The following is a 57533-nucleotide window of genomic DNA, read 5'->3' on the forward strand; positions in this document are numbered from 1 at the left end:
TTTATTAGGCCTTTGATCTCTTTGGCGGCGGCTGCGCTTCTCTGCGCAAGGTTTCGAACCTCTCCCGCAACGACAGCAAATCCTCGGCCTTGCTCCCCTGCCCTCGCGGCTTCTACCGCGGCATTCAGAGCCAACAGGTTAGTTTGGAAAGCGATCTCATCTATCACGCCGATAATGTCCGCAATCTTTTTGCTCGCACTGTTAATTTCGGACATTGCCGAGACTGCATGCCCAACCACTTCGCCGCCTTTGCTCGCTTTTTTAGCCGCATCATTGGCCAAGTCGTTCGCACCTTTGGCATTATCTGCATTTTGACGCACGGTTGCGGTCATCTGCTCCATGCTGGCTGCGGTTTGTTCCAAGTTGGAAGCTTGCGCTTCGACGCGCTGACTCAAGTCGTTGTTCCCTTCGGCAATTTCAGTCGATGCCGTCGCGACACGTGCCGATGAGTTGGTGATCTTATCAACCATATTTCGAATATTGAGAATTGAGGTATTCACCGCATCCGATAGTCGGCCAAACTCTCCTTGATTGTCTGACATATTGGTATTGAGATCGCCTTCCGCCACTTGGCTCATCACGTCAATACACTGTCCAAGTGGTTCGACTATGGTATCTAACAGACTGTTTATTCCGTCACCCAGCTCCTTCATAAAACCACTGTACACACTGGTATCAATGCGCTCGTTAAGGTCGCCATCAATCGCTCTTTGAATTAAGGCTTCCACTTGGCGCTGACCGTCTTGCTGTTCGGTGATATCTACCCACTGCAATGCCGGGCCAATGTACTCACCTTGACCATCACGCATGGCAATGCACGTTAGGTTAAACTCCAGCGCCCCCACTTTGATATTTGAAGAAAAAGGCAACCTATCTGGGTTAGCTATAATATTTCGCTGGTGGCTAGGATTTTTGTGGAAAACATCAATGTTTTTACCCACCAAGGCGTTGGAATCAAATCCCGGTAACTCTTTTTGCAAATCGCTTTCTCTGCTTCGCAACAGCGTGGTTAATGCGGGGTTGAGGTAAGTGATGATGCCGTCTTTATTCGCCATCATTAAGTTGGTCGTCATACCAGCAACTGCTGATGCTAACCGCCCTATCTCTTGCTCTTTAGCGCGCTCTTCCGTCACGTCTCGCCATTCGAGTGTGTTGCCAATATAGTTGCCTTTCGCATCTCTTATTGCCGCCACATTTAGTTCAATCAAAAGGTCTTTAATTGCTATGTCCGTTTTGTACGGCAAGTTTCCCGGATCAGCCAAAAGCTGACGTTGATGAGCTGGATTGCGATGGAACTCATCGATACAACGCCCCATCAACCACTCCTCACTGGCAGTAAAGCCGGACCATACAGAGCGCATCGTGGCTTCGTGTTTTTTGAAAAGTTGTAATGTTTCGTGGTTGGCATAAGTGATATTGAGGTCTCTATCAATCATCACCATTGCGGTTTGAGCCTGATCGACAGCCGCTTGCAGACGCGATATTTCGTCATTCTGTTTTTCCGCCTCGGTGACATCGGCCCATTCGAGAGTATTGCCGACATAGTTACCCCGACTGTCAATGATCGCCCCTACATTGAGTTCAATGCGCACTTCTCGAACGTTAATGGTTGTCTTGTAGGGAAGATTACCCGGATTAGCCAACATCTGGCGTTGATGCTGAGGGTTGGCGTGAAACATATCAATACAATTGCCAAGCAGAAACTCTTCAGTAGCTCTAAAGTTTGGCCATACGGAGCGAAACAAAACCTCGTGAGTTTGCAGTAGATCTAAGGATTTCTGATTAAGATAAGTAATATTAAAATCCCTATCTATCATCATTAAAGCCGTTTGAGCCGCGTTTAAAGCCGACATTAACTGCTCTTTACTCAGCCCCTTTTCTTCTGCAGGTTCAAATTCATCCATTAAAGAATCTTGTTCCTGAGTCGTTGGTGCAACAAATGGTCGTGTTGCAGGTTCCTTTTTCGAATTCCAAAATGCCATGAATCACCTCTCACATAATTGCTTCTTCTGACGCCTCGTTTAGCTCCGCTACGTCAAATAGAGCTTCAAGGTTAATTAGTATTAAGTGGCCGTTTTCTACGGAGGCTAGCCCCCGTATGTAGCTATAATCTATGCCTCCCGCCACATTAGGGAGGGTTTAATATCTTCATCGGTTAGGTCGTAAACCTCTGAAACCGCATCGACAATAATGCCCAGAGGCTGCATGTTCGGATCGTTTAGTACAATCACTACCGTGGTAGAGTTGATCTCTGCCGGAGGCAGGCTAAAACGCATCCGCAAATCGACGATCGGAACGTACTCTCCGCGTATTTCTAATACGCCTTTCATATAGTCGGGAGAGTTGGGTACCTCTCTTACGCAGCTCCAACCGCGAACCTCCCGTACGTCGAGAATAGGCACGCCATATTCGTCATTTTCTAGAATAAAACTCAGAAACTCTTGCGTATCCATGACCTAGCCCATCCTTAGTATTCGGTCCATATTGAGCAACTCATCGGTGTTAAACAGCGACATCACGTGTTCCCCGACATTGATTAGCCCCTGTAAGTAAGGGGTAACAAGAGACTCGCCAACAGCGGGATAGAGTTCATTGTTACCTTGCTGATCACGTCGCTCACCGCGTCCACGACTAGCCCCATCAATCGCTCTTCTTCATCGTTGCTCATTCGCAGCACGATAACTACTGTAGTTGGTATGTACTCACACTCACCAATATCAAAGCGAGCTCTAAGGTCAACGACTGGAACTATCATTCCTCTGAGGTTAATTACGCCTTTAACAAACGTCGGCGAACGCGGGATCGGCGTGGGCCTTTCCCATACTCGTATTTCCTCTACGTCTTTTATATCTACACCATACAACTCATTGGCCAGCAAAAAGCTGAGAAAATCGGCACTCTCACTCACCTCACCTTCAACTTTAGCGAGCAGTGCTTGGGTTTTGGCTTCTACTAATGCTTTCTCCACATCGCCCCCTACGCTGCAATGCCTTTATGACCGGCTTCAGAAGTACGGTTTAGAAAGTTGGTGATCAGTCCCTGAATATCCAAAATCAAAGAGACCGAGCCATCGCCCAATATGGTCGCTCCCGATATTCCTGGCACTTTACTGTAATTAGACTCTAGGCTTTTAATGACCACTTGCTGTTGATCGAGTAACTCATCGAGTAAAAGACCCACTCGGTTACCCGCCGCTTCGACAAAACAGAGAATTCTTTCATCTAGCTCACCGCTGCTGCCCATCTCCAACTCTTCTTGAAGGCGTAAAATTGGGATGTTTTCATCTCTTAACCGATAGAGCTCCACACCGCCGGAAGCATACTTAATACAAGACTTATCTATTTGAATTGATTCAACTATTGTCAATAGAGGGATCACGTAGACTTCGTTGGCGACTTTAACCAATTGCCCGTCTAAGATGGCGAGGGTTAGGGGTAGGTTGATAACAAAACGGCACCCTTTTCCCAGTTCAGATTCGACTTCAATATGGCCGCCCAGCTCTTCGATGTTGCGACGAACTACGTCCATTCCGACACCTCTTCCTGAGATATCTGATACCTCTTCCGCGGTCGAAAATCCCGGGGCAAAGATAAGATTCATCACCTGTTTGTCACTCATCTCTTCTCGTCGAGAATCAGACGCTAACACACCTTTTTCCAAAGCTTTATTCCACAGCTTGTCACAGTTTAGTCCGGCTCCATCATCGACAATCTCAATCACAATTGAGCCTCCCTGATGATAGGCATTAAGCGTAACCACCCCCATTGGGTCTTTACCGTTTTCACGCCGTGTTTCAGGCTGCTCTATGCCGTGGTCGATACTGTTTCGAACCAAATGAACCAGAGGGTCAACGATGCGTTCTAATACCGTTTTGTCCAGTTCTGTCTGCTCACCGCTGATTTGAAGGTCAACTTGTTTTTCTAGGCGCGATGAGAGATCTCTGACTAAACGAGGGAATCGGCTAAACGCAAAGCTCATTGGCAACATGCGAATGTTTAAAACATTTTCCTGAAGGTCTTTGCTGTTTTGCAGTAACTGAGCAAGTCCAGCTTTCAATTTTTCTAGTTTATCAATGGTAAAGTCGTTGCCGATTTCCGTTAGCATGGATTGGGTGATAACCAGTTCACCAACCAAGTTGATAAGGCTGTCTACCTTGTCAATATCAACGCGAATAGAGCTAACACTGGAGTCAGATTTCGCTACTTTTGTCGATTTGCTTTCTGTTTTTTGGGCTGGGGTAGCAGGGGGCGTTTGAGCAGTGACTTCCGATGGTTCTTGAGAGGAAACATCAGGATGAGCGGGGAGGGCAGTTTCTTTTCCCTCACCGGTCACCTGCTGTTCTGCAGAAGCGGCAAGCAAGGGTTCACTTTCTTGTAGCTGAATGTCTAAATCACATTCGTCAATCACCCACTCAAAGATCTCCTCTATCTCTTGTTGAGTAACCTGACTTGAAAGTTTCGCCGTCCAAGTGAGATAACAGAGTTCTGACTCCATTTCGGCCAACTCCGGCAACTTGGCAAAGTCGGCTTTAACTACACAGTTTTCATCCAGCTCATGTAACTCGCGAAGTATTCTTAGCGGGTCGTTACCACTGAAAAACATTTCTGGGTGGGGAGTAAAGGTGAGCTGCCAAGTGCCGCCTTTTGATAAGGAGGCTTGCGGCGAAGACTCTGGCGTTGCTTCGAGCTCTGCGGAGGGAGCATCCAATAACTGGTGCAGTTTTTCACTGACCTCTTGCTTCATTGCTTCATCGACTTCACCACCAGACTCATGGCCTGCAAGCATAGAGGCTATGCAGTCACCACTTTTTAAAAGCAAGTCGATAGTTTCCGCTGTCAGCTTCTTTTCATTATTGCGTACAAGGTCTAGGTAAGCCTCAACGGAATGGGTGAACTCACTGATATCAAATAGGTTAAAGGTGGCAGCACCGCCTTTTATAGAGTGCGCGGCTCGAAAAATAGTATTGATGGACTCATCATCCACATGAGTCACATCTAAATTCAGCAAGACATCTTCTAAAACTTCCAAGTTCTCTCGGCACTCTTCGTAAAACATCTTACGAAGTTGCTCCATGTCTAAAGCCATGGGTCCCCCTTTTGCCACTCAAACGTATCGCGTCGTTATTATTTTTGTTTTAGATAACGCGTTTTAATGTTTTTAATAATGTATCTGGGTTAAACGGCTTAACTAGCCACCCTGTTGCTCCAACAGATTTGCCTTGTTGTTTTTTATCTGTACTCGTTTCTGTCGTCAGCATTAAAATTGGCACAAACTTGTATTGCGGCTTGTCTCTGAGCGCCTTTACCAGCTCAAAGCCACCCATATTTGGCATGTTTACATCAGATATAACCACGTCAAACTTGGTGGAAGCGACTTTGCTCAGTGCGTCTCTACCGTCGTTAGCGGTTTCCACCTCATAGCCAGCATCTTTTAAAGTGTGGCTAACCATTTGACGAATTGAGATAGAATCGTCTACAGCTAAAATCTTAGTCATCACCTATTTCTCCGGAATCCGTTTTCAAATTGAACACTGGACACAAGCCCAAAACCTCAATACCGTCGACCAGTGTAGGACTGGGATTGTGGAGTTCGGCGTTAATTTGGTTTCGTTTAGCAGTAAGAAAAAGAGAGGTTAGAACTTGAATACCGGCCGCATCAACTCGCGATACTTGGGATGCATCTACGGTTAATGCTTCATTGTGACTAAGCCATTGTTGATAAAGCGTCGAAGCGTCGAGAACCGTCGAGATATCCAGCGTCTCTGAAAGCGTACATTCCATTTAAGTACCCACACTATTTCTTTTTTTTCTAGCCAAGTAAGTGTTTCACCACTTAATGAAGAGTTTAGGAAGAAATGACCAATACGCAAATTGGTAAACGCGTATTTTTGCAACGCTTTTTGCAACAACTGTAGACAACCATATGATATATCCCTATATATCATATAGTTAAAAATTTGAACTCGGAGTAAAAAACCTTACTATTTATAAGATTTCAGTGGTAGTTTCTTGTCATATGACGGTGAAGTTTACAGTGTAAATTGTCACAATGCTCAAACCAACGCATGAGCGAACGTAGGTTAAAATTTACACTGTAAATAAGCAACTTACAGGAGCAACTTACCAAGAGACTGTTTAAAACGGACCTCCATCTGCTTTCTTCCGGCAACGCCAAATTCATTAGCACATTCTTGCCATGACCACTGCTGAAACACTTTGCGAATGATGCAATCAGGAAGTGCTTCGCTCTCTACCTTCTCTGCTAAGAGTATGCTCAAAAGAAACGGAGCAATGGACTCATAGTTTGCGCTGCCAAGTAAATAGTTATCTAGCAGTTTTCGTGAGCGAAACGGAGTAGGGGTGATAGACTTGGGCAAGGGCAGTTGTTTGACCATCTCAACAGGCAGAGTTCGCAAAGATGTACTGTATAGATATGACAAGCTATCTGCACACATGGAAGTGGCTTGACTCAACCAACTTGCAACACTATTTATCATGATCACCGAATGACAACCGCTCGTATGATCGCGACTCGTTCCTATTCTTACACATCTAAAACCATTTTTTTGCCAAAACGCCAGTAACTCACTGGTAGCACCAAAACTGGTGGTCAGTGTCTCGTTCCCATAGTGCAAGCGAATTTGCCTGATAGCATTTGAGCCAAAGCCCTGTTGTTGTAAGTCGGGATGCACCGCTATGCGCATGATCCTATAACTGGTCTCTGCCGCCATCTGAGGAAGGGCCAGTTGCGTAATCATTGTCGATGCGACAAGTTGTCCTTTGGGCCTGCGTTTTCCCGATTCGATTTCGGTTATCAAAGAGTGTGGGATTTCGCCTTCTTTAACTACTAACACACACTGAATACAGACGTCACCATTAAAACTTGCGAACAAGCTGAGTTTTTCATCACCAAGAATCATCATGAGATCATTCGGACTGGTCTGATAATGTGCATTTACAAGAAGTGCAAAGCAGGAAGCCAACTTAATTGGACAGTTAAACAGAGATTCCGCATCTAGTTCGACCAACGCATTCGATGCCACCTCATCTTTCCCTACCGCTGCTAATTCGGAATCAAGTAAATACGTTTTATAGTGCCATTTTTCAAGGGGATCACATTCAGACCAGCGAATGGGTTGAGTGAGATGACAACTCTTCCAACCCGGTCTATGACTGTCTAGCCAAGATTGAAACTTTAGGGTAAACCCTCGTCCGCATCCTTCATAGCCGTGCACCGTGGTAGAAAATACCGCTCGGTGGTAATGGGATACCATTTGAATCAACAAGGGAAGCGGGATTGCTGCTGCCTCATCAACAAAAAGCAGATCGCACTCTGGTCTTTTACTAACAAGCTCGTCCGGTGCGACAAATTGGACACTTGCGTCTTCAAAAGTGAGCTTGCCCTTTGTGTATTGAGCATGCTCCGGTAGGCGTTCTAATGCGTGTTTAAATAGTGGTTCTACCGAGGCCATGGCAGGTGCGGTGACTAAAATCCTAACGCTTCTTTTTGCCATAATATTAGCTGCTGCAAAACCTAATGCACTGGTTTTTCCGCGGCCTCGATTAGCGGTCAACACAAGGGGACGCTTTCGGTGACCGATTAGCACTTTTTCTATCTTGGCTATCGCTTCAAACTGTTGAGAGAAACTGTTTTCGATTGGCTTTTGCTCAGTCGGTAAAACTACTGGTAACGACTCTGTTTCACTTAATACAGTGAGTTCATTTAACGCGCGTTCCATCCACTTATCAGCGAAGGATAGGGGATTAATCTTACCAACAACTATGAGTAAACCTCCACCTTTCAAGGCGCCAAGTGCACTACTAAAGCTATTGCTATCATAATTTTCTGAAACGTCGAGTATCAGCAGTTCTACCTCTTGCCCTAATAACTGCTGACCCTTGTTAAACGCGTAATGTTGCACCGAGTGATCTAAAGGTTGGCCACCTAACTGTACCGCCCGCTGAACTAGGGGAAGATTGCACACCGCTCTCAATAAAGATTCTTGCCAACTGCTTGTACCAACGAGTCGTATTGCGCTGCGTATGTTCAGTATTGCAGCATTTTCCAACTCTTGTTTAATGTAGGAGAGGTAACAAGTCATAAGCATCTCTATTAAGTGGCGTCTCAGCATTATACTGAAACTTTGGCATTACGGAACTTTACTCATTTAAGCCAATAAAAAAGCCGCTATTCAATAGCGGCTTCTACGAGTCATGGACTTATTTTAATTTGCTTTGCAAGAAATCGAGAATTTCTTGCATGGTTCCGTCATCCACTTTCTTCAGAGTCAGATTCAGATTTGCTCCTTTGCGGCTGTAAGTAGCGCGGCCTTTAACGAGATCAACTTTTGTACTCTGCTTCGTTTTTGCAGGTAAAAGCTCTTCTATCCACTGCTCCAAAGTCTCTGACACTTCTTTTGTCATTCGGGCAACGCCTTGACTATCACAACGTTCCCAGACGTAACCTTGTTCAGAATGGCACTTACCGAGTAACTCAGCCTGCTTTTTGTCATTTAACTCGTTAAACTTTTTGTGTAGCTTAACGATAGTTGGGCGCCCTAATTCCGCGACATTAGGGTAAGCGCGCAATAGTTCCAAAGGCAGATCAGCCGCTTTCAATGCGCCGCTGACTAAGGCTTCACTACATTGGAACATTTTAGCCAGTGCTTTTTGGTCTTCTGCTTCTCCGCTGCTGAGTTTAGCTTGCATCTCTTTACCTTTTTCATACAAAGAGAGAGGCTTGTGAGCGTTTGCAACATCCGATAAGAACTTAGCATGTTCACCGCTGATGTTGTCACCGACATACACCATAAACTCGCGTTCAGCCAAGATACATGACATACGACGACGACTGCCGTCTAACACTTCAATCTTGCCATCTTCGGTTCGGCGACCCACGGCTGGGTACTGTTGTCCTCGCTCTTTTAATGTCGCTAACACATCCGACAATGCGTGCTCGTTGAGGAAGGATTGTTCCCTAGCATTGTCAGAAAAAACGGTTGTACGCTCTGCAACTTCACTTGCTGGAATACGCACGAGTTCAAACGCAACCACTTCTTCACCTGCAACTGCAAGTTCGATTATCTGAGCTTGCTCTTTCGCAGCTTGTTGCGCTTCTTGTGGTGTACTCGCACGGCGCTTGTTTGCTTTACCAAAAAGTCTCGCGTTTAAGTCAGACGTTTTAATTGCCATGTTTTTTACCCTTGATTAAGTGAAGTCCAATTACTGTGCAGCACGCGTTCTAATTCTAGCGCACTCTTTTGTACGGCATCTTGAGCCGTTGCGAGCGTTTTCTTACCACCTTCAAAATCACCAGTAGTTAAGTCAAACACCGTGCTATAGGTATCGGCACAGGTTTCAAACGCACGGCTTCTTGGAATCGTCGCCATCATCACTTGATCACCAAGTAAATAGTTCATTTCTGTAAGAACCGACACTTGTTTTTTATTGTCGTCTTCAAACATTGTTGGCATCAGTCGCACAAACTCTAGACCTTGCCAGTCTTCTGGGAACATCTCGTACACCGTTGGCAGGTGTTGGAAGAAGTTTACCGTTGAAGCCCAATCCAAACGCTTAGCGGCACAAGGAATTAACAACGCGTTCGAAGCGTACATCGCGTTCCAAACTAGAGGGTCAACGTGTGGGCCAGTATCAATCATAATAATGTCAAAATCATCGGCAATTTTGTCGATAAGCTTTTCTTTTAGGAGCTTAACGATATCCAGCGATTGGCTTTGTGAAAGATATTGCCAAGCCTCAGCATTGAACATCGCATCTTCCGGAAAAGCGGACACGGTTTTTAGATTTGGGTATTGGGTTGGCATCAATACATTCTTTTGTAAAAACGCATTATCAACTTCCACTTCATCCGGTACGTTATCAAGCATAACGTCGACGGCGGAATAGATATTTTCATGATCTGAAGTACTAATTTGCGGATTTAAGAACAGTCGTAACGAACCCTGTGGATCTAAATCGATAAGGCAAATACGGTATCGCTTATCGAGATTGAGCGCCAAACAAGCAGCAAGGTGCACCGCAGACATTGATTTGCCAGTACCCCCTTTTTGGTTTTGAACGTTAATGATCCAAGGCTTGTTTTCATTGTTCTTTTTGCGCTGATGAAACTTAGGAACGCCAGCGGCATCCATCAGCATATGGGCTTCTTGAAGAGAGATAGAGTAGTGATTGGCATTGTTTTTAGTAAATTGATGGCCAGCTTGCTCCATTTTACTAATAGCGTCGTCAAGCTTGCGTCTCGTCAACCCAGAACGCGTTTCCATTAATGCTTTAGACATAGGAGGAAAATGTTCCTCTCTGCGCTCTTCTAAAACGATCTCAATTCGGTCAGCCTGAACTTGTGCGGTTTGCTCTGCTAACTGATTGAGATTTTCTATCGTCTGTTCTCTTTTCATAGCCAAATTCCGTTATTTGTGTCTAACAAGCAATTGTACAGCAATATATCCTCATTACAATAAAAAGGTGAACATTCACTTATTGACACTTATCACATAAAATAGAGACTAAGACTAACGAATTATCTATATCTATACTTTTTCTAGATCAATAGTGGCAAAACATGCTCAAAATAGAACATAGATAGGGGTGTAAAAATTTGTAGATTTAAAGTGTTACAGCGTCACTCATTTACAATGTAAATACGAAAGATGAAAAGAAGAAGTAAGTATAGGCACTAAGCTAATGACATGCGTTTCTCGGAACGATTACAAAACTCGACTAACTTACGGTAGGTGCATTTTCAATTTAGACCAGATGTACATTTAACTAGAATCGAGAATCCAGTCCATCTTCTATTTAGTTTGTTTTACGCTTCGAAAGCATGATCAAGAGAGCCTCCATGATCATACTTCCATACTTTAATAGCGGTTTAGGAACTATGATCAAGGATATTCTCTGTCTATTTACCGACTTGAACTAGGTTAAAACAAATGATCAATATACGGATCAATGATCAAGTAGGTGCCTACGCCGGAAGCATGTAATTTCTAACTTAAATTACGGAAGAATGCAGATGAACTCTGGTTTAGCTGGAAATTGCCTAGAATAACTTGGTGAACAAAGAGAACCTCAGTTTACATATCAAAGATACGAATACATCTTGATCATGCTTTCAGGAAATTGGTGACATTCCACTATACTGAGCAACGAAAAGAAAAATCGGTGACCAACAAAGTAATCGATGTTTTTTTATACAAGTCGATTTAAATCCTAGTTATCATGATCATGCTTCCGTTGATATTGAGGCCATTTTTCCATCTCAATTGACTTGTTATTCGTCAACTGGAACTAGAGTTATTCAATCGCTTGTGGATAACGTGTGTAATGGCGTTGATCATGCTTTCAAAAGCGCGATGATCATCGATTCGGAACGACTATGATCATGTTTTCAGTCGGTTTTGATCATGTTTTCAAGCTTTAGTTGATCATGCTTTCGTCAAATGTATGATCATGCTTTCGGAGCGTGTTTTTTTTTATCTTTTTAAAACAGTCACTTATAATCAATCAGCCGCTCTGATCAATAGATCATATAATCAATTAAGATCAGATTAATCAAAAAGATCAGTTATTTAAAACAACAATTTTTTTCTTTATTTATGATCTTTTTTTCTTTATTCTTTCGGAACTATAGCCATATTACGGCTTTCGTGACACGGATCGAATAATGAGTTCAGAAGATAAGATACTGATCAAAGCCCCAAGAAGCCATAAAGACGGACACCTATTTGAGGTTTCAGAAACGGCAGTTAACTGGATAGAACAATACCAGCACTTTAAAGGGGTCACGAAAAGCATCGTCGAACTACTCAACTTGATCTCTTTGCGTGGCTTTAGTAGCAAGGATGGCCTAGTTTCAACAACCGAGCTTATCGATGCCACTGACGGGCAAGTAACGCGAGCGGCGATACAGCAGCGCTTGAGAGCGGCTGTAAATATCGGTCTGTTTGCACAAGTCCCAGTGAGATTTGAAGAGGGACTGGCCGGTAAAACGATGTTACATCGGTTTGTTAATCCCAATGAACTCATTTCAGTACTAGGCGCTACTAGTCTCGTTACCGAGTCCGTAAAACAATCGGAAAAGCAAAAACGCTCCAAAGCCCTTGCTCAAACGCAAGTGAATAAACGTCTTTTAAACGAACACGGCTTGAACACACCACCAGCGATGAAAGATGAAGCGGATCAGTTTGTCGTTTCACCTACCAACTGGGCAGGCATTATTGATCAAGCTCTTGCTCCACCGAGAACTAGAAAAAGTTACCAAAAATCAATGGTTTCAATATCTGGTACTCGTGCGGTTATCGAAACGCGATCTTCGAAGAACATCATGACTGTCGACGATCTGATGACCTTGTTTGCGCTTTTTACTTTGACAGTTCAGTATCACGAACATCATCAACACTCTTATCAGCTCGATGCCAAACAAGCGCCAAACAAAACGCCCTTGTACATCACCGATATCCTTTCACTCAGAGGAAAGAAAGACAGTGGTCCGGCCCGCGATGCGATCCGAGATAGTATTGATCGCATAGAATTCACCGATTTTCAGCTACACGAGCTGACGGGACGCTGGCTAAGTGAGAACATGCCTGAAGGCTTTAAAAGTGATCGTTTTCGCTTTATTGCTCGCACGATCACCGCGTCTGAGGAAGCCCCGACGGAAGCGGCTAGTGGCGAGATACGCATTAAACCCAACCTCTATATTTTGGTATGGGAACCTTCGTTTTACGAAGAGCTTCTCACGCGAGACTATTTCTTCTTGTTCCCACCAGAGATCTTGAAGCAACACACTTTAGTCTTCCAGCTCTATTCATACTTCAGAAGCCGTATGTCGCGCCGTCATACGGACGTAATGCTGCTTAGCGAGTTGAACCAAAAGTTAGCCAGAAACATCGAATGGCGCCGTTTTTCGATGGATCTTGTCCGCGAACTTAAACGCTTATCCGATGGCAAGGGTACTGAAGACTTTTTTGTGGTGAACTTGTACGGTTACCACTTAACGATCACGGCATTGATCGAGAATGGAAAGATCAAAGACTATCAGTTTGATATCAAGTGCGATGCGGAAGAAGTATTGCGTTACTCAAGAGCGAGAACGACCAATGCGGGTAAGCGCAATATGGCGCCAACGTTACCGAACCCATTGCGCAATGAAATGGTTTCGAAACAGCAACTTGACGAGCTTTCGCAAATCATCGACGGAGAGTTTGAACCGATCCAGCGCAAAGAAAAGTCCCCGAAAGGGAATTTAGGTCGCCGAGTGAAGCAAAGAAAACACTTGGTCGAGATCAATGCGGATGAGATTACCATCACTCTATCTAAATATACCTCCTCAGAGGCCCTAGAACGCAGTATAACGGCTTTGGCTGCGATGACAGGGCATTCCCATGGATCAATCGAAGAAGAGTGTCAGGAGCTGATTGACAAGCTTGATTGGTTGCGAGTGGATGGTGAAGTAGTGCCTTATGAAACTCTGAGCAAGATGATTGAACTGTACAACGGTCAGAGTGAAAACAAGCATTTGTCGATCGAGCGACTAATTGCTGGCCTCGCGGTAAGACGCAAAGTGTGCAAGCAGGTATTTGAAGGTCATCTCGACGAAATGGTATTTAGAGCCCTAGATGAAGTGGCGGTGTAAGAAGGCCAGATAACACAATTTGTTACACCTTATGAGTGATAAGACAAAGAGACAACAGTGCGCTGACAAAGCGCTGACAAAGGTGAAGCGATCGGTGGATAATATGTATCCCGAATAGACAACCTTTTGTCCTTTCTGATGAATGAGGGACTTCTAGTCCCTGATTGATTGGCTCATATTGTTACATTCATTCTGAATATGTTTTGCGAGTTCTCACGAACTCGCTTTTTTTTATTCAAAATTCAGTGCAGAGTCTTGATCATGCTTTCGAGAACGATCAATGGAGTGGTCGATTTCCTTGATCATGCTTTCGAGGTTCATTCCAACCTAACGACGCCATCATATGGACATGAGACTCGATCAACTGATTGGACTCTTTGTCCCAATCGCCTTTTGGCTGCCGATTGCAAAACTCCAGACTGAGAACCGTTAAGTGCTGCATGCGCTTTAAACACCAATCTTTTAGCTCGATATCGCTGTTGGGGTTTAAAGCGGCCTGCTGGAGCTTGCTATACGCCAATTGAACAAAAGGGTAGGCGAGACTTGGTTGGTCGAACTCTAAGCCCTTAAAACGGCGCAGACAGCCATCTAGCAACAGGCGATGGCCTTGCTCTGAGTTTCCGTTACTTGTGGGCCAAATACCTCTTTAGGAGCGGCAAACACAAGGTGCTCAAGTTCAGTATCATGATCATGCTTCCGATTTTTATACCAATCGGAAATCTGTTCAACCCAAGTCTCTAACTCAATCATGCAGCTTCAACCCATTTTTTTACAAAGTGGTTTGGACCAACTTGTTCTGAGTGCTCCTGAACAACCGCGCTGGCTGCACGGATCTTATCGGCATCTACAGAGTAGTTTGGCTCAGTGTTGACCAAATTACCAAATGGCAGATCTGGATCAGGTACTGCAGAAATTAGCAACTTGGTGTATGGGTGCTGCGGGTTAGTCAGGATAGACTGAGTATCACCCCATTCAACGATTTGACCCTTGTACATCACCGCGGTTTCTTCGGCGATATAGTGAGCCGTCGCCAAGTCGTGAGTGATGTATAGGAAACCGATACCCAGCTCATTTTTCATTCGCTGCATAAGGTTTAGCACGCCTAGACGAATAGAAACGTCAAGCATTGAAGTCGGTTCGTCCGCCAGAATCACTTCTGCCCCTACAGCAAGTGCACGAGCTAGGTTTACGCGCTGACGTTGACCACCACTGAGCTCGTGAGGGAACTTACCAAGTGTATCGTGAGCCAGTTCTACCATGTCTAACAGTTCGATCAAACGGCCTGGGATCTCGCTGTTGTCCTTCACCTGATTGTGGATTTTCAGCGGTCGTGTCAAGTGGTGAGCGATGGTATGTGTTGGGTTTAGAGAGCCAAACGGGTCTTGGAATACCATTTGCACTTTGCTTCGGTAGTCCAGTACTTCTTTGCGCTTTTCAATATCGTTGATGTTCTTACCGTTATACAAGATCTCACCAGATGTCGCTGGGTAAACCTTGGTGATAAGACGGGCACATGTACTTTTACCACAACCCGACTCACCAACTAGGGCAAGGGTACGGCCTTTGTGCAGATTAAAAGTTACGCCCTGCAATGCGCGGAAAGTTTCAGTCGAAGAGAAACCACCACCAATAGTGAACTCTTTCACTACATTGTTTACTTGGATGATTGGCTGGCTCATGCTGGAACTCCTTCTTCTTGCTGATGCTTACCTTCGTGAATGTTCGGGAACGATGCCCAAAGCTTCTGGGTATATGGGTGCTGCGGGTTGTTGCGGATCTGTTTAGATTGATTTACCTCGATGATTTCACCGTGGCGCATGATAGCGATGCGGTCGCATAACTGGCTCATCAATGCCAAATCGTGAGTGATAAACAGAACAGAGAAGCCAAATTCTTCGCGAAGCTGATAAATTTGCTGGAGGATCTCGCGTTGAACAACAACGTCTAATGCTGTCGTAGGCTCATCCATGATGATCAACTTAGGATTAAGAGATAACGCAATTGCAATGACTAAGCGTTGACGCATACCACCACTGAACTGGTGTGGGTACTCGGTTAAACGGTCGCGCGGTATGTTGACAAGGTCAAGTAGCTTTTCAGCGCGATCTTTAGCTTGCTCGTTGGTTAGCCCAGCGTGATGACGCAATACATCGGCAAACTGCTCTTGAACGGGTAATACCGGGTTTAGGGAGTTCATTGCACTTTGGAAAACCATGGCAATTTCGCTCCAACGGATCGCTTGCAACTCTTTATCGGAAACTCTTAGGATATCGCGGCCTTCGAAATGGATTTCGCCACCTGAGATAAACGCTGGCGGCTTGTGCAGGCGGTTGATTGCGAAAGCAATAGTACTTTTACCACAGCCAGATTCACCAGCAAGGCCAAAAATTTCGCCTTTACCAATATCAAAGCTAACGGATTTTACAGCGTTAAAATCACCATTGTCGGTGATGTAGTCAACACAAAGGTCTCTTACCTGAATAATAGGATCAGCATGAAAGGCATGCTGAAGAAGATTGTCGCTCATAATGACACTCACTTACTTAAAGGATAATGATTATCATTAACTCTTAATTTGTTTGAGAAAAGAAGCGCGATGAAAAACAGTGAACCAGCTCGAAAAAGCTAATAATTGAGGTGAAAAATCTTGTCGATTTTGGCTGGAGATGGTGAATAAAACCGGGATAAAAAATGAGAGCCAGATCAGGTTCATTTTCGCGGGGGCAATTTCCTAAATGTACTTCTACAATTAACTGGGTGCAAAGGTAAATTGAGCAAATTATTAATGGGATTTCTGAAGTATTATCACAGTCACATTCTGGTGCGAAATCGCTTAACAAGAATCTGACCGTTTGCTACAGATTAGGGTGTCCCTGACATGGTTTTCGGAGGTGTTTATGTCCATTAATTCAATTGACCATGATGAAATGACCAATATTGCTGACAAGTGGGACTTCAAGGAAGAAGTAGAGTCACAAAAACCAGTAAAATCTGTTAAATCAGCGGAAGCTCGTCGAAGAATTGAAGCGTTGAGAGAGATCCGAGAAAGTGGTTTGACTATCGAAGAAGCAAAGGAGCTTGGCATACTTCACTAGCAATAAATCAATATCAAAGGGGGTGGCAAATGCCGCCCTTTTTCTATTCTTGCTTCATTGGTATACCCCTGTAAATTTCCCGATCCTCAGCGAGTGAGCACATCCGCTGAGAACTGTGATATATTGCGTCTCCAGATGACGGACAGATGAGATGAATCTATGTCGATAAACTTGTCTTTGTTACCTGCTGATGAAAAGAATCGCATCGAGCTGGATAAGCAGGCTTCATTTCTGGTTTGGAAAATGCGCGAAGCGAAAGCAGGACCAGAAGAATTAGAACAAGAAGCCGCTAAAATTCGCGATGAGCAAGCCTTAAATGATTTTTGGCAGTCAGTAGAGAAATATAAGCGGATGATGGGAGTAGCTTAGCAGGCTTTGCTTCCGATCAAATTGAAAACACCGCGGTTTTTGCTAAAATCCCCGCGTTAAATTGAATTAAGAGAGAACATCCCGATGGGAAGAAGTTTTGAAGTGCGCAAAGCCTCTATGGCTAAAACCCAAGGCGCAAAAATTAAAGTTTATTCCAAGTACGGTAAAGAGATTTACATGTGTGCGAAAAATGGTGGCGGAGATCCGGATACCAACTTGGCACTCAAGCACCTAATCTCAAAAGCGAAAAAAGATCAGGTGCCAGCTCACGTTATCGACAAAGCGATCGACAAGGCTACAGGCGGCGGTGGTGAAGATTACCAACCTGCGCGTTACGAGGGTTTTGGCCCAGGTGGCGCTAGCGTGATTGTAGACTGTTTAACTGATAACGGTAACCGTACTTATCAGACGTTCGTCAGTGTTTCGTGAAAACAGGTGCTAAAATTGGTAGCCCTGGCACCGTAGCTCATATGTTTGATCACCAAGCGGTATTCCAATTTAAAGGTGATGATGAAGAAGCAGTATTAGAAGCGCTAATGATGGCTGATGTCGATGTAACGGACATTGAGTTAGAAGATGGCGTGGTGACGGTCTTTGCACCGCACACTGAGTTCTTCAAAACTAAAACAGCGCTAGGTGAAGAGTATCCTGATCTTACTCTCGACGTAGAAGAAATTACTTTCGTTCCACAAACTCATACTCCAGTTACTGGCGAGGATGCGGAAAAATTCCAGAAGTTCTTAGATCTTCTTGATGATTGTGATGATGTTCAGCAGGTTTATCACAACGCTGAGCTATAAGCGAAAATAGACATGAAACACTAAAAATCCAAGTGCTAAGCGCTTGGATTTTTTGTTTGTGGGTCGTGTAAGTGGACGAAACTGATGACGGTTAATTAGCACTTTACACTGTAAAGTTGGTTATCATTGCCGTTAACGGTTACTAAAAAAACAGTTAAACGCGTTCAAAGCTCCATTTCTAACCACCCCAATAGAAAAATTTCTTTTCCAACTTTCTAGCGACTTATGTTGATGAATTTACATTGTAAACATCGGGTAGATTACGCTAGACCTCGGCCTTTTTACGGTTACTTTTATTAGCTTTCCCTCATCAATATCACACTAGTGACTATACTATCAATTGTCCTTTCGGCGACAGAAAGGAAAGCAAAATGATCGCTTAGTGTTCGTGCTTACTTTGGGGGAAGCCAAGTGACAAAGCTACTTTTTTATTCTCACGACAGCTATGGCCTTGGAAATATTCGCCGTATGGTGGCCATCGCTGAATATCTAGCCGAGCGCCATAACGATCTCTCCATTTTATTGATCACTGGTTCTCCAATGCTACAAGCATTTAGAACGAGTTGCTCACTAGACTACGTAAAACTACCGTGTTTTGGACGAGATCAAGAGGGAAGCTATCGACCAAGGCTGAACGGTTTCGGTGGCAAGAAGCAAATCACCCTTCGATCCAAACTGATTATGCAAGTGATTAAGCAGTTTCAACCGGATCTGTTTTTGGTTGATAAAAAGCCGATGGGGCTAGAAAACGAGTTAAGTGAAACGTTCAATTTTTTAGCGAGTAGAGAGCTGCGACCGCGCACTATGCTATTGCTCAGAGACATTTTGGACTGCCCAGAGGAAACCTCTCGAATTTGGATAAAGAACGGCTACTTTCCTTACATTGACAAACATTACGATAAGGTCGTGATTGCCGGTCAGCCAGAGGTGTTCGACGCAGTTAAGTTGTATCAGTTTCCCCCAACTGTGTGTGAAAAAACCTCTTATCTAGGTTATTTAGAGAGGCCGGTTTTGACAGCTGGTGTCAATGACGTTCTGTTTGGTGACGTGACAAGCAAAAAGCGTTTGTTAGTCACTGTTGGTGGGGGAAATGATGGCGTTTCCGTCATAAGTCAGTTTTTAAATTGTCTGCCACATGCGGATTGGTGCAACAGAGTGGAAAGTGTTGTGGTGTGTGGGCCGGAAATGAGGGATGAAGACTATGAAAGTCTCGCATTTCAGGCTGCGAAATACTCTGGTGTTCAACTACTTCGGTTTAGTAACCGGCTGGCCGAGTACTTGTCTCAAGCGGATTTGGTCGTTGCTATGGGTGGGTACAATACGATTTGTGAGATCCTTTCAGCAGATAAGCCAGCCATTATCATACCGAGAACTTTTCCTACAAAAGAGCAATTAGTCCGAGCGCAACGTTTTAGTCAGCTCGAAATTCTTGACTATATTCCCCCGGTAGAACTCAGCAGCAAGATGTTAGCAAGCAAGATAGATGCTCTACTGTTTGGAGAACGAGTACAAGGGAGAAACCGAGTCGTCGACTTAGACGGAATGAAAAACATCAGTGAGCAGATCATGGCTTTGATTAAGCAATAAGTGCGCGTCGCTTCATTGACAGGACATTAACGGAGTTAAGTAAAGAAATGCCAATAGCATACATAGTAAAACGATACCCAAGATACTCAGAGACGTTTATTGTCAATGAAATCCTAGCTCATGAGTCAGCCGGTCAACAGATTGTCATTTATGCCCTATTGCCACCGCAGGACAGTCATTTTCAAGATACGATATCCAGAGTAAGAGCACCCGTTACTTACCTTTCAGCCAAAGCGGACAGAGCAAGCCAGTTTTGGGAACTTCAGAAGAAAGTGGCTCAACGCTTCTCAAATGTGTGGCAAGTGCTTGGTGAGTTCCCAAAAGCGAGCGCGCGCGAGATACTGCAGTCTTTGGAGTTGAGTGAACACGTGGGGAAGGAAGAGATAACTCACCTTCACGCCCACTTTGCGACTACTTCTACCACGGTGGCGCAAATCACTTCGGCGATTACTGGTGTTCCCTTTACCTTCACGGCTCATGCAAAAGATATCTTCCACCAAGATGTAGATAGAGAACAGCTAGCAAGAAAGTTTCAAGATGCCCATTGTGCCGTTACGGTCAGTGATTTCAATGTGAATTTTTTAACCGAACAGATAGGTGTTCCGAAGAGAAACTTAACCAGAATATACAATGGATTAGACCTCAGTCAGTTCCTCTATGTTTCACCGGAAGTAAGAGAGCCAATCATTTGTGCGGTGGGAAGGTTAGTGGAGAAGAAAGGGTTTGAAGTTTTAATTGAAGCTTGCCAAATCTTGAAACATCAGGCGGTTCGGTTTCAGTGTCATATTATCGGCAGTGGCGATCTTTACCAAAGGTTGGAAGAAAAGATTGAGGCGCTGGGTTTGATTGATTGCGTTTCGATGCTGGGAGCACTCCCACAAAGGGAGGTGAAACAGAAGCTCCACCAGTCGAGTGTATTTGCCGCGCCTTGTATCGTTGGGAGAGATGGTAACCGCGATGGAATGCCAACGGTATTGTTAGAAGCTATGGCGATGGGGACCCCGTGTATTTCCACTGATGTAACAGGGATCCCAGAGGTACTTGAACACCAAAAAACAGGTTTGATGGTTGAGCAAAATAGCCCAAATGACTTAGCCAAAGCCTTAAAGCGCTTGCTGTTGGATGGGAGATTGAGAAGGGAAATTGCGCAACGGGCAAGGCACAAAATAGAACAAGAGTTTGACGTAGATAAAAGTGCGCAGCGACTTAGAGACTGCTTTGCACTTGTTGATTCCTCTCTACCAAGTTCAGCGGTGGGTAAGTGATGAAAATGGCGTATGTGTGCTCAGATAGAGGTATTCCTGTATTTGGTTCGAAAGGTTGTTCTTTACACGTTCAGGAAGCGTCCCTCGCTTTTAGCCAGCTTGCCGTAGAAGTAAACATGTTCGCTGCCTCTCTGGGTAACGAGTGTCCCGAGTCACTTCCCATAACACATGTTCATAAGATTAAGCATGCTCGAATAAAAGAGCGGGCAGCACGAGAGCAATCGGATATTGCAGACAACCAAACTACCATCAAACGGCTTTTAGAACACGGCCCATTTAATTTTGTCTATGAGCGATATTCACTGTGGAGCCATGCGGGTATGACTTATGCTCGAGAGATAGGCGTACCCGGTGTTCTGGAGGTCAATGCACCACTAATCGAAGAGCAAAAGCGATATCGAGGGCTTATTGATGAAAATGCAGCACAAGCGATAACCCGACAGTGTTTTAGTGCCGCGACACATATTTTGGCTGTCTCGAAAGAAGTCGCACAATATTTAGAGCAGTACCCACAGGCCAAAGGGAAAATCCATGTATTGCCAAATGGTGTCAATGTCGACAGGTTTATACCCCGTGCTATTGGGGTTCGAAATGAGAACTTAACCATAGGGTTTATCGGTTCGTTAAAACCATGGCATGGCGTTGAAGGGTTGATAGAGAGTTTTGCCCAATTACAAGCGCAGTATGCAAACATTCGACTGTTGATCTTAGGAGACGGGCCGCAAAGGAGAGCTCTAGAGCAGCAAGTTAAGACGCTTCATATCGAACATAAAGTGAAGATGACTGGAGCTATTTCGCCACAATTAGTTCCTGAATATATGGCAACAATAGATATTGGGGTCGCGCCATATCCAAGTGGCTTAGATTTTTATTTCTCCCCATTAAAGGTTTATGAATATATGGCAGCTGGCTTGCCCATTGTTGCGAGTCAAACGGGGCAAATCGAAGAGCTTATCGAACATGGAGTCAATGGTGTTCTTTATCCCGCTGGTGATATTCACGCGTTAACGAAAGCGATAGAACAACTTATCCTCGAACCCGTTATGGCGCAAAGTCTGGGGAAACGCGCCCGACAAGAGGCTGAACAATATCACAGCTGGGTGCGCCGAATGAGTGACGTTCTCGGGCTTGTTATGTCCCATGAAGGTGGTGGTTATGGCTCGTCCTAAAGGGCTCAAACAAGCTTTACCATCATTGATGCGTTTTTATCACTATATCCAGCCTTACGTTGGAGAGAAGTTGTGGTTGATAGTGGCAGCATTTACCGGACTGTTCATTCAGACCTTATTACGACTATTGGAGCCATGGCCGCTGAAATACATTATTGATGGATTGATGACCCCCGACCCAAACAGTCGTGATCACTTACAGTTGCTCAGACAATTGGAACTTTCAGAGTATTTTGCAATTTTGGCGGTCACCTTGGTCGTGATTACCTTATTGCGCTCAATATCAACTTATGCAACGACGATCTGTATGGCGCTGGTGGGCAATCACATTATCATCCGATTAAGAGCGCGGCTATTTGATCATTTGCAGCGTCTGTCTCCAGTGTTTTATCAGAAACAGCGCGGCGGGGATCTGGTCGTTCGCCTGATTAGCGATATGGGAATGATGAAAGAAGTGGCCGTGACAGCCGCGGTCCCTCTGATTGGTAACGCGCTTATTTTTGTCTGTATCGTCGCGGTGATGATGTGGGTAAATTGGCAATTGGCTTTGCTCTCTTTAGCGACTCTTCCCTTGCTTTGGCTAATGACTCTGCACAAGAGTCGACGCATTCACAGTGTGGCAAGAAAAAATAGAAAAAGAGAAGGGGTTATGGCCGCTGCGGCTTCCGAGTCTATCCACTCTATTAAGTCGGTACAGGCACTGACGCTAGAGGAGCGATTCTCAAAAATATTTGGAAGCGCCAATAACAAAAGTATGAAAGAGGGCGTCCAGACTAAACGTTTGATCGCTGGGCTTCAGCGTAATGTTGATATTCTTATCGCGATTTCTAGTGCAATAGTGCTCTGGTTTGGCGCTATGCAAGTACTCAATGGACAACTTAGCACGGGGGAGTTGCTAGTGTTTGTCTATTACTTAAGGAGGCTGTTTAGACCCATCCGAGACTTTAGTAAGTACTGTGCTCGATTGGCAAAAGCCTCTGCTGCTGGAGAACGCGTATTAGATGTTTTAAATCAGGAGCAAGAGGTCCGTGACAGGGCTAATGCGATTGATGCTCCCAATTTTGTAGGGAGAGTTACTTTTGATTCCGTGAGCTTTTCGTATTTGGACGATGAAACGCACCATTTAAGAAATTTGAGTTTAGAGATAGAGAGTGGAAGAAAAACGGCCATTGTCGGACCGTCCGGTAGTGGAAAGTCGACTTTGTTAAACTTACTGCTTCGACTACACGATCCTCAGCGCGGAGGAGTGCTTGTCGATGGCGTTGATATTCGAGAATACAAAACAGCGAGTTTGCGCAATCAAATTGCGGTGGTGTTGCAAGACACTGCGCTATTTGCCACTTCAATCGGAGAAAACATCACACTGGGTCAGCAGGAGTACTCTCAGCAAGAAATAGAACAAGCGGCAAAATTGGCGGAAATTCACGATTTCATTACTTCCTTGCCAGATGGATACAACACCGAGGTAGGGGAGCGAGGAGTAACGTTGTCTGCTGGTCAAAGGCAGCGAGTAGCAATAGCAAGAGCATCGCTCAAGCAAGCCCCCATCTTGTTACTTGATGAACCCACAACTGGGCTTGATCCCCTAACTGAAGCCTCAGTAAGTCGAGCATTGCTAAGGTTAGCTCAAGGTCGAACATCGATTATTGTGACGCATAGAAAAGAGATGGCGGCGGCTTGTGACCATATTGCTTATATGAGTAAGGGACAATTGATTGAACAAGGTTGTCATCATGAGTTACTCGCTAAGGGGCAAGAGTACGCAAGTCAGTTTGCTATAGAGTTTGGCCAGCGAGGATCGAAAGCATATTATGACTAAAGATGAACGCTTGTTAGTTGAAAGAGATCCCAAGTTAGTTGGGCTTGCCCTACTCTTTGATCAGGTTCAGATGTTAGAGGTAGTACGAAAACTACGGCTCCATCTTTGTATCGAGAGTATCTCCAGAGATTACGTGCGATACAAAAAGGGTACAAACTGCTTAGCCAAGTTCACTTTGGATAGTAGCGATGGGAAGATTGCACTATATGCCAAAGCGATTTTACCAAGTGATATCGATAAGTTAGAGAAACATAGGTCGAAAGCTCAGAGCGGTTTCGGTTGGTGCTTTACCTTAGCTAAGTATTCGGTATTTATTGCTCTTTTTCCTTATGATGCAAAGTTAAAAGCATTGAGTCGATTGGTCGATCAACAATGTCGCAATAGAATATTAGAACGAGTATTAAACCACCCTCAAACTTTTATAGATGCCAGTCTAGAAGTCCTTCAATATAAGCCAGAGCGCCGTTTTGTCGGCTTACTACGCAGCCCTCGTGGCGAAAAAGCGGTGATTAAGATGTATAGTGAAAGCCGATTTCATCAGGCCGTGATCACTTGTAAGGAAAGCTGCAATGGCCAAAAAATGTTGGCACTTGTAGGGAAAAGCAAAAAACATCACATTCTGGTTTACGATTGGATTGATGGTGAAGCGCTAAGCAAGCTTTGGCACAATGACGAAACCGCACTTCCACTCGTAGAGTTGACGGGAAAAAAGTTGGCACTGTTACACAGTGAAAAAGGCTCAAGCCAACTCATTGAACTGAACAATATGAAATTTTGTCGTCAGTTAGACGAGGTCGGCGAGGGAATTGGTCAGCTACTACCAAAATGCCAAACGCAGGTTAAAAGACTGGTTCGTGATTTAACTGATGCAATTAAAAACTTAGGATCAGAAACTTGCCGAGTTCACGGTGATTTTTATGCAAAACAGGTGATAGTGTCAGGGGGAGTGGTCAGCATTGTCGACTTGGATGATGTTTGTCTTTGGTATCCGGCTGCGGATATAGGGTTGTTTGTCGCGCATCTAGTGCGAGATCAGATAATGGGAGAGTTCAGTCACCAACAAGTGCGAGAGCGAGTGAGTGCTTTACTGAAAGGTTACAGGGACATAAAACAGTGTGACTTAGCCGAAATCTCCCTTTTTACTGCCGTCGGATTACTTCAACTCTCTCATCACCCATTTAGAAACAATGAATACGACTGGATTTCGCGCACACTGCTCCTTTTAGAGCAAAGTAGAAATTACTACTTAGACTACCTTAAGCAACGGGAGTCATCACTAACACACTTCGACTCCTCAATAGTTGATGTTTCTATGCCATATCTTAGTGAGTTAATGGAAGTTGAGCGTATGGCGCCATTAATGATCAAAGCGGTAAAACATGCTCTTCCCGAAATTGAACGGTTTCAGCTAAAGCGTGTTCTTCCTATTCGCCACAAATTGGCAAAACGGGCACTGTTTGAGTTTGTGTATGAGAAAACGCCTTTGAATCGGTTTTCTGTGATTGGGAAAGTTAGGGCAAAAGGCTTAGACAAAAAAACATGGCAGCTTAACCAAGATTTATATACCAACGGTTTTGGGGGAGAGCACTCTGTACAAGTTCCCAAGCCGTTAGGCTGTATACCCCAGTATTCAATTTGGTTTCAACAAAAGGTGAATGGCAAGGCGTTGTTTCCACTACTTTGCTCTAATAAGGGTAGACAGGTTGCTGAAAAAGTGGCGATGGCAATATACCAGCTACACACTTGCCACACTCAAGTCAGTCGGCAACACACAATAGACGATGAGTTGAATGTGCTTTGTCGATCATTGAGCAATATGTCGGCAATACGACCAGATTGGGAGGAGCGAGCTCGTGACTTGGTTAGACGTTGCATGGCGCTTAGCGAAGATCTTAAACCGACGACGCCGTGCTTAATACATAGAGATTTTTATCACGACCAGCTCTTAATGAAAGGGGATAGTCTCTATCTACTGGATTTGGACCTTGCCACAATGGGGGATCCTGCAGTTGATCTCGGTAATTTTGTTGCTCATATACAGGAGCAATGCCTAAGGGAGTTCTCCGATCTTCACTATGCCGATGATGTCATCAATCACTTACTTGACTCTTATATACGCATCAATAGGAAAATACAGAAAGACAATATAGAAATTTACCGCCTACTAACCCTAGCTAGGCATATCTACATAAGCCAACGAATCACGGCGAGAAATCCTTTCACCCAAGCTATTTTGCGATATTGCGAAAATGCCATACCAACAAGATAGAGCTGTCAGCAATGCATAATTGACAACTCAAAATCAACGTTGAACTTGCGTAAATATACATAGTATATACAATGTGTATATGATTTATTGCAGTTTGTAGATAATGGGTATAGTGAAAATTTCTGACGAACTCCATGAGGAGATTCGTAAAGCAAGTGGCGTCATGTCGCGCTCTATCAACTCTCAAGCAGAGTTTTGGATGAAAATAGGTAAAGAAGCGGAGTTAAATCCGAACCTGACTTTTAATGAACTCATCGCACAGATGCTGAAAAGCGCCCAAGTGAGTAGTGAACAAGATATGGCTGCAAATGGATAAAGTCGTTATCAAATCACCTGAGCAGATCGCGTTGATGCGCGAGTCCGGTCGCTTACTGGCAAGTGTTTTTACTATGCTGGATGACTTTATACAGCCAGGTGTCACGACATTGGCGATTAATGACAAAGTGGAAGATTACATTGTCAATACGTTGCATGCAAGACCGGCGAGCAAAGGCCAGTATGACTACGAGTTCGTGCTTAACACCTCGGTTAACGAGGTAGTCTGTCACGGGATCCCACGGGCCGATCAAAAACTCACCAGCAAAGATATCGTCAACGTGGATATCACACTGGAAAAAAATGGCTTTATTGCCGACTCCAGTAAAATGTATGTGATGCCAGAGGCGAATGGCCTTGCTACGCGATTGGTCGAATCGACTTATCAAGCTATGTGGCGCGGAATTCGCAGTGTGAAACCGGGGGCAACCTTAGGGGATATAGGGCACGCTATTCAATCCTATAGTGAGAATCTCGGTTACAGCGTGGTGCGCGAATACTGCGGTCATGGTATCGGTGAGGAAATGCATGAAGAGCCAAGTGTTCTTCACTATGGATTGCCAACGATGGGCCTAGAGCTCAAAGCCGGAATGACTTTCACCATAGAACCTATGATCAATCAGGGCAGCGCTAAGACTAAGACGAAAAAAGATGGCTGGACAGTGGTCACTAGAGACAAGAAACTCTCTGCACAATGGGAGCATACGGTGTTGGTCACAGAGTCAGGTTTTGAAGTTCTTACCCTGCGACCAGATGAACAAGAGTTAGTGAGCTAACTCTTCAAGAGATAGAGTCAGTGCTTCGGTGATCTTTGCACTGGCTTGCTTAAGACTTTCCACGTACTCGTTGCGTTTCTCCTGTTGAAAGCGAATCACTGGGAAAGAAAGGGACAAACCAGCAATAATTTCGCCATTTGGACAACGAACGGGTACGGCAATACAGCGAACTCCGAGTTCTTGTTCTTCAATATCTTCTGCCACACCATCAACCTTTGCTTGCTTTAAGACTGCGTGCAAATCGGATATTTTGGTAATCGTATTGTCGGTGTATTTATCGAAAGTCACACCACTCAGTGTTTGTCGCACTGAAGCCTGCGTCCATTCACTCATCAACACTTTACCAATCGCCGTGGTGTAAAGCGGGTTCCCTTTACCAATTCTCGAACGCATACCAAGGCTGTAATCAGATTCAATCTTGTGAAGATAGATAATACGCTGGTGGTGGCGAACGCGAGGTGAACTGCCTCTCCGGTCAGTTTGCCCAAGCGGCGCATCTCTTCATCTGCGGCGGATAATAGAGTGGGGTGGCTAATGGCTTTGCTACCCATTTCCAGTAGATTCAAGGTAAGTGAGTACTTATCAATGTCATCGTCTTGAGCCACGCACCCCAGCGTTTTCATGGTTTGAAGAAAGCGGTAAGTGGTCGCTTTAGACATATTAGTTTTGACGGCCAGTTCTGAAACACCAGTGGCTTTTTGCTCGCTGAGCGCTTCGAGGATCTTAAATAGTTTGCTTACAGAGGATACTTGATTGTCCTGCTTATCATCATCCATTACTTTGTTCCGTTATTTCAATTTCCCAAGAGTGTAAAGGAAAAAGAAAAACAAAACCGAGATGAATAAAACACCTTTTCATTTTAATAGGACTGCAATGCCATTAAAGTATAAAAAAGCCGATCTCCATCAATAAAAATGAAACGTCTTTTCAGAAAAGTTTGGTTGTACTGCCGTTTTGTTGTTATCTTGACCGCAGTTGAGTGAAGTATTGTTTGAAAAGCACTCACTAGGTTTGAATTTTTAAATGATTAATCAGTGGTTTTAGGTAAGGAAATAAGCATGGCGCTTGATGCATTCAATCTTAAAGGTAAAGTCGCGTTAGTTACGGGATGCGATACGGGTTTAGGCCAAGGTATGGCATTGGGGTTAGCGCAAGCGGGATGCGATATTGTTGGTGTGAACATTGTAGAGCCGACAGAAACAATTGAAAAGATCCGCGAAACAGGGCAGAAATTTGTCGATATTCGCGCCGATCTGCAATCTATCGACGTGATTCCATCCATTGTAGACCGAGCAGTAACTGAGCTGGGTAAAATTGATATTCTAGTAAACAACGCTGGTATTATCCGCCGTAACGACGCTATCGAGTTCTCAGAGAAAGACTGGGATGACGTAATGAACATCAATATTAAGTCTCTGTTTTTCTTATCTCAGGCCGTTGCTAAGCAGTTTATCTCCCAAGAGAGCAAAGGAAAAATCATTAACGTTGCTTCTATGCTCTCATTCCAAGGTGGGATCCGAGTGCCATCATACACCGCTTCAAAAAGTGCGGTAATGGGCGTGACGCGTTTGCTTGCTAATGAGTGGGCTTCTAAAGGAATAAATATTAATGCGATTGCACCGGGCTACATGGCAACGAACAATACGCAGGCACTGCGAGCTGATGAGCAACGCAATAAAGATATCTTAGATCGCATTCCCGCAGGCCGTTGGGGTGACCCAAGCGACCTCGCTGGTCCTGCGGTATTCTTAGCGTCTTCTGCTTCTGACTATATTAACGGCTACACCATTGCGGTTGATGGAGGCTGGTTAGCACGCTAACACCGATTAGTGAGAAGATGATTGTGGATGTTTCAGTTGCTCAAGTATTGGGATTTGTCAGTTTTGGATTGGGAATCTCCACTTTCTACCAAAAAGATGACCGACGCTTAAAAGTTCTGATGTTGGTGTTTAATCTCAATCATCTTCTCCATTTTTTATTGTTAGGCTCAGTAATTTCAGCAGCAGGAGCACTGCTGTCGGCGATAAGAACCTCAACGGCCATTTATACTTCTTCATATAAAGTGGCGATGGCCTTCGTTGTGGCCAGCATTGCAATGGGAAGTTATCTGGTTGAAAACTGGTGGGATTGGATACCCATGGTTGGCACGGTGATAGGAACCATTTCAGTCTTTTGCTTGTCTGGTATCGCGATGCGAGTCGGGTTTCTGGTCGGGGCATTTTTATGGTTGGCCAACAATATTTTAGTCGGCTCAATAGGCGGAACGCTGCTAGAAGCCACGTTGATTGCGATGAACCTAATTACGATTAGCCGTTTAGTAAAAGATCGACGCCCAAGTGTTAACGAGCAATAGGATAGAGTCAGTGTTTGTATTGTCGCACGACACCGAATTAGAAGATTTAGGCAATGGGATCAAGCGTAAAGTTCTCGCCCATGATAGCAACTTAATGTCAGTGGAAGTGCATTTTGATGCTGGTTCCATAGGCGCTTTGCACAGTCACCCGCATGAGCAGTTGACCTATGTCTTATCTGGAAAATTTGAATTTGTCATCGGTGATGAAAAACGCATCGTTTGCGCTGGTGACACCATGTATAAGCGGCCGAATATAGAACACGGCTGCAAATGTTTAGAAGAGGGGGTACTGCTTGATATCTTTACCCCTAGAAGAAACGACTTTCTTACTCTAATTAATTAGCGTGCGGTTAAGCCGCAGGAGAAACAAATGAAAATTGCACTAATGATGGAAAACAGCCAAGCGGGTAAAAACGCAATGGTTGCTGGTGAACTAAATACCGTTGCTGGTGGATTGGGTCACCAAGTATTTAACGTCGGTATGACGGACGAGAACGATCATCACCTGACATATATCCATCTTGGAATTATGGCGAGTATCTTATTGAACTCGAAAGCAGCAGATTTTGTCGTAACAGGTTGTGGTACAGGTCAAGGTGCGATGATGGCCTCTAACCTACACCCAGGTGTAGTTTGTGGTTACTGTCTAGAGCCTTCAGATGCCTTCCTATTCAACCAAATCAACAACGGCAACGCTATCGCACTTGCTTTTGCAAAAGGCTTTGGCTGGGCTGGTGAACTAAACGTTCGATACATCTTCGAAAAAGCGTTTACAGGTAAACGCGGAGAAGGCTACCCAATTGAACGCGCAGAACCACAGCAAAAGAATGCTTCGATCCTAAATCAAGTGAAATCAGCGGTAGCGAAAGATGTGGTTGAGTCTCTAAAATCGATCGATCAAGAACTAGTAAAAACGGCAGTCGGCAGCAAGCAGTTCCAAGAGTGCTTCTTTGAAAACTGTCAGGATGCGGAAATCGAAGCTTACGTTCGTTCCCTGCTAGTTTAATTATCAGCTCAGCATTTGGTAGAGGATGTATGAAAGAGATTCAGCGCGTCGCTATTATCGGTGAATGCATGGTTGAACTGACTAAGGTTGACGGAAAACTAAAGCAAGGCTTTGGTGGTGATACCTTAAATACAGCGGTTTACCTTTCGCGCCTGACAAGAGATCACGGTGTCGATACACGCTATATCACTGGGTTGGGGCGTGATCCTTTCAGTGCCGACATGCTGAGAAGCTGGCAAGAGGAAGGGATCAATACCCAAAGCGTACACCGGTCGAAAGACAAACTCCCCGGCCTATATGCCATCGAGACAGATGCGTCGGGCGAGAGACAGTTTTTTTACTGGCGCAATATGTCTGCGGCTCGCTTCTGGTTGGAAGAAGCTTGCCCAGATCAAGTTGCCGATGAGCTAACCGATTGCCAGTTGATTTATTTAAGTGGAATAAGCTTGGCTATTTTGCCAGAGGCTTCACGTAGAAAACTGTTTGCGTTGTTGGCTGAGTGCCGACAAAAGGGTTGTGTGATAGCGTTTGATAACAACTATCGCCCAGCGCTTTGGGATTGCCCAGCAACAGCGCAAAGCAACTATCGAGAAATGCTGGCACTCACCGATATTGCATTTCTCACCTTTGACGATGACAAGCTGCTTTGGGGAGATGAGCGCGAACAACAATCGATCGTGCGCGCCCAGATCTTGGGTGTAAAAGAAGTAGTTGTTAAACGCGGTGCAGAACCGTGTTACATCGCTCTGGGTGATAACCTCAGTGAAGTAGCAGCTCAAACTGTTGAAAATGTGGTGGATACCACAGCGGCAGGAGACTCCTTTAGTGCAGGTTATCTAGCGAAACGACTATTAGGTGGTACAGTAGAACAAGCTGGCCAAAGTGGACACTCACTTGCCGCCAACGTCATCCAACACCGTGGTGCGATTATTCCTCAAAGTGCGATGCCACAACGTTAAGGAGAAAAAATGAAAAGTTTAGAGCAACAGTTATCGGACATTAAAGTCGTTCCAGTAATTGCAATTAAAGACGCAGACAAAGCCGCTAAGTTGGCCGAAGTTTTGATTGAGAATGGCCTACCTTGTGCGGAAGTAACATTCAGAACCGAACAAGCGGCACAAGCGATTAAAAACATGCGCAATGCCTACCCCGAAATGCTGATAGGCGCGGGAACCGTGCTAACTACAGAGCAAGTGGATCAGGCGATAGATGCGGGTGTGGACTTTGTAGTAAGCCCAGGATTTAATCCAACGACCGTGCGCTACTGCCAGCAACGCGGTGTTGCAATTGTACCGGGTGTGAACAACCCAAGTTTGGTTGAACAAGCGATGGAAATGGGCTTAAAAACCCTTAAGTTCTTCCCTGCAGAGCCATCTGGTGGCGTTTCAATGTTAAAAGCACTGACAGCGGTTTACCCAGTGAAATTTATGCCAACAGGTGGTGTTAGCCCAAGCAACGTTAATGATTACTTATCGATCCCAGCAGTGTTGGCGTGTGGTGGTACATGGATGGTGCCAAACAACCTAATTGAAAATGAACAATGGGACGAGCTGGCAGCCTTGGTCAAAGAAGTGGCCAGCATTATTGAATAAATAGTTCACTCTTCTATACCTACCCTTGTATAGTTACCCGTTTTGGGAGCGCCTATGAAACGAAGGCGCTTTTTTTTGTGCTATAGAAATTTTTCAATTAGCACTTCATCTACATACTTACCCCGTACTTTAGCGTGTTTTTTGGCCGTGCCGACAATTTCAAACCCTTGTCGAGTGTAAGCGGCAAGAGCGCGTTCATTATCGCTGCGCACATAAGCAAAGAGTTTTTCAAAACCCTTTTGTTTTGCCACCTCAAACGTAGATTGAAAGAGCAGTTTTGAGATGCCTTGACCTTGGGCTGGTTTACTTACGAAGGTGCCAATAATACCAACGTGATCAAAGGCTTTGGTATATTGGGCGAACGGTTCGATATTTTGAAAGCCCACTATCTGAGAGTGCTCCTCGGATAACGCCACTGTAAACACACCGCCCATTGGGAATGTAGCGATGAACTGCTTTTCTTCATCGGTGGTAAAGGTGGTATCCAAAACCGTGTGCAAACCTTCAACAATAATTGGATTAAGGACATTGGCGACGCCTTCTGCGTCCTCTATGGTGACTTGGCGTACTGTAAAACTCATGCAACTGAACTCCTATTAAGGTTAGAGCAGTTTTGTACAGGAGATCGCAAGTGTCGGCAAGCACTAACGCACATTGTTTTCTGAGTGGTTTACCGTGCTTAAGAGTTAAAAGGTTTAGGAGTCAGCTGCCGATCTTCAACTTTTTCCAGTGGGTGAAAATAGAGAGATACCCTGATAGATTTACTCACTAATTACAAAAACTGTCTCTGATTTAGTTTTCTTGGGCAGGTAAACATTACAATTTAGGCTTTCTAACGCTATGAATCGCTTTGATCGAATAACAGCACTTTTGGTACTACTGCAAACTCGCAATGTGGTCACTGCTCAGTTTTTATCTGAGTATTTTTCGGTGTCCGAGCGAACCATTTATAGGGATATCAAGTCTCTTGAAAATGCAGGAGTTCCTATTGGCTCAGAAGCGGGCGTCGGCTACTTCCTTGCCAAAGGTTATCAATTGCCGCCAGTCTGTTTTACCTTGGATGAAGCGGCGTCGGTATTATTGGGTGAAAAGCTGTTGGTATCGAGCTAGATGCCCATTCGCTAAAGGATTATCAAAGCGCATTAAACAAGGTAAAAGCGGTTATTGACGCCACTGATAAAGAGTATTTGGTGAACTTTGATAAAGATACCGCTGTGCTGCCTACTGGCCTCATTTTCCTGAAGAAATTTCCGACAAAGATGAACCAAACCAAGCCTCCAATGCCAATGAAGATCGCTGGTTAAAACAAGTTCGACATGCTCTGCTGCACAGAAAAGTGGTAAAGCTAGAGTATACCGCGGTCGAGAAAAGCGAACCGATGGCTCGTGAAATAGAACCTATCGGTCTGTTTTATTACCACTGGCACTGGCATTTAATAGCATGGTGTCGCCTTCGTCAGGCCTATCGAGATTTTCGCTTGGATAGGGTGAGCGCGTTTTCTGTTTTAGACCAACGTTTCGCAACACATGATCGCCTAACCCTCAGTGAGTATCTAAAAGAAAAGCCCGATGCAGGCGAACTTGTGGAAGTTGAAGTGCTTTTTTCCGAGCGAGCTAAGATATTTGTTCAAGAGCAGCGCTATCAGTTTGGGTTTGTCGAACAACGCGAAATGGACGAGGGGGTGTACATGCGTTTCTTAACTCATGTACCTGAATACATGGCGCGCTGGCTGCTGCAATACACTAATGAAGTCTCAGTTATTAGCGGAGATGAGATCAGAGAAGAGCTTAAAACGCTTAGCGAACAATTGGCCAATCACTGGCTGTAATTTTCTCCTGACATAGGGTTGTCAGTGGTCTTATTTACTATCGCTTTATCAGTCGCCCAATTGGTTTGGGTATTAGCGATAGGAGAACACAATGAAACGCACCGCGATTAACCCATGGGAATGGTCACTAAACCTTGGTTATCAACAAGGTGAAGTTATCGAAGCCGCGCAGAAAACCCTTTATATATCGGGGCAAACTTCGGTAGATGCACAGGGGCGTCCTCAGCATAGCGGGGATATGAGAAGTCAAATGGCTCTGTCATTAGACAATTTAGTATCCGTGCTCAAACAGGCGGAGATGGGGCTAGAAAACATTGCAAAAGTGACGGTTTATACCACAAACGTAAGTGACTCTTTGCAAAATTTTGACCTGTTAGGCCAGCGCTTTGGAGAGGTAAACCACAGACCAACCATGACTTTATTGGAAGTGAGTGGGTTGGCGATGCCTGATCTTATGTTCGAAATTGACGCCATCGCTGTGAGTTAAATGGATGATTGGTTGTCCCTTTTAATACGGTCGCTGCTATGGGTATGATAGCAGCGACCTTGCCTAGTTTTGGGGTTTTCGCGTTGTTACATGGCCATGATTTTTGGGGCTGGCATTTTTGCTTGGAAAGTCGTTTGTAAAACGTGAATACAAGCTTGCGAAAGACTCACGGACCAGAAGCTCCCTGCGACGGTTAATACGGCAAAATCTCGTTCTAGTTCTAGTAACCCTCGTTTTTGCCATAGTTCAAAAACAGGGGTTAAGAAATCAAATGTTGATTGCTTAGCAACCTCGGGTAGAGATGACCGACGGATGGTCCCTGAATCAAATTGAGACTTAAGACTAGCAAATACCGACTCTAACGGGTTTTGTTTAAACAACATTGCTACTGTGGGTTGTCCGCTGTTAACTGCATCGATATAGGTGTTGAGATCTCGGTGATGCATCATACTGTAGCCAGCAAGGCTACCCCCTGCACCGCTACCAAGGGGGAGTACTTCCGCATAAGTTTTGGCTAAGCTGTTGTATTGGCTACGCTCGCGATTGTCTCTTGTCCAGTGGTTAACACTCAGTTGGCGCATATGCTGTTTCGCCATAAAGTCTACACCCATCTGATACATTTCTGCTTTTTGTGCCGTGGTGGCTGGAGGGGGAAGCTTTCCTTTCTCTTCAAGGTTAATCATTGGGGCGTTTCCACCGACAATAAGCTGATATAAATCTAGGCCATGAGCGCCAGTTTCCATAAAGTCTTGTAGATCTTGTTGCAACACTTCCATAGTCTGAAAAGGCAAACCGTAGAGTAAATCGATGATAATCGGGGCTTGCTCTGTCGCGCTTAATTGCGCGATTCGCTCCATGACTACTTCTCGATCGTCTAGGCGTTTTGCTTTGCGACGAACTTGCGTATCAAAACTCTGAACACCAAAGGAAAATCGATTAAAACCGCCTTCAAGTGCATGGTCAAACATTTGATCGCTAAAGCGATTGATTCGACCTTCTAAGGTGATCTCACAATCCGTTGTTAAGGGGAAAAGTTTGTGAATAATTTTGCCCAGTTGCATTACTTGCTCTGGAGATAAGTCTGTTGGTGTGCCTCCTCCAACATACACGGCATGAAATACGCCGGATTGTGTCCAAGGAAGAGATGCTTTTTGCTTTATTTCGGTGATGAGTGCTTGGAAATAGCTATCAACCATCGAGCGACTGGCCGCATTCTGGAAAAAATTGCAAAACGTACAACGCACTCGACAAAACGGGATATGAATATACAAACAGCGTTTTTTGTTCCGTTCACCTTCGGTGGCGAACATTTGGTCTAATACCTGCTGCTTTTTGTTTGGCATGACTGGCATAGAATAGCCTGCGGCGTGGGCACCGGTTTTTGCAGCAAATGAAAAGCGAAGGGGATCTGGCGTGTCTGCGCCAATGATGGTTTCATCAAACTGATTTACATCTAACATTATCGATCTCTGATTTACGAGCTATTAGTCTGGTTTATCTCATTCTTAGGATTACCCCGTGACGGCTCACTTTCTTACCTTTGAAAAAAGATGTAGATAGTAACGGGTGAGTTCCTCAAAACTGGCAATTTGATTGGCGTGCTGGACTTAATGTTAGGTTTATTAAAGGGATGACAAACCAAGTTTATCGCCAATACTGAACGGGTTAACTTAGTGCTAAAACTACCGAAGTAAGGTGTTTGCACATAAACGACACTCTGTTGGCGGTATTCTTATTGATACTAATGATAATTACTATTATTTTTATTAACAAAAGTATGAGTTAAATCAATGTAGTGTTAAGTATTGTTATTTTTGGTTTGTTTGATATTTCATTCTGTAAAATTACATTTAAATAGTTTCAAAAACCATATTGAGATCAATTTACCTGGCAATAGTAATGGTTATTATTTCCGTTGTTCGCTATTAATTGAAAGTCTTTCGTCAGTCAAAAGTTTATAATTGTCGTTTGGTTAAAGAGGAATTTATGCAGGTTATCGCAGTTTTTGGCGCGTCTAGTGGTTTAGGGGCCGCTATTGCCGAACATTTTCATTTAAGAGGTTTTCGAGTTATTGCTGTAGCGAGAAATCCAGAAAAAAACCTCCGTTTGTCGGAACTAGGCATAGAAGCGATACGATGCGATGCGACTGCGCGTGATGACGTTGAAGAGGTAGTTTCATCGCTACCTAAAGATGCGATAGTCGTTTCATCTATGGGCAGCTATACTGCCGCGATACCCGTCGATTATCTTGGGCATCGCAATTTAATTGATGCACTACAAGAGCACGAGGTCAAACGGTTCCTCTTAGTGACTTCTTTGGGTTGTGGCGATTCGTGGCAGTATCTATCAGAAGCGGCGCGCAAAGGGTTTGGTGCCGTTGTTAGAGAGAAGTCTCTGGCAGAAGCTTGGTTAACGTCAAGTTCCTTGGACTATACAATTTTGCGTCCAGGCGGTCTTAAAAATGGTGATGTGAGCAATTGTGCTGAGCTTTCGCAAAACGTCGAAGTTCATGGCGTGGTTACCCGTGCAGAAGTCGCGAGAGTCATATACTCATTGAGTCTTGATAACGAAAGTGTCGGACAGATTTACGCATGCGTTGATCCTGCGCTCTCTTATTAGCGCCTTGTGTCATGTTGATTCTAACAAGTCTGTACGGAATAACTTTTGTATTTTATCTAACCAAGGCCATAAATATGCTTAATCGTTCGTTAACACGCTGGTTGCTAATGGTTTGTGGATGGGCAGCGATTGTATTGGGGGTGGCTGGAGTTGTATTGCCTTTACTTCCGACAACGCCTTTTATCCTACTCGCTGCTGCTTGTTTTTATCGTTCATCACCTCGTATACATCGGAAAATGACGACACACTCTAAGTTGGGGCCGATAATCAGGGAGTGGCAGGAAGATCGGACAGTGAAAAAGGAAGTCAAAATTAAAGCGGCTTTGCTGATGCTTGTCAGTTTATCGATCTCTGGATTACTCCTTACTTTGGCCTAAGTGTGTATGGATTTGGCGTTGGTCGCGGTGTGATTGTGGCACTTTAGAACGCACGCATTGCCGTTCACTGTATAGTGAACGGCAAACGGGTCTTTGGTGTTTACCCGTTGGACATTTGCTGGTGGCCTTGGTCGAGGTGCACAAAGTCAACGGTGTCATTAGCAGAAACGCTATAGGCTTGTCCAAAACCTTTGACGTACAAGCCTTTCTCTGCTGTTAGCTGGAACAGAATAAAATCTTGAAACTGGCTAAGCTCTTCAATGATGCTGCCGAATCGGTTTTGCATCTGTTCAATAATGGCCAACCACTGCTCGCTTTCTCTTTCAACAATCGATGCAGTCGCATCAAAAGTAAGTCGCTTGCGCGCAAAAAGCAGTTTTGCACTGTCTTCGTCCTCTATCATCATAATAGAGGCGTTTGGGTTTGTTTGTAGGTTGCGAGCATGTCGAGCGATTTTAGAAATCAAGACAAAAAAACCGTGTTGGTTTTGTACAAAAGGGGCATAGCTGACGTTTGGACGACCTTCTTCATCAATGGTTGCCAGTTGCAGTGTTCTTCTTTGCTGACGAAATGCTTTAACTTCTGGCTCTAAGCGGCTTTGTAAGCGTTCTTGCCTAACTTGCTGATCCATCTAGTGACTCCTACTTTATGTTTGTTGTTATTGATTTAGTGCTTGTTGCATTGATTTGAATCTCGCAACTTGCTGAGGAAGCAGTTCTCGATTTTCATCTCGACCCAAGTACACTTTAAATATGTTGTTGCCGTCGTTACAAAAGAAACCAAAGTAGTGGCTTTCACGGCCCATAAAGGGTTTTGATACCAAGGCGATGTTGGCGACGTTGTCCAGTTTTAGATGGCCGTGCATTTCTCCCTCTTTACCCATTAGGTTGTAATAACCACGCGCTACTTTTCCTTTTGGGAATGGGGCTTTTACTTCAAAAATGGATCCAAATGAGTGCACTATTGTGGTTACGGGGCCAAAGTCTGCCACTTCTTCCAACATTTCTTGTGCTTGGGAGCCCGGAGCAAGTGCTACCATGGTTTGGGGTAGAGACTCGACGACATTGTACTCCGTCGTATCTAAACGCTGAGCCATTTCTGAGGGAAGGAGCTTTGGTTCTTGTTCCAATAACTCAGTTACTTGCTGTTTTAGTTCTTTCATCATTTTCCTGTGTTTGTATTTTGCTATCACAATGCTATTTGGGATTGACCAATGCCATAAGAGCGTTGGAGATCCCAAGGTTTTTAATCGGTGTTGGTTTTTCTGTGGATCATTGTTGCGGATGGTCTCGCCTTGTCTTGTAGCGCACGATGACATAAGTCTCGATCACCGCAATGGCCACCAGAAGATACTGGGCTGATGGACGTTCATTCACCACCCAGAAAACGGTTATCAGTATCGAAGCCCACACCAAGCCCAAGATTCGAGTTTTCTCATAAACACTGAGCCCTTTTTTTTCTTTAATGTTTTTTAACGTGGGGCCGAGGTATTTGTTATTGAGCAGCCACTGTTGACACTTTGGAGAACTGACGCCAAAGCAATACAGCGCTAACAGGGCAAAAGGTACGGTGGGCAAGAGTGGAACAAAAGCGCCGATGATGCCCAGCGCTGAAGCACCCATTCCCATGGCAATAAAGGTGTAGTATTTAATATTTTTTGGTCTCATAACGTATTCTGAATAAGGAGTGCATTGAACCCGAACTCGCCCTCTAAGTGAGGTTTATTCCACTAACTCAATCTTGTTAAGCGTAGTGGCAACTTGTTGAAGTACGGTCCGTATTGTTCGATTGTTTGCCGGATAATACTGGCCAGGGCTTGCACAAGATTGCATGGATTGTGAACGGTTGTTAAAGTCGATAGCGATAATTTCTATGCCTTTCTTTTTCATTTCCCGGCACAGTGATACTTGCTTTCTATCCCTCATCGCTTCATCAATGAGATGGTCACCATCGGTAAATACGATCATGATTTTTTTATTGTTGGGTTCCCCGTAATCTCTAGGTAGTTCGCCCTTTTTTTTATCCCATTTACCACGCCATTTTGGTGACAGCAGTCGCCAAGCCCACATCACGCCCTCGGCGTTATTGGTGTTCATTTCTGGGTAGAGGGTTTTTAAACCCTTCACTAACTCTTTGTGATTCGACATAAATGGAATGACTTTACTGACACCGCAATCTGGGTTGTCAGAAAGTGCCAATAGGTGTTTCCAGTTTGGTCGATATGGTTTGCTGTTTTCTTTTGGTAAGAAATACACTAGTGGAGTGCCGTCTTGATACTCTTCAATAGAAGGGGGGGCTAACGTATTTAAAACCAACTTTAGGTTTTGCTGCGCTGGTCCGTTTTCTAACTTTCGAATCCACGCTGGTGTCATTGCACTGGGGTTTGCCAATCCCTCCTGAACTTCTGGCAGTTGAGTACAGGTTGCGCCACGCCAGCGATCGGGCAATCTGTCGTCCATTAAGTTTTTCCATCGCATTTCGGATGCAAGTGGCTTTAAGCTCGAGGGATTTTTATTGCACTTGGTTTAAAAAACTCTGGACGTATGCCTATGTTTACGTATCCGGTGGCAGGGACAATGCTAACGGTCTTACTTAAGTTTCGTCGTTCTTGTGCATAAAGAATGTCGGCAAAATCTCGGAGGCCTTTCAGTGCTTGTTCCATTGGCTTGTCCATCATCGAACCCGATACATCAAGCATCACGCGATCTCCAAGGTGATTTGATGAAGTTGAGATTTGGCGTTGTGCGAAATGTCGAGATCACCGGTTTTTAGTTGATCGGTCAGCATTAGGCCGTCTAAATCCATAGTGCCTTTCACCGTGACGGACGCTTGAATTTCCTCTTTTTGGACAGAAGCTCTGGGCTGTTTTAGGCTCATATTGTCGGACGGTATATTGGCTTCAAGTAACTGCTGAGCATCTATTGCCGAACTGTGACTGTCTGAAGCTGAGTAGAGAATCGAATCCGCCAGCATAGAGAGTTTGCTGTCAGTCGTACTGGATATAATAACGACGAGTACAAAGCCAAAAAAAGTCAACATGCCAGTTAAAAACATGGCAGCTGCTACGGACATCACGCCTTGCTCTTTTTGAAGGGTATGCATATTAGTTCTCCTCACGGATCATCGTGGAAGTGAACCTGCCCGAAGGCCATAGATCCCAAATTGGGTTTGGTTCTTCAGGGGTAAAGCACAATGTGACTTCGACTAAACTTCCCAGCGCAAAATCAGGCCAGCGATGGGTCAAAGGGCAGCCGTTATCAAGCAACTTTATGTGCGTTTCTTTTGTCGAGGCATTGTAAGTAGCGATGGAGAGTCCGGCTTTACCTTTGGCAATTAGGGCAAGCTCTTTTTCCGCGAAATCACGAAAATAGGGCAACTGAGCTATGTTGTTATCTCGGCTTAATGTTCTTTCATTCCCAGTGAGAGCCGTGATGTTGTAGTTTAAATTTGTCAATCTTTGCTCTAGGCGAAGAATGGTTAGCAACTCAGAGGCGGCCATAGTTATCGCGAGAAATAAAGGAATGATCATGATCGTTTCTAGACTCACACTTCCTCTGCATCGAGATGGTGATGCAGTCTGATATTGAGTTTTATTGCTCATAGTTAATTAGCCAGTGAGTCCTCAGAAATAATGATGGTGCTGGTCTTTTTGATCACCTTAGGCTCAAAAAAACCAAGTGGACTAAATTTGATACTTGTCGTTAGAGTTGCGCTGACCCTATACACGGGATCTCGTGGCCGATAGATATTGTCCGCATCTGCTTCGTCTTCTTCTGTTTGCAAAAGCGTCTCTAACGAATCAAATTGCTTGAGCTGTACGGTCACGCTATCTAGCATTCCAAAGCTGCGTTTTTCGATGATGTTTTTAATTCTGCCGCTAGTAATAGGATTTCTGCGCCAATCATCGGCGAGTAATTCGCGCAAAGTGTGTCGCATGGCATTTTCCAGTAACCCGTACTGCAGGTGTAAGCGTGATATATCAAAAAACATCAGTATGCAGCCCAGTACGACTGGCATCAAAATTGCCGTTTCAAGGCTTATCACCCCTTTTTGCTTTTTGGTTCTTGTTTTCACAGAACGTTACCCGAGTTGGACAGGCGATCTTTTAGTAGGGTGAGATCGCGTTCAACTTCGCTCGCTGGCAAGTGGCGCGCAAGGAGCGCACGAGCTTGGTTCTCATTCCCTTCTGCCAAAAGCAGTAAGGCAAAATTGAGTTCGACTTGCACGGGTAAATGCTGGTATGACAGCAAAGGTTGAAATGCCTCTCTGGCTTGTTTCAATTTGTTGTCTTGCAAAAAACTCAGGGCGAGATTGGAGCGATAGTGAGGATTATCAGGCGCCAGTTGCACCGCTTGAGATAACTCTCTTCTCGCTTTAGGTAAATTACTGGCAAGTAAAGCTATTCCTAGTCCATTGTGTATTTGCGCTTTAGTCTGTTTCAATATTGCCTTGCTCAGCCCAAGTTCATACACGGTGATGGACTCTTCAACGCGATCCGCAGACAAAAGGTAGCGACCGAGATACATGCTCGCTTGTGCGGCTACTGGATCGTCTGACAGTACTACGTGTTGAAGCTTGGCGATAGCGGCCTCTTTTTTGTCTTGATTGTATTGGCTGCGTGCCAGCATCAGTTGATACTCTAGCTTGTTGGGCGATTGGGCAAGCAACCTAAGGTATTGCTCTTCTGCTTTGGCAAACTGCCCATAATTAAACGCGGCTTCTGCCAGCACTTTTTCGTTGTTTTCAGTGTGAGCATTAACTTTTTGCTGTGACGCACATCCGATCAGAACGGAGCAAGCTAATAGGGATACTAAGCTTCTAAATAGGGGGAATGAACTCATTGTAGACTCTCTAATAGCAGGTTCATTGTTGGGGTAATAATAAGTACAAGCAGCGGCAACATAATCAGCGCCATCTGAATCAATGTGATTCGGCTAGGCAGCTTGCCCGCTTGTTCTTGTAGTGCCATTTTTCGCAATTGACGTGCATCGTCGCTGATGGTTCTCATAGTTTCGGCGAGTGGAGAGCCGTAACGCTCGGCCATAGAAATGGTACTTGCGAGTCGCTCTAGCTCTTTTAAACCTGTTCTCCACGCCAATTTCTTTAGGCATTCAGAGGACTCTCCTCTCACCTGAATTTCAGCGTGGGTACGAAGAAACTGTTGGGCGAGCATGGGTTCTACATCGAGTAAGTAGTGGCCTACTTTTTCTAAAGAACGTTCTAATGACAGCCCAGCCTCAACGCTGATCACCATTAGGTCAATCGCATCGGGAACCACTTGCTGTTGCTTATTCATTGCCTGTTTCGCTAATCTTTTGAGCCAGTATTCAGGAAGGTTGGAGCCCGCAACATAACTGATTAAAATGACCATGATGGTCATTGATTCGAAGAGCTCTTGCTGATACCAGCGCCAAAGCAGTGCAACCAGCGAGCCTGTTATTCCCAAAAAGAGTTTTGCACCGCGTGTTGAGTTCAGGGCAGTTTGGGAGTGAATTCCAGCCTGTTCTATCATTTGCGAGAGTCGCTTTTTCTCTTTTTCTGACACGGGATAAAGTACACCCAATGAAGCCCAGAAAGAGGTGCCTTGTCGGGATAACACTAAGTTTTCATCACCTCCAACTTTGGCGTACCTAGAACACTGTTCAGTCCAGCGTTCACGCGTTTGCTGTGAGAGAAAATACAGGGTCAATAGAAGTACTATTACACTGGTTAACGCAGCCACAATGGGCCATAGGGTAGAAATGTGTGTCATGGCCATTATCCTTTTATTTGCGTCATTCGTCTGATCAAGAACAATCCAAACAAAATGCTCACGATGACGTAAGCCATCACCATTTGCCCGCTAGTGGACGTCATAAGGAAATCAAAATGCTCTTTTCCGGTGGTGAAAAGCACCAGACAGACTAGGATTGGTAAGGCCGCCAAGACCTTCGCTGAATTTCTTGTCTCAGATGTTATGCTCTGAATGCTAGAGTTTAGCTCAGACCTCGCTCTTAATGTGTGGCTAAGCCGCTCTAGGACGCCAGTCAATCGACCACCAGTTTCCTGCTGTAAGCTCAATACTATGGTCAAAAATCGAAACTCAGCGATGGGCATTCGTATTGCGGCTTGTTTCATCACATCGGTCAGGGTCTGTCCAACACTGAGTTCATCGTGCATTCGTTCAAACAAACGGCATGTAATACCTTCGTGTTGACGAGATATTTCACCAAAGGTATCCATCATTGGCGCTCCGACGCGCAAAGCTCTGATCAAGCCATCGATGATATCTGGGAGTTCATCGCGAAATTGGTCCATGGCTTTTTGTTGCAGTTGCATGTACAGAAAGTAAACCACGAAGCCAACGGACATAACGCCAATGGGGATAGATACATACCAATCCATGCCATTGACGATTAGGATGACGGGCAGAAACACCAGTGAAGCTAGCACCCCGGCACCCCATTGCTTAAGTTTTTCTTGGCCGAGTATCGTGTTTAAGTTCACAAACCATTGCCAATGCTCCCAGTACTTAGCGCTATGGGTGGGATGTTTAAGGTCGATTAACGCATAGCGATCGAGCTGTTTTTTCCAACCGTCTTTTTTTTCCAGATGCATTAATGCGACTGCCCCAAGGAGTAACCATGCAACGGTGACACTGATGAACATGATCACTGGGAACTCTCCACACTACTCAGCATGGCGCTTTCCATCGCGAAGTGAGAGGCTTTCTCTAACAGTGATTCTGAAACACTGTTGGGATGGAAGTTTCCATGGATTTGATGCTTATCGGCACGGCTTAGCTCAAAACTAAAGATTGGTTTTAGCTCTATGTTTTCCCCATCGGTTCCAACCACTTCGCTAATTGCTGTTACTCGTCGGTGGCCGTCACGCATCCTTTCAAGCTGAACGACGACATCGATAGCACTGACAATTTGGCTGCGTATGATCTGATCGGAAAGTCGCTCGCCACCCATTTGTAGCATGTTCGTCAAACGAATGATGGCATCTTGGGGGTTGTTCGCATGGAGGGTACAAAGTGAACCGTCATGACCTGTATTCATGGCCTGAAGCATATCAAAGGCTTCGGCACCGCGAACCTCGCCGAGAACGATTCGGTCTGGACGCATGCGCAAGGCGTTCTTGACCAAATCTCGCACACCTACTTCACCATTGCCTTCAGAGCTAGCATTTCGCGTCTCTAATGGAACCCAATGAGGCTGCGCGAGAGAGAGTTCGGCGGCATCCTCAATAGTGAGGATCCGTTCGTCTTCACTGATATGTCGACTGAGGGCATTGAGCAATGTGGTTTTACCTGAGCCCGTTCCGCCGGAGATAAGAATGTTGCAACGACAATGCGTCGCGATCGCTAGAAACTCAGCCATAGAGGAAGACATGCTGCCTTTACTCACTAGGTTCTCTAACATCATTTTACTGGCGGGAAATTTACGTATAGAAATACACGTACCGTGCAATGCTAATGGCGGAGCGATAACATTGACGCGGCTACCGTCTTTCAGTCGAGCGTCGACCATTGGGTTGGATTCGTCTACTCGCCGTCCAATCGCGTTAACGATGCGTTGAGCGACATTGAGAACGTGTTTACTATCGCGAAACTTAACGTCGGTTTTCTCTAGCTTTCCTCGACGTTCGACGTAGACGGTATCCGGCCCATTGACCAAAATATCCGATACGCTAGGGTCTTCTAGAAGTGGCTGTATTGGGCCGATGCCAACCATTTCGTCAACCAACTGTTGTGACAACAGAGACAGTTCTTGGTTGTTGTAGGGCAACATCTTTTTAGAAGCGATGCTTCTTAGTGCCTCTCTTACTCTAGGTTGCAACTCATCTCGTGTCAGAGTCGCTGCCACAGAAGGGTCTACCAGCTCATAAAACGCACTTTTAGCTTCTTCAGACATAGTCAAAAGCTGGTGGGTACGGTGTTGTGGTGCTGCGCTACTATTGGTAAACATGCTGGACTACCCCTTACCTTCTAGAGATGCAGAGCAGACGAGTTGCCCCAACTGGGAGAGCTTTTTGCTGAATTTAGTGCTTTGGGTCATGATCGGCTTTGACAACAATTCTGATTTCTCAAACGCTTTTGGATCGAACGGCAGCTCGACAGAGAGTTCAATACCGAGTGCTTTACTCAGCTCAGATTTGGGGACTCGGCCTTTGGTTTTGCGACACAAATTGCCAACAAGCACTTGTCGTTGATATGTGGACTGGACGCGCGAGCGTAACTTGGCTAAAAATCGGTAGCTGTTTAGGCTGTAGTCGCTGACGTAAATACAGCTGTCCGCTTTTTCAATCACTTCAAGCAGGGCTGGGTTGTGTAAATTTGGCACGTCAATAATCACACAACCGTAGTGCTCTGCTAATGAGGTCACTGTTTCGCTAATGGCGCTATTACCACTTTTCGGCAAATGACTATCTTGGCCATAAAAGAGATGAAGATTACTGGTTAGCTGATGGCTACTATGCGCGAGTAAGGTTTCGTCAATGCGATCTGCATCTTGAATGATGTTCTCTAAATTAGGCTCGTAATCGGTGCCAAGTAAAATTGGGTGTTGGCTGTGAAACAAGTCCAGATCCACCAAGGCAACTCGTTGACTCTGCTTTTCTGCCAAGTAGTAACCAAGGTTGCTAGCTATTGTACTCACTCCGCAGCCACCTGAGCTGCCAAGAACGCAGATGATTTTACCCGTGCGAAATGACGCTTTAACCTGATGGCCTTGCAAATGAAGCAGACTTACTCTCAAAGCATCTGCATCAAGCGGTGTCGTGTGATAGTCGTTGACACCCGCAAACATAAGGTGACGATAAAGCGTTACTTCTTGTTTTTGCCCTAACACCATGAGTTTCATCTGAGGTGGACAATGGTTGGCAAGCTCACTCAGTGATGTCTCTAAATCAACGCAATCACCGCCATCCACGATGAGCAAGTCTGGTGCTCCGTTTTTAACACACCACAATTTTGCTTTCGTGATGTCACCTTTTTGAACTTGTATGCTTTGGTTATCAAGATCCGCCGCAAGTTGTGCTAACACTTGTTCGCTATGGTCGTCTAAAACAAATGCGACGACATTAAACGTACTCTCTGACACTGATTAGTCCTCTCCAGTTACCGATTGCTTCTCAGCAGATTTGATTTGATTGTTGTAAAGCCTTTGAACGGCACCCGTTGACAGAGCAGAGTTGCTCTCTTGATAAGTAGTGCCATAGTGCCAAGTCAATTTATTGGTAGTACTTAAATATTTGTTTCGAAGCTGCTGACAGGCTTGCCGTGTCACAGGCAGGTTCGATTGGTTGTATCGGCAAGTCTGCGGGACAAAAATAACGTCGATTCTGCCTAGTATCGCCTTTTCGATACTGGGGGTATGCTCAAGCGATACTGGCATAAGCAGGTCGGTAGATAAGTCTGATTGAATTTTTTGCTTAGCCTCTTGGCTTAGTAGACCGCCTTCTAAAGAAATATGGATAACGCCTTTTTCTTCGCGTCTGAAAATTGGTGCGGTTAACTTATCCAAAACATTAGGTAAGTTTTTCCAGTCGGTACTAAATTCAGCTGAGTCTGAATGAGTGAGGTGTGGCACCTCTTGGTTGGGCGCGACACAAGCAACTAAAGCTGGCAGAATTAAGGCTAATGAACATAGTTTTAGTGGTTTCATCATAGTTCCTAATAGTTGTATCCGTAATTGCCAAAGAGCCTAGTGCTTTGATCTTGAGTACTGCCTGTCTTGTGTAGAAACACACGTTCAAATCGGTTGGCAGGGCGGTAACGATCTAGCGGTGTTGTTAGAAGAGAAGGATCACTGGTTGGTTCAACTAAGCGAGCCGTAGCAATTATGACCAATTCACTTTCTGCGTTTCTAAAACTGTTGTTGCTAAAAAATGGTGCCAGTAGCGGAATTTCACCGAGAAAAGGCAGGGCTTCCACTTTGTGGTCTTGATAGGTACGTACCAAGCCTGCAAGTGCAAAGCTTTGACCGTCGGCTAGCTCAATGGTGGTTGTAGCACGGCGAGTTTCAATTCCCGGCACTTCGACTCCAGCGATCGAGACGCTGTTTTCACGACTAAGCGTCGATACTTCTGGGGCAACCGTTAAACTGATTTGATTATTGCTAAGTACCGTCGGTGTGAGTTCCAAAGCGATACCAAACTTTTTAAACTCGATGCTGACACCATCGTCTCCGTTGTCTACGGGGAATGGGAATTCGCCTCCGGACATAAAGGTAGCGGCTTCTCCCGATTTAGCCGTAAGGTTGGGTTCTGCAAGTACGTTGACCAAGCTGTTTTCCACTAAGGCATCAATAATGACGTTAAGGCCGTGCTGATCAGGACCATTTGGCAATGTGTTCGTTGGAAACTTGTTACCTGGCGTTACCCCTAAAGCGGTTTGTAGCGTATCCCATTTACCCCAGCGCATGTTGCCGATAGAACTCCATCGAAGGCCAAGTTGTTCACTGGTTGATCGCTCCATCTCTACGATTCTTACCGAGATGTTTACTTGAGCACTTCCCACTGTTTTTAATTGATTTACAACGAGAGGATAAACACCGATACCGCCGCCTGGTTTTGCTGCGCCATTGGCTCTCGCATTGCTTCCATCTTGTCGAGAGGTTCCAAGAGTTTGCGCGTCGTCGTCTTGCAGTGACTTTGCATAACCGGATGCCATGCTAAGGATTTCATGGGCTTCTAAAGGTGTTGCCACTTCACCCATAGCGACGATAGCGCCACCGCTGTATGCAAACGAGACGGTTGCGTCTGGAAATGCATGTCTCACTCGAGCCTCAAGAGGAGAGAGATCCGCAGCAATAACTACCTTGTAATGGGCCAACGTGGATGCATTCTCTCCAAGAACAAGCAGGTCTGTTTCCCCTAGTTCTTTACCAGCGATCATGATGTGCTGATTTGACGGAGCGTGAACGACGAGTAGCTCTGGGTCGGAAACAAAAATATCTTGTACTGAATCTGATACCGTGATGATCCGGTTGTCGTTAAGCGAAATTTCTAAAGTTTTTACTTTGGCTAAGGCTTGATTAGCAGAAAGCAAGGCGACTGCACCTAAGCAAAGTGTTTGAAAAAAGTTCATTGGTTTATCTCGCTATCGGTGTTCAATCGTGCGGACGTCTTGACCGTCAAAGATTCTTATAGAGTTATCTGGCACTAAGCCAGGGTTGTGGTTGTCAGAGATTTGCTCATCCCAGAGGGTGATATTCTGACCATCGGTGATGTGAGACATTGGTTTCGCGCTGCGCAGTAAAAGAGAGAGATCACCCAGTTTACGGGCGAGCAACAATCTTTGCGCGCCTTGGATGTCGACTTCAAATGTGACGGGTAAGGTTGCCTCTGACGTTTGATTAAACTTGTCTAATTGGTCGTTGTTTTCTGATGCGCGAACGATATCGGTAAGCGTATTGTCGACAGCGAGAAGTCGAACATTTTCAAGTACTAGGCTGTTGGCGTGTTTTAGAGTTTCACCAAAACCTTCGCTGCTTTGATGCTCTTTTGACGTGGTTAAAATAATATCCACATAGTTACCCGGTTTGATTAAACCGTAGCTACCACCCGCAAAAGTGATATCTAAGGTGACCCCTTTTTTCCCAGGCGCTAGCATTGATGATAGATATTGGCTTTGTTCCGGGCGAACAACGTTGAAAATAGTAAGAGGTTGGCCAATCGACAAAGACTCGGTGATCAAGCTGCCCTCTAAAGAGTCGGGCTGAATAAAATCTTTTAAAAACAGCGTGTTTAATTCATTTTTGTCACCGTTAAACTCGGCCCATTTAAAGTCTTGTGAACGCAAAAAAGCGCCCGCTTGAATCGGATGTTTAGCAACGAGTATTTTTGGAGCGATAGCTTGTGTTTCGGCAATCTTTGGTTCTTCGATGTTATCATTTGCAGCCGGAGGGGCTGAATTTGTCCAGATGAACATTAGCATCACAAGCAGTAAGCCTATGCTAATGAGCACAAATAGTAACTTTTTCATGGTATTGATAATTATACGTAGTGGATAGTTGTTATAGCGCAGCCAGCGATAGCTACGGCGTAAGGCACGGTTTTTATTTCGCGTGTTTTAATAAAACCGATGCCCGAAAGATGGTTGATAGCCAGAATGGCTAAACTTAATACCCCACCGACGAATGCGGTTTGAAGTATTAACCAATGCCAGTGTTCAAGAGAACCGTAAGCACATATTGCAAGCAACTTACTGTCACCCGCTCCAAACCATCGGTAATGGAAGCAAATCACTCCCAGCAACATAATAATTGCGGCTACAGCCAAGTGGCTTACGCTTAGTGGAGTTGCTGAAATCACCACAATGGCCAAAATAACTAAAGCCCTGTTGGGGATTGTTCTACTTTTTATGTCAGTTAGTACAACAAGCAGAAGTAGACCCATTGTGGTGATTTGTTGCAGCAGTAAGAAAGAATTACTCTCCACCATTGCCCATGTTCATGCCATCGATAATGGTTTGAAACTTGTCTTTAAGAGCCGTTATAAACAGCCCGTCTGAGCCAAAAATTGCCAAAATACCTGCTGCTAAACCTGCTGCAAGAATCCCGTATTCGATAGCTGTTGCCCCACTTTCATCTTTGAAGTAGCGCTTGAGAAGGGTAGATACACCATTCATAGAATTACGTCCTTTGATCACATTTTTTTGTTAAATGAATATGAGAATTATTATTAATATCATTGAAAGAAGCAATACTTTTATTATAATAAATTCTAAATATCACGCCATTTACCATGTATTCAACCAATATAATCTCTATATGCAGCTCGTTGAACCGTCGTAATTTGTTTGATGGTTAATCATACTGTTTGGGTTTTTGGCTGTAGTAGTATCCTTAAGGAATAAAAATGCTCTTTAAACGTATTGCAGTAACCACCTTGTTAGGTTTGGTGACTGCCGCTTGTAGTGACCAGCCGACAGATGAAACTTTGACTGTACCCGGTGGTGGTGACAGCGGAACTTCTTCTCCTAGTCAGCCGAGTAATCCAAGTAATCCAAGTAACCCTAATGTGCCCGGCGGTGGTCAAACAGCTGGTGGCGGACAAACCATTGTTCCTCCTCAGCCCCCAACGGCTTTTCGAGATATCACTATCACAGGTCCAGTTCCGGAAGCGACTAGTACCGATGTGTTTCAGTTTAAAGTATGTGCGGGAACGACCTGTGATACGTGGCAAAGTGCGGTACCAGATGGCAGCTACGAGTACACGTTTGAAGTTTCTCAGTGGCCGGATGATCAGCCTATCAATGTTGAAGGCTGGCTTTCTGGTCAGCAAGCTTCGGGTGTTGCAAGCCGAAGTAGTTTACCGAATGCCAAGAGTACGTCGGTCACTAATGCTTTAACAACACAAACGAAGTACTTTAAAACGGAGCTAGATACGCTGACGAATATCATTCAGATGGACAGTTCTGGTGACGGTGTTATTGATGAAAAAGAGTTGGTTACGCTTTCATTAGATCCTATAACACAAGCTTTTCTTACTGTTAGTAAGCATTTACTTTTGGACGTTCTAAAGCAATCTGCTAACCTTCCTGTTCGGCAACGACACGAAGCGGTAAGGCGCTATTTGTCCGATCAAAGTGCGAGTTCTTGGGTTGAACTGACTCAAGAGCAGAGAACCGCAATTATCGAACATATGAAAACGACGGGAAGTAGCCGTTATCGACCGTCATACCATGGTGGCTTTACATTGCAACTGACCCCAGAGCAATGGAGGCTTATAAAAGGTGATGCTAACGCGACACTAGAAGAACAGGTTGTCGAGTTAAACGTCGCCCAGCTTAAACATATTCATCCATCCAACCACAAGCGAGGCATGACAAACTGGCTGTTTAGATTGACGACACAGCAATTAGCCAAAGCACGTGGTGAGTTGGTATACACACAACAGTTGGTTGTAGAGTTGGCGGCGATTTATCAGCAAATGGCTGACAAAGGGTCACAGGAACTGTTTTTAGACGGTTCTCAAGAAAGAAAGCTTAAAGAGCACGTTGCGCTTGCAAACCCTGGTGATGGAGAACCAACGGTTTTTAACACTCCATTTGCCCTCGAAATATCCGAATCTTGGCGCGATAGTCAATATGATTTGCTCGGCTTGTTTGACGTGTTGGATCCTACAACAGGCAAAGGAAAAAAAGTGACGTGGACGCTTAGTGCAAGTGATATTCAAGCTATCTATCAGCGCCACAAAGAAGATTTAGCAGCGGAGCCCGACGAGCGCCACCAAAAGAGTTTCCCTTTGCCGAATCGAACTTGGCCGGGCAGTGGGGCAGGGTTACAGAAGCTAGGTAAAAAAGTATTGGCAGCACTTTCGACTACGCCTGATAAGCCAATTTGGAAAGTCTATTCTGAGCAAGCTGGTACTGCCATTCCTGTTCATTCACAAATGAATCTCACGGCAGATGAACAGATAGAGCGTCGTTTCTTAAGAGCTTGGGGGAAACTGGAGTATTCTGACTACAATCACCCATTGAAAAATCAAATGCTGGGTTTGGCACCAGAAGTGCAGCTTCGGATTAGCGGTCGCTTTCCTGCAGAGCTTGAAGAAGCTTCGGTAGAGGTGCTTTTGGGGAGTCGAATTGAAACCGCGTATGGCGTAAGTCAAGGACGTGAGCCAAAGGGGCGTCATCAGCCTATTCCCTTGATTACGCTAGAAGGTTCGCGCAAGAGAACGATCGATTATACGGGTAAAAACGGGTTCGCGTTTACTATTCCGCTTCGTAATGTCGAAAACAATTTTGAAAGATGTAAGCCGGGTAAGCCATTAATTCCCAACAAAAGTTTTCGAAGTAATTACGAGTACACCGAAGACGAAATGCAAGAAACGTTAACGGTTCGGGTGCGCGATAGCAAAAAAGACGTGCAATTACGCTCGATATTAGGCTCATTCTGCGAGCTGGTAAAGTTGGATGCAAACGGTAATAAAACGCTAGAAATCAGTGAGCTACAGAGATTGAGTGTTGGGTACATTTCCAGTGCTCAGACGGCATTGCTGTTCAAAAGTTCGTTAACCAACAGTGGTGGTGCGCTTTATCTATATCCTTTTAAACTGGAAGAAATAGCCAATAAAATCAGCGCTCTACCTCGCCAGCAAGTGGAATTTTTGGCTGCGGTTTTTGCCCTTCAAGCGGAGGGGCGTCTGTTTGGTCGTACTCTGGAATTGGTAGAAAGTGCGGACATTTACATGGACGTATTGGACCTGCTTAGCATCAATATGTTGGGCTCTTATGGGATGGTGTCTAGTAATAACTTAATTCCTGATTTGGAGATGCTTCAAGATAGATTTGCAGCCAAGTACGCTATCGGTCAAGTTTTGATTGATAACTTGGATGTCAATATATCTCATATCACTCAGAACATGACTCAACTATTAGCAAACTCAAAGGAAGACAAATACTTTTTTGAGTATTCAAGACCGGGCAGTTGGGTCACGGTTTTTCCAGTGAGTTCTATCGATCCTTCTTGCCAAATGGAATTGAATCAAGACCAAGTAGTCGGCATTCGAATTGACGGCAAGGGGAAAAAAGATGATGGGTATTGGGTAACAATTGGTTGGGAAAAGCAAGCTGGTGCGACTAACTACACACTAGGTTGGGATGAAAATAGCTTTGAACAAGTGGTGGACGCGCAGCACAAAAAGCCAACGAACAAACTCAGGGCAACAATAACCGGGTTGAACTTAGAGCAGACGTATTACATTCGTGTGCAGAGCAATATTGGCAGTCCTAGTTCAGTATTAACATACTCGCCTCGCCATATCCACATTGCTGATTCTCGCGTGACCGCGGGTACTGAACAAGATGATAGCCATCGCGGTCGCGATAGTGATACTGCGTGTGATCCTCTGAGTGGCAAAGCTCGAAACAGTAACAAAGATGGAATGCTAGGTGCTCGCTATGTCAAGTTAGATAACAAAGGTATTCCCTTGATTCGCCAAGACTTAACTCATAAGCAAGCACCGTTTTCATGTGTGCTCGACGCGCAAACTGGTCTTGTGTGGGAAACTAAACAAGGGCGAAAAGAAGATGACCCATATACGATTTTCGATGGTGACAACATGTATGTGATGGATCCAACCGATGCAGGAGAAGTGTTTGACGGCACTTGTGCACTCCCAGATCTAAATGTGGTTTCGACCAATCCACAGAAGTGTAGCGTGGCCAATCAAATTACTTGGGTAAAAAGCAAAAAGCGCTGCGGTTTAAACAACTGGCGTTTGCCAACGCTTAGTGAAGGGTATGCACTGTTTGATTTTGGCAAAAATCGGTCTGGAAACATTGATACTCGCTATTTCCCGAACCTTCATTTCCCGCGCTTTAACTCCAGTACGTTCCATGGATTTTGGCTGGATGCGCCGAGTATAGACCAAAAGAAACATCGTGCTTTGAGTGGATTGTGGTTGGATGCAAAGCATTTCGAAGACAAGTTACACAATCCGTTAGTTTTGGTTAGTGATGGTTATTACGTTGAGTAAGAGGAAACATCTAGTGAAATATTTATCAGCCTGTTTAGCTTTGGTCGTTACCTCTTCTTATGCGAGTGCAGACTTACAAGAGTGTTTGGCAAACACCGATCTCAATCCAGAAAATCGATTTAGTCATGAGGTGTTAACCCTAGAAAATGGGAGTCCATATAAAGTGGTTAACGATGCGGCAACCGGCTTGCAATGGGGTTTCTGCTTTGTCGGACAAACTCTGAGCAACGATCAACAAAGCTGCGAAGGTGTCGCTGAGGTTGTGATGGATTTAGTGCCTGAACGCCAGTACACCCCAAATGTGAGAGAGAAAACTCTGGAAGTTGTTGCTCGAGAGAATCGCTCTATGGGTGAAACCAACAACTTGTGGCATCTGCCTAATGTGAAAGATCTCTTATCGATATACAACGAACGCTGCGTGCCCGCGTATTATCCGGTGTTTAGTCATAAAATCGGTTTGACGACGGAGCAGATAAACGAGTTAAAAGATACAAAAATTGATTATTCGTTACCCGCCGCAGAGAGAAAAGAAGATACGGCTAAAAACATCAGGGGCTGGGCTTATCATTCGATGAATGTGTCTACTGACTCAAATTCACCGGGTCGTTACCTGTTCTTCTATACCGTATCATTTAGTGGTCACGGGACGCCTGCTAGCGCCAATCAGCAAAAATATAGCGTGATGAGGTTGGTGCGCAAAAAGCCATAAATGCAATCTGGGTACATTCGATAGGCCGCACATTATTAGTGCGGCCTTTTTCGTTGGCTCGCAGGCTTTTACACTGTAAACCGATCGACTAAATGATAGAGTTCGTTCGCCTTGTGGTTGAGGTTTTCACTACCCGCTCTGTTTTCGTTAGCCAGTCCAGCCGAACGCGAGCTTTGATCGGATATCACCACGATGCGCTGGGAGATATCTTGACCTACTAAACTTTGCTCCTCGGTTGCCGTTGCGATAAGGGCATTCATATCCATAATGGTGCCAACACTTTGCTGAATTTGAACCAGTGCTTCGGCGGCGGCATTGGCCTCTTCTACGGTACTTTCCCCGCGTTGCTGGCTTGATTTCATCGCTTTCACAGCCGCATCTGAGGCTTGTTTAAGTCTTTGAATCATTTCGTGAATTTCTCCGGTACTATCTTGGGTTCGGCTGGCGAGTTTACGCACTTCATCGGCAACAACCGCAAATCCTCGGCCTTGGTCACCTGCTCGGGCTGCTTCAATGGCAGCGTTGAGGGCGAGTAGGTTGGTTTGTTCCGCGATATCTTGAATCACTTCAAGTGAGGTAGAGATGTTTTTTACATCGCCTTCTAGTCTTGAAATTACGTCGCTAGCTTGGGCCAGCTCTTCGGCTAAATCGCGCACTGATGTGACGGCGGCATTTACGGTTGCTTGTGCGTGATTGGCATTTTCGTCTGCTTCACGTGCGGAATCTGCCGCTTGGTTGGCGTTATTGGAGATCTCTTGGGCGGTTGTCGTCATCTCGGTCATGGCGGTGGCGACTTGCTCTGTTTCTTCTCGTTGTCCGGTAGCCAGCTCGTCTACTTGTGAGGCGCGACTGGACATATCATTGGTTTCCGAGACAACTTGTTGCCCGACATCACTGACATTCTTAATGATGTTCTGCAAGCTGCCAACAAAGGTGTTGAAGTTAGTACTCAGTTTTGCAAATTCTGGTACGGAAAACGATTCCATTCTCGCGGTAAGATCGGCGTTGCCGGAGGCAAATTCACTGATTGAACGGTCAAACTGCTGTAGTGGATTCATAATCGAGCGATTGATCCATATCGCGACTAAGGTGACACAGGCTGCGATGATAATACAGAAAATGATGATGGCGCTGAGAGTGTTGGCAAGGGAGCTCTGCGAGTCTTGCTCTAACTGTTCAACAATGGCGTCGATATCGTCGGTGTAAAAACCAGTACCTAAAACTAAATCCCACTCAGGGATGTAAATGGAGTAACTGAGCTTTGGAAGGGGTTCGGTTTGCCCTAATTTCGGAAAGTAATAAGTAGTATATTTTCCTGTCTTTGAATTCTTAATCAAATCTTGGATTAAGTAATTGCCACGTTTGTCTTGCAGATTGAAGAAGTTTTCGCCTATGCCCTTGTCACTCTTTCCAACTACAAGTCTTATCCCTTTGGAATCGTAGCCAAAGATGTAACCACTTTCGCCGTATTCTAGGAGTTTAAGGGTTGGAATCGCCTCTTGAAGCGTGGCTCCTCGCGCGAGAAACGGGGCGATGGCGGACTTGGCCATTTGTAGGTAGTTCTTAAGCTCGGAGCGCTTTTGCTCCATCATGCCGTTTCGGGTCTGTTGAATCTGTTCTTGATTAAACTCCGTAGTCTTAAAGTAGGTAAACGTTAGCATACCTGTTGCGATAACCAACAATGGAATGAGCGATAAGATATAAAGGCGCGCGCGTATGGTTAGGCTCATATTTACTTCCTGTCTCTATCCACGTACTTCGGACTGTTCCAAAATGCTTTAATAAATAGATAAAGCGTAGTCAATATTTGCCTATTTGTAGCAAAGACTTACTTTTTACACGTCTTGGAAGAGCATTGTGGTGTAAAGCCAAAAATACGGGAAAGGCGCATCCTATGTTTGGCAAACTTCAGGTAAAGCCAATCGGCTATCGGTTTGATTAGGGGGAGACGGGTTGGGGCGTATAGCCAGCCTTTGCCAACACAACGCCACGCATAGGCAATGGCATCCAATCCCAACAGGAGTTCGCCTTTGTTAGTTATACCATGAAGAATACTATCTGCCTTCAATACATCGATATTGGGGTAGTTTTCCATTTCGGCGCTGTGGATGTCGACTAATCCTATGCTTTACGCGAATCTAATTTTGTTAGCTTTTTCATCTCAATGGCGCAAAGTGGGCAGTGGGCATCGTAAAATAGTGTAATAGCTGGCATGAACACTCCTTTTTTTCCTTTTTACGTCACCGGCCTACTGAGGATCACGTGCTTTGCTATATAGTGATGCCAGCTTTCACTGGTACTGGAATACAAAAACTGGCAGAAGTCCTGGCGATCGGCTAGATAGTCGTTTTCTACCTCGTTAAGTAAGTTGGCGTGTTTCTCTGGATCACTGCCGTACACTAAGCAAAGGGTAGAGAAATAGCGTTGTAGATCGAAACTGTGTTCGTCGATGTACTCGCCAATATGATAATAATCGGGGCGATCTTCTGACTCAAACGCAAACATATCTGCCGCACTGATGGCGGCGTCATCACCGTTTTCTATGTAATCGATCATTACGACTGCGGCAAAATTATCAGCGGCATCTTCTTCCTTCCCCAAAATGGGAATGTTTTGGTCGGCAATATAGGCGTGTGCCGCTTCGTGCAAGAGGGTGTGAAGAATCGTGTCTTGTGCGCCAAGCTGGGGAGACTTTCCGAACCGAGCTTGATATTCGTTCTTAGTAAAGTAGTTTAGCGCTTCGTGATAGAAGTGATACGGCATGTGAACCACATGGCTTTGTGGATTATACAAGGGGCCTTGTTCACCTCCGTATTGGATGGTGAGTGTGCGATTAAAAGGAAACCACTGATCGGCGAGATCGGTAATCAACTCGTTTAATTGACTCTCTTGGATAGCGATTTTGGCGGACTGTTCTTGCGTATCTTGTGGGTTTATATACTCAACTTTGATGTTCTCTTTTGCCGATACAACAG

At 44.9% G+C, this 57533-nt stretch carries 54 protein-coding genes and 6 pseudogenes (1 of these 60 running past the window's edge); 24 read left to right on the forward strand and 36 right to left on the reverse strand.

Going from position 1 to position 57533, the window contains the following annotated elements; all coding sequences use genetic code 11:
• From aer2 to BLO31_RS15830, 9 genes and pseudogenes are all read right to left on the reverse strand, one after another.
• Positions 1 to 1982, reverse strand: a 1982-nt coding sequence (gene aer2, locus BLO31_RS15790; RefSeq protein ID WP_070968786.1) for an aerotaxis transducer Aer2, incomplete at its 3' end; no start/stop codon positions are given.
• A gap of 10 nt (positions 1983 to 1992) precedes the next feature.
• Positions 1993 to 2453: pseudogene (locus BLO31_RS15795) on the reverse strand (chemotaxis protein CheW).
• 3 nt (positions 2454 to 2456) lie between these two features.
• Positions 2457 to 2932, reverse strand: a pseudogene (locus BLO31_RS15800) (chemotaxis protein CheW).
• Between the two features lie 44 nt (positions 2933 to 2976).
• On the reverse strand, positions 2977 to 5085 hold the full coding sequence (locus BLO31_RS15805) for a chemotaxis protein CheA (protein ID WP_070968789.1): 2109 nt from the start codon (positions 5083 to 5085) through the stop codon (positions 2977 to 2979).
• Between the two features lie 49 nt (positions 5086 to 5134).
• Positions 5135 to 5494, reverse strand: a complete 360-nt coding sequence (locus BLO31_RS15810) for a response regulator (RefSeq protein ID WP_070968792.1) — start codon at positions 5492 to 5494, stop codon at positions 5135 to 5137.
• Positions 5487 to 5780 carry an STAS domain-containing protein gene (locus tag BLO31_RS15815; RefSeq protein WP_070968795.1) on the reverse strand — a complete coding sequence of 98 codons (294 nt, stop codon included), beginning with the start codon at positions 5778 to 5780 and terminating at the stop codon, positions 5487 to 5489. The genes BLO31_RS15810 and BLO31_RS15815 overlap by 8 nt, the downstream gene beginning before the upstream one ends.
• Before the next feature lie 326 nt (positions 5781 to 6106).
• Positions 6107 to 8101 (reverse strand): tRNA(Met) cytidine acetyltransferase TmcA domain-containing protein, encoded by a 1995-nt coding sequence (locus BLO31_RS15820; protein WP_070968799.1) that lies wholly within the window; start codon positions 8099 to 8101, stop codon positions 6107 to 6109.
• Between the two features lie 118 nt (positions 8102 to 8219).
• Complete coding sequence (locus BLO31_RS15825) at positions 8220 to 9191, reverse strand: ParB/RepB/Spo0J family partition protein (RefSeq protein ID WP_070968803.1); 972 nt, start codon at positions 9189 to 9191, stop codon at positions 8220 to 8222.
• A 5-nt stretch (positions 9192 to 9196) separates the two neighbouring features.
• On the reverse strand, positions 9197 to 10414 hold the full coding sequence (locus tag BLO31_RS15830) for a ParA family protein (protein ID WP_070968806.1): 1218 nt from the start codon (positions 10412 to 10414) through the stop codon (positions 9197 to 9199).
• 1268 nt (positions 10415 to 11682) lie between these two features.
• On the opposite strand from BLO31_RS15830, the gene BLO31_RS15835 reads away from it, so the two are divergent.
• Entirely contained in the window at positions 11683 to 13653 is a 1971-nt protein-coding gene (locus tag BLO31_RS15835; RefSeq protein ID WP_070968808.1) for a replication initiator protein RctB domain-containing protein, read from the forward strand.
• A gap of 277 nt (positions 13654 to 13930) precedes the next feature.
• Here the strand turns inward: BLO31_RS15835 and BLO31_RS15840 are convergent.
• The 3 genes and pseudogenes from BLO31_RS15840 to BLO31_RS15850 form a co-directional block, all read right to left on the reverse strand.
• Positions 13931 to 14403, reverse strand: a pseudogene (locus BLO31_RS15840) (transcriptional regulator).
• Complete coding sequence (locus BLO31_RS15845; RefSeq protein WP_070968811.1) at positions 14400 to 15332, reverse strand: ATP-binding cassette domain-containing protein; 933 nt, start codon at positions 15330 to 15332, stop codon at positions 14400 to 14402. The pseudogene BLO31_RS15840 and the gene BLO31_RS15845 overlap by 4 nt, the downstream one beginning before the upstream one ends.
• Positions 15329 to 16180, reverse strand: coding sequence for an ABC transporter ATP-binding protein (locus BLO31_RS15850; protein WP_070968815.1), 852 nt, complete (start codon positions 16178 to 16180; stop codon positions 15329 to 15331). Before BLO31_RS15850 ends, BLO31_RS15845 begins: the two co-directional genes overlap by 4 nt.
• 370 nt (positions 16181 to 16550) lie before the next feature.
• Here BLO31_RS15850 and BLO31_RS15855 point away from each other — a divergent pair, with 370 nt between their 5' ends.
• The 10 genes and pseudogenes from BLO31_RS15855 to map all read left to right on the forward strand — a co-directional run bounded on the left by BLO31_RS15855 (position 16551) and on the right by map (position 27117).
• Complete coding sequence (locus BLO31_RS15855; RefSeq protein ID WP_070968818.1) at positions 16551 to 16748, forward strand: PA3496 family putative envelope integrity protein; 198 nt, start codon at positions 16551 to 16553, stop codon at positions 16746 to 16748.
• A gap of 159 nt (positions 16749 to 16907) precedes the next feature.
• Positions 16908 to 17117: a DUF3283 family protein gene (locus BLO31_RS15860; RefSeq protein WP_070968821.1), complete on the forward strand. Its 210-nt coding sequence runs from the start codon at positions 16908 to 16910 to the stop codon at positions 17115 to 17117.
• A gap of 84 nt (positions 17118 to 17201) precedes the next feature.
• Positions 17202 to 17917 (forward strand): annotated as a pseudogene (locus BLO31_RS15865) (YebC/PmpR family DNA-binding transcriptional regulator).
• A 411-nt stretch (positions 17918 to 18328) separates the two neighbouring features.
• On the forward strand, positions 18329 to 19504 hold the full coding sequence (locus BLO31_RS15870) for a glycosyltransferase family protein (RefSeq protein WP_084659860.1): 1176 nt from the start codon (positions 18329 to 18331) through the stop codon (positions 19502 to 19504).
• A gap of 47 nt (positions 19505 to 19551) precedes the next feature.
• Positions 19552 to 20769, forward strand: coding sequence for a glycosyltransferase (locus BLO31_RS15875; protein WP_070968824.1), 1218 nt, complete (start codon positions 19552 to 19554; stop codon positions 20767 to 20769).
• Complete coding sequence (locus BLO31_RS15880; RefSeq protein WP_070968827.1) at positions 20769 to 21938, forward strand: glycosyltransferase family 4 protein; 1170 nt, start codon at positions 20769 to 20771, stop codon at positions 21936 to 21938. The genes BLO31_RS15875 and BLO31_RS15880 overlap by 1 nt, the downstream gene beginning before the upstream one ends.
• The gene (locus BLO31_RS15885; RefSeq protein WP_070968830.1) at positions 21925 to 23757 is read left to right on the forward strand and encodes an ABC transporter ATP-binding protein; all 1833 of its coding nucleotides are present in this window, start codon (positions 21925 to 21927) and stop codon (positions 23755 to 23757) included. The genes BLO31_RS15880 and BLO31_RS15885 overlap by 14 nt, the downstream gene beginning before the upstream one ends.
• The gene (locus BLO31_RS23210; RefSeq protein ID WP_084659862.1) at positions 23750 to 26026 is read left to right on the forward strand and encodes a phosphotransferase; all 2277 of its coding nucleotides are present in this window, start codon (positions 23750 to 23752) and stop codon (positions 26024 to 26026) included. The genes BLO31_RS15885 and BLO31_RS23210 overlap by 8 nt, the downstream gene beginning before the upstream one ends.
• A gap of 103 nt (positions 26027 to 26129) precedes the next feature.
• Positions 26130 to 26342 carry a ParD-like family protein gene (locus BLO31_RS15895; protein ID WP_070968833.1) on the forward strand — a complete coding sequence of 71 codons (213 nt, stop codon included), beginning with the start codon at positions 26130 to 26132 and terminating at the stop codon, positions 26340 to 26342.
• A complete protein-coding gene (gene map, locus BLO31_RS15900) occupies positions 26335 to 27117 on the forward strand; it encodes a type I methionyl aminopeptidase (RefSeq protein WP_070968837.1) in 783 nt (260 codons plus the stop codon). Before BLO31_RS15895 ends, map begins: the two co-directional genes overlap by 8 nt.
• Here map and kdgR read toward each other — a convergent pair.
• A pseudogene (kdgR, locus tag BLO31_RS15905) lies at positions 27106 to 27893 on the reverse strand (DNA-binding transcriptional regulator KdgR). The gene map and the pseudogene kdgR sit on opposite strands and share 12 nt — an antisense overlap.
• Positions 27894 to 28175: 282 nt before the next feature.
• Between kdgR and kduD the strand changes: the two are divergent.
• Genes kduD through BLO31_RS15935 form a run of 6 tightly spaced genes read left to right on the forward strand, consistent with a single transcriptional unit; the run spans position 28176 to position 32068 of the window.
• Positions 28176 to 28937 carry a 2-dehydro-3-deoxy-D-gluconate 5-dehydrogenase KduD gene (kduD, locus tag BLO31_RS15910; RefSeq protein ID WP_070968841.1) on the forward strand — a complete coding sequence of 254 codons (762 nt, stop codon included), beginning with the start codon at positions 28176 to 28178 and terminating at the stop codon, positions 28935 to 28937.
• 17 nt (positions 28938 to 28954) lie between these two features.
• Positions 28955 to 29470 (forward strand): YgjV family protein, encoded by a 516-nt coding sequence (locus BLO31_RS15915; protein ID WP_070968844.1) that lies wholly within the window; start codon positions 28955 to 28957, stop codon positions 29468 to 29470.
• Positions 29471 to 29480: 10 nt separating this feature from the next.
• Positions 29481 to 29813 (forward strand): cupin domain-containing protein, encoded by a 333-nt coding sequence (locus BLO31_RS15920; protein ID WP_070968846.1) that lies wholly within the window; start codon positions 29481 to 29483, stop codon positions 29811 to 29813.
• Between the two features lie 27 nt (positions 29814 to 29840).
• A complete protein-coding gene (locus BLO31_RS15925; protein WP_070968850.1) occupies positions 29841 to 30476 on the forward strand; it encodes an RpiB/LacA/LacB family sugar-phosphate isomerase in 636 nt (211 codons plus the stop codon).
• 29 nt (positions 30477 to 30505) lie between these two features.
• Positions 30506 to 31435, forward strand: a complete 930-nt coding sequence (gene kdgK / locus BLO31_RS15930) for a 2-dehydro-3-deoxygluconokinase (RefSeq protein ID WP_070968853.1) — start codon at positions 30506 to 30508, stop codon at positions 31433 to 31435.
• A gap of 9 nt (positions 31436 to 31444) precedes the next feature.
• Complete coding sequence (locus BLO31_RS15935; RefSeq protein WP_070968857.1) at positions 31445 to 32068, forward strand: bifunctional 4-hydroxy-2-oxoglutarate aldolase/2-dehydro-3-deoxy-phosphogluconate aldolase; 624 nt, start codon at positions 31445 to 31447, stop codon at positions 32066 to 32068.
• A gap of 80 nt (positions 32069 to 32148) precedes the next feature.
• Here BLO31_RS15935 and BLO31_RS15940 read toward each other — a convergent pair whose 3' ends face one another.
• Positions 32149 to 32649, reverse strand: coding sequence for a GNAT family N-acetyltransferase (locus tag BLO31_RS15940; protein WP_070968860.1), 501 nt, complete (start codon positions 32647 to 32649; stop codon positions 32149 to 32151).
• A gap of 259 nt (positions 32650 to 32908) precedes the next feature.
• Here BLO31_RS15940 and BLO31_RS15945 point away from each other — a divergent pair, with 259 nt between their 5' ends.
• The 3 genes from BLO31_RS15945 (at position 32909) to BLO31_RS15955 (ending at position 34383) form a co-directional block, all read left to right on the forward strand.
• The gene (locus tag BLO31_RS15945; protein WP_070968864.1) at positions 32909 to 33178 is read left to right on the forward strand and encodes a helix-turn-helix transcriptional regulator; all 270 of its coding nucleotides are present in this window, start codon (positions 32909 to 32911) and stop codon (positions 33176 to 33178) included.
• 136 nt (positions 33179 to 33314) lie between these two features.
• Positions 33315 to 33896, forward strand: a complete 582-nt coding sequence (locus BLO31_RS15950) for a helix-turn-helix transcriptional regulator (RefSeq protein WP_084659864.1) — start codon at positions 33315 to 33317, stop codon at positions 33894 to 33896.
• Between the two features lie 91 nt (positions 33897 to 33987).
• The gene (locus tag BLO31_RS15955) at positions 33988 to 34383 is read left to right on the forward strand and encodes a RidA family protein (RefSeq protein ID WP_070968870.1); all 396 of its coding nucleotides are present in this window, start codon (positions 33988 to 33990) and stop codon (positions 34381 to 34383) included.
• Positions 34384 to 34469: 86 nt separating this feature from the next.
• Here the strand turns inward: BLO31_RS15955 and hutW are convergent, their stop codons facing one another.
• On the reverse strand, positions 34470 to 35846 hold the full coding sequence (hutW, locus tag BLO31_RS15960; protein ID WP_175443250.1) for a heme anaerobic degradation radical SAM methyltransferase ChuW/HutW: 1377 nt from the start codon (positions 35844 to 35846) through the stop codon (positions 34470 to 34472).
• Between the two features lie 523 nt (positions 35847 to 36369).
• On the opposite strand from hutW, the gene BLO31_RS15965 reads away from it, so the two are divergent.
• Together BLO31_RS15965 and BLO31_RS15970 are read left to right on the forward strand one after the other, a co-directional pair.
• Positions 36370 to 37002, forward strand: coding sequence for an SDR family NAD(P)-dependent oxidoreductase (locus BLO31_RS15965; protein ID WP_070968876.1), 633 nt, complete (start codon positions 36370 to 36372; stop codon positions 37000 to 37002).
• A 74-nt stretch (positions 37003 to 37076) separates the two neighbouring features.
• On the forward strand, positions 37077 to 37379 hold the full coding sequence (locus BLO31_RS15970) for a YbaN family protein (protein WP_217495130.1): 303 nt from the start codon (positions 37077 to 37079) through the stop codon (positions 37377 to 37379).
• Positions 37380 to 37479: 100 nt separating this feature from the next.
• On the opposite strand, the gene hutZ is transcribed toward BLO31_RS15970, so the two are convergent.
• The 18 genes from hutZ to BLO31_RS16050 all read right to left on the reverse strand — a co-directional run bounded on the left by hutZ (position 37480) and on the right by BLO31_RS16050 (position 49995).
• A complete protein-coding gene (gene hutZ / locus BLO31_RS15975) occupies positions 37480 to 38010 on the reverse strand; it encodes a heme utilization protein HutZ (protein WP_070968884.1) in 531 nt (176 codons plus the stop codon).
• Positions 38011 to 38037: 27 nt separating this feature from the next.
• Complete coding sequence (hutX, locus tag BLO31_RS15980) at positions 38038 to 38541, reverse strand: heme utilization cystosolic carrier protein HutX (protein WP_070968887.1); 504 nt, start codon at positions 38539 to 38541, stop codon at positions 38038 to 38040.
• 109 nt (positions 38542 to 38650) lie between these two features.
• Positions 38651 to 39046, reverse strand: a complete 396-nt coding sequence (locus tag BLO31_RS15985) for a YbaN family protein (protein WP_084659866.1) — start codon at positions 39044 to 39046, stop codon at positions 38651 to 38653.
• A gap of 54 nt (positions 39047 to 39100) precedes the next feature.
• Positions 39101 to 39838 carry a vWA domain-containing protein gene (locus tag BLO31_RS24570; RefSeq protein WP_245688504.1) on the reverse strand — a complete coding sequence of 246 codons (738 nt, stop codon included), beginning with the start codon at positions 39836 to 39838 and terminating at the stop codon, positions 39101 to 39103.
• 35 nt (positions 39839 to 39873) lie between these two features.
• Positions 39874 to 40077, reverse strand: coding sequence for a hypothetical protein (locus BLO31_RS24575; RefSeq protein ID WP_245688505.1), 204 nt, complete (start codon positions 40075 to 40077; stop codon positions 39874 to 39876).
• Positions 40077 to 40481 (reverse strand): hypothetical protein, encoded by a 405-nt coding sequence (locus BLO31_RS24580; RefSeq protein WP_245688506.1) that lies wholly within the window; start codon positions 40479 to 40481, stop codon positions 40077 to 40079. The genes BLO31_RS24575 and BLO31_RS24580 overlap by 1 nt, the downstream gene beginning before the upstream one ends.
• Position 40482: 1 nt before the next feature.
• Entirely contained in the window at positions 40483 to 40926 is a 444-nt protein-coding gene (locus BLO31_RS15995; RefSeq protein WP_245688507.1) for a hypothetical protein, read from the reverse strand.
• 56 nt (positions 40927 to 40982) lie between these two features.
• A complete protein-coding gene (locus BLO31_RS16000) occupies positions 40983 to 41453 on the reverse strand; it encodes a TadE/TadG family type IV pilus assembly protein (protein ID WP_245688508.1) in 471 nt (156 codons plus the stop codon).
• The gene (locus BLO31_RS16005) at positions 41450 to 42220 is read right to left on the reverse strand and encodes a tetratricopeptide repeat protein (RefSeq protein WP_070968893.1); all 771 of its coding nucleotides are present in this window, start codon (positions 42218 to 42220) and stop codon (positions 41450 to 41452) included. The genes BLO31_RS16000 and BLO31_RS16005 overlap by 4 nt, the downstream gene beginning before the upstream one ends.
• Positions 42217 to 43131: a type II secretion system F family protein gene (locus tag BLO31_RS16010; RefSeq protein ID WP_245688509.1), complete on the reverse strand. Its 915-nt coding sequence runs from the start codon at positions 43129 to 43131 to the stop codon at positions 42217 to 42219. Before BLO31_RS16010 ends, BLO31_RS16005 begins: the two co-directional genes overlap by 4 nt.
• A 5-nt stretch (positions 43132 to 43136) precedes the next feature.
• On the reverse strand, positions 43137 to 44027 hold the full coding sequence (locus BLO31_RS16015; RefSeq protein WP_245688516.1) for a type II secretion system F family protein: 891 nt from the start codon (positions 44025 to 44027) through the stop codon (positions 43137 to 43139).
• Between the two features lie 2 nt (positions 44028 to 44029).
• Positions 44030 to 45331: a TadA family conjugal transfer-associated ATPase gene (locus BLO31_RS16020; RefSeq protein ID WP_070968901.1), complete on the reverse strand. Its 1302-nt coding sequence runs from the start codon at positions 45329 to 45331 to the stop codon at positions 44030 to 44032.
• A gap of 6 nt (positions 45332 to 45337) precedes the next feature.
• Complete coding sequence (locus tag BLO31_RS16025) at positions 45338 to 46465, reverse strand: CpaE/TadZ family protein (protein WP_070968904.1); 1128 nt, start codon at positions 46463 to 46465, stop codon at positions 45338 to 45340.
• Positions 46466 to 46468: 3 nt separating this feature from the next.
• The gene (locus BLO31_RS16030) at positions 46469 to 47029 is read right to left on the reverse strand and encodes a hypothetical protein (protein WP_070968907.1); all 561 of its coding nucleotides are present in this window, start codon (positions 47027 to 47029) and stop codon (positions 46469 to 46471) included.
• An 8-nt stretch (positions 47030 to 47037) separates the two neighbouring features.
• Complete coding sequence (locus BLO31_RS16035) at positions 47038 to 48453, reverse strand: type II and III secretion system protein family protein (protein WP_070968910.1); 1416 nt, start codon at positions 48451 to 48453, stop codon at positions 47038 to 47040.
• A 12-nt stretch (positions 48454 to 48465) separates the two neighbouring features.
• Complete coding sequence (gene cpaB / locus BLO31_RS16040) at positions 48466 to 49350, reverse strand: Flp pilus assembly protein CpaB (protein ID WP_084659868.1); 885 nt, start codon at positions 49348 to 49350, stop codon at positions 48466 to 48468.
• Positions 49351 to 49361: 11 nt separating this feature from the next.
• On the reverse strand, positions 49362 to 49808 hold the full coding sequence (locus BLO31_RS16045; RefSeq protein WP_245688510.1) for an A24 family peptidase: 447 nt from the start codon (positions 49806 to 49808) through the stop codon (positions 49362 to 49364).
• Positions 49795 to 49995, reverse strand: a complete 201-nt coding sequence (locus BLO31_RS16050; protein ID WP_070968914.1) for a Flp family type IVb pilin — start codon at positions 49993 to 49995, stop codon at positions 49795 to 49797. The genes BLO31_RS16045 and BLO31_RS16050 overlap by 14 nt, the downstream gene beginning before the upstream one ends.
• A gap of 230 nt (positions 49996 to 50225) precedes the next feature.
• Between BLO31_RS16050 and BLO31_RS16055 the strand changes: the two genes are divergently transcribed.
• Together BLO31_RS16055 and BLO31_RS16060 are read left to right on the forward strand one after the other, a co-directional pair.
• Complete coding sequence (locus BLO31_RS16055) at positions 50226 to 53849, forward strand: Lcl domain-containing protein (RefSeq protein ID WP_070968917.1); 3624 nt, start codon at positions 50226 to 50228, stop codon at positions 53847 to 53849.
• Between the two features lie 13 nt (positions 53850 to 53862).
• Entirely contained in the window at positions 53863 to 54558 is a 696-nt protein-coding gene (locus BLO31_RS16060; RefSeq protein WP_070968920.1) for a DUF1566 domain-containing protein, read from the forward strand.
• 68 nt (positions 54559 to 54626) lie between these two features.
• Here the strand turns inward: BLO31_RS16060 and BLO31_RS16065 are convergent, their stop codons facing one another.
• From BLO31_RS16065 to BLO31_RS16075, 3 genes and pseudogenes are all read right to left on the reverse strand, one after another.
• Entirely contained in the window at positions 54627 to 56288 is a 1662-nt protein-coding gene (locus BLO31_RS16065; protein ID WP_070968923.1) for a methyl-accepting chemotaxis protein, read from the reverse strand.
• 98 nt (positions 56289 to 56386) lie between these two features.
• Positions 56387 to 56772 (reverse strand): annotated as a pseudogene (locus BLO31_RS16070) (thiol-disulfide oxidoreductase DCC family protein).
• A 21-nt stretch (positions 56773 to 56793) separates the two neighbouring features.
• Positions 56794 to 57533, reverse strand: partial view of a DUF4344 domain-containing metallopeptidase gene (locus BLO31_RS16075; RefSeq protein WP_070968927.1) — the 3' portion only. 43 nt of this gene lie beyond the right edge of the window; 740 of the gene's 783 nt are visible here — the last part of the coding sequence; its start codon lies beyond the right edge, outside the window; the stop codon is at positions 56794 to 56796.

Origin of the sequence: Vibrio sonorensis (genome assembly GCF_001854765.1) — a bacterium.
Classification (GTDB): Bacteria; Pseudomonadota; Gammaproteobacteria; order Enterobacterales; family Vibrionaceae; genus Vibrio; species Vibrio sonorensis.

What these genes read in the sequence shown, in the direction of transcription:
- BLO31_RS15805 (WP_070968789.1), bottom strand. Translation starts at nt 5,085, where the DNA reads ATGGCTTTAGACATGGAGCAACTTCGTAAGATGTTTTACGAAGAGTGC.
- BLO31_RS15810 (WP_070968792.1), bottom strand. Translation starts at nt 5,494, where the DNA reads ATGACTAAGATTTTAGCTGTAGACGATTCTATCTCAATTCGTCAAATG.
- BLO31_RS15815 (WP_070968795.1), bottom strand. Translation starts at nt 5,780, where the DNA reads ATGGAATGTACGCTTTCAGAGACGCTGGATATCTCGACGGTTCTCGAC.
- BLO31_RS15820 (WP_070968799.1), bottom strand. Translation starts at nt 8,101, where the DNA reads ATGACTTGTTACCTCTCCTACATTAAACAAGAGTTGGAAAATGCTGCA.
- BLO31_RS15825 (WP_070968803.1), bottom strand. Translation starts at nt 9,191, where the DNA reads ATGGCAATTAAAACGTCTGACTTAAACGCGAGACTTTTTGGTAAAGCA.
- BLO31_RS15830 (WP_070968806.1), bottom strand. Translation starts at nt 10,414, where the DNA reads ATGAAAAGAGAACAGACGATAGAAAATCTCAATCAGTTAGCAGAGCAA.
- BLO31_RS15835 (WP_070968808.1), top strand. Translation starts at nt 11,683, where the DNA reads ATGAGTTCAGAAGATAAGATACTGATCAAAGCCCCAAGAAGCCATAAA.
- BLO31_RS15845 (WP_070968811.1), bottom strand. Translation starts at nt 15,332, where the DNA reads ATGAGCCAGCCAATCATCCAAGTAAACAATGTAGTGAAAGAGTTCACT.
- BLO31_RS15850 (WP_070968815.1), bottom strand. Translation starts at nt 16,180, where the DNA reads ATGAGCGACAATCTTCTTCAGCATGCCTTTCATGCTGATCCTATTATT.
- BLO31_RS15855 (WP_070968818.1), top strand. Translation starts at nt 16,551, where the DNA reads ATGTCCATTAATTCAATTGACCATGATGAAATGACCAATATTGCTGAC.
- BLO31_RS15860 (WP_070968821.1), top strand. Translation starts at nt 16,908, where the DNA reads ATGTCGATAAACTTGTCTTTGTTACCTGCTGATGAAAAGAATCGCATC.
- BLO31_RS15875 (WP_070968824.1), top strand. Translation starts at nt 19,552, where the DNA reads ATGCCAATAGCATACATAGTAAAACGATACCCAAGATACTCAGAGACG.
- BLO31_RS15880 (WP_070968827.1), top strand. Translation starts at nt 20,769, where the DNA reads ATGAAAATGGCGTATGTGTGCTCAGATAGAGGTATTCCTGTATTTGGT.
- BLO31_RS15885 (WP_070968830.1), top strand. Translation starts at nt 21,925, where the DNA reads ATGGCTCGTCCTAAAGGGCTCAAACAAGCTTTACCATCATTGATGCGT.
- BLO31_RS23210 (WP_084659862.1), top strand. Translation starts at nt 23,750, where the DNA reads ATGACTAAAGATGAACGCTTGTTAGTTGAAAGAGATCCCAAGTTAGTT.
- BLO31_RS15895 (WP_070968833.1), top strand. Translation starts at nt 26,130, where the DNA reads ATGGGTATAGTGAAAATTTCTGACGAACTCCATGAGGAGATTCGTAAA.
- map (WP_070968837.1), top strand. Translation starts at nt 26,335, where the DNA reads ATGGATAAAGTCGTTATCAAATCACCTGAGCAGATCGCGTTGATGCGC.
- kduD (WP_070968841.1), top strand. Translation starts at nt 28,176, where the DNA reads ATGGCGCTTGATGCATTCAATCTTAAAGGTAAAGTCGCGTTAGTTACG.
- BLO31_RS15915 (WP_070968844.1), top strand. Translation starts at nt 28,955, where the DNA reads ATGATTGTGGATGTTTCAGTTGCTCAAGTATTGGGATTTGTCAGTTTT.
- BLO31_RS15925 (WP_070968850.1), top strand. Translation starts at nt 29,841, where the DNA reads ATGAAAATTGCACTAATGATGGAAAACAGCCAAGCGGGTAAAAACGCA.
- kdgK (WP_070968853.1), top strand. Translation starts at nt 30,506, where the DNA reads ATGAAAGAGATTCAGCGCGTCGCTATTATCGGTGAATGCATGGTTGAA.
- BLO31_RS15935 (WP_070968857.1), top strand. Translation starts at nt 31,445, where the DNA reads ATGAAAAGTTTAGAGCAACAGTTATCGGACATTAAAGTCGTTCCAGTA.
- BLO31_RS15940 (WP_070968860.1), bottom strand. Translation starts at nt 32,649, where the DNA reads ATGAGTTTTACAGTACGCCAAGTCACCATAGAGGACGCAGAAGGCGTC.
- BLO31_RS15945 (WP_070968864.1), top strand. Translation starts at nt 32,909, where the DNA reads ATGAATCGCTTTGATCGAATAACAGCACTTTTGGTACTACTGCAAACT.
- BLO31_RS15955 (WP_070968870.1), top strand. Translation starts at nt 33,988, where the DNA reads ATGAAACGCACCGCGATTAACCCATGGGAATGGTCACTAAACCTTGGT.
- BLO31_RS15965 (WP_070968876.1), top strand. Translation starts at nt 36,370, where the DNA reads ATGCAGGTTATCGCAGTTTTTGGCGCGTCTAGTGGTTTAGGGGCCGCT.
- BLO31_RS15970 (WP_217495130.1), top strand. Translation starts at nt 37,077, where the DNA reads ATGCTTAATCGTTCGTTAACACGCTGGTTGCTAATGGTTTGTGGATGG.
- hutZ (WP_070968884.1), bottom strand. Translation starts at nt 38,010, where the DNA reads ATGGATCAGCAAGTTAGGCAAGAACGCTTACAAAGCCGCTTAGAGCCA.
- hutX (WP_070968887.1), bottom strand. Translation starts at nt 38,541, where the DNA reads ATGAAAGAACTAAAACAGCAAGTAACTGAGTTATTGGAACAAGAACCA.
- BLO31_RS15985 (WP_084659866.1), bottom strand. Translation starts at nt 39,046, where the DNA reads ATGAGACCAAAAAATATTAAATACTACACCTTTATTGCCATGGGAATG.
- BLO31_RS24570 (WP_245688504.1), bottom strand. Translation starts at nt 39,838, where the DNA reads ATGGACGACAGATTGCCCGATCGCTGGCGTGGCGCAACCTGTACTCAA.
- BLO31_RS24575 (WP_245688505.1), bottom strand. Translation starts at nt 40,077, where the DNA reads ATGCTTGATGTATCGGGTTCGATGATGGACAAGCCAATGGAACAAGCA.
- BLO31_RS24580 (WP_245688506.1), bottom strand. Translation starts at nt 40,481, where the DNA reads ATGCATACCCTTCAAAAAGAGCAAGGCGTGATGTCCGTAGCAGCTGCC.
- BLO31_RS16005 (WP_070968893.1), bottom strand. Translation starts at nt 42,220, where the DNA reads ATGAGTTCATTCCCCCTATTTAGAAGCTTAGTATCCCTATTAGCTTGC.
- BLO31_RS16010 (WP_245688509.1), bottom strand. Translation starts at nt 43,131, where the DNA reads ATGACACACATTTCTACCCTATGGCCCATTGTGGCTGCGTTAACCAGT.
- BLO31_RS16015 (WP_245688516.1), bottom strand. Translation starts at nt 44,027, where the DNA reads ATGTTCATCAGTGTCACCGTTGCATGGTTACTCCTTGGGGCAGTCGCA.
- BLO31_RS16020 (WP_070968901.1), bottom strand. Translation starts at nt 45,331, where the DNA reads ATGTTTACCAATAGTAGCGCAGCACCACAACACCGTACCCACCAGCTT.
- BLO31_RS16030 (WP_070968907.1), bottom strand. Translation starts at nt 47,029, where the DNA reads ATGAAACCACTAAAACTATGTTCATTAGCCTTAATTCTGCCAGCTTTA.
- BLO31_RS16035 (WP_070968910.1), bottom strand. Translation starts at nt 48,453, where the DNA reads ATGAACTTTTTTCAAACACTTTGCTTAGGTGCAGTCGCCTTGCTTTCT.
- cpaB (WP_084659868.1), bottom strand. Translation starts at nt 49,350, where the DNA reads ATGAAAAAGTTACTATTTGTGCTCATTAGCATAGGCTTACTGCTTGTG.
- BLO31_RS16045 (WP_245688510.1), bottom strand. Translation starts at nt 49,808, where the DNA reads ATGGTGGAGAGTAATTCTTTCTTACTGCTGCAACAAATCACCACAATG.
- BLO31_RS16050 (WP_070968914.1), bottom strand. Translation starts at nt 49,995, where the DNA reads ATGAATGGTGTATCTACCCTTCTCAAGCGCTACTTCAAAGATGAAAGT.
- BLO31_RS16055 (WP_070968917.1), top strand. Translation starts at nt 50,226, where the DNA reads ATGCTCTTTAAACGTATTGCAGTAACCACCTTGTTAGGTTTGGTGACT.
- BLO31_RS16065 (WP_070968923.1), bottom strand. Translation starts at nt 56,288, where the DNA reads ATGAGCCTAACCATACGCGCGCGCCTTTATATCTTATCGCTCATTCCA.